This is a genomic window from Streptomyces sp. NPDC054849 (assembly GCF_053610945.1).
The window spans coordinates 1-41307 of the sequence record NZ_JBSGZI010000075.1; the positions used below are offsets into that span (position 1 = coordinate 1).

Annotated in this window: 38 protein-coding genes and 1 riboswitch; of the genes, 18 read left to right on the forward strand and 20 right to left on the reverse strand. The window is 72.4% G+C overall.

Annotated elements, in window-relative coordinates; genetic code table 11:
• The first annotated feature begins 674 nt into the window (after positions 1-674).
• Positions 675-1301, forward strand: a complete 627-nt coding sequence (locus tag ACWGIF_RS26860; protein WP_453501240.1) for a GNAT family N-acetyltransferase — start codon at positions 675-677, stop codon at positions 1299-1301.
• Positions 1302-1458: 157 nt separating this feature from the next.
• Here the strand turns inward: ACWGIF_RS26860 and ACWGIF_RS26865 are convergent, their stop codons facing one another.
• The 5 genes from ACWGIF_RS26865 to ACWGIF_RS26885 all read right to left on the reverse strand — a co-directional run bounded on the left by ACWGIF_RS26865 (position 1459) and on the right by ACWGIF_RS26885 (position 5900).
• A complete protein-coding gene (locus ACWGIF_RS26865) occupies positions 1459-2631 on the reverse strand; it encodes an acyl-CoA dehydrogenase family protein (protein WP_453501241.1) in 1173 nt (390 codons plus the stop codon).
• A 174-nt stretch (positions 2632-2805) separates the two neighbouring features.
• Positions 2806-3324, reverse strand: coding sequence for a hypothetical protein (locus tag ACWGIF_RS26870; RefSeq protein ID WP_453501243.1), 519 nt, complete (start codon positions 3322-3324; stop codon positions 2806-2808).
• Between the two features lie 374 nt (positions 3325-3698).
• Positions 3699-3851: an SCO1431 family membrane protein gene (locus tag ACWGIF_RS26875; protein WP_453501244.1), complete on the reverse strand. Its 153-nt coding sequence runs from the start codon at positions 3849-3851 to the stop codon at positions 3699-3701.
• A gap of 143 nt (positions 3852-3994) precedes the next feature.
• The gene (locus ACWGIF_RS26880) at positions 3995-4426 is read right to left on the reverse strand and encodes an SPW repeat protein (protein WP_453501246.1); all 432 of its coding nucleotides are present in this window, start codon (positions 4424-4426) and stop codon (positions 3995-3997) included.
• Positions 4427-4532: 106 nt separating this feature from the next.
• On the reverse strand, positions 4533-5900 hold the full coding sequence (locus ACWGIF_RS26885; protein WP_453501247.1) for a C39 family peptidase: 1368 nt from the start codon (positions 5898-5900) through the stop codon (positions 4533-4535).
• Positions 5901-6008: 108 nt separating this feature from the next.
• On the opposite strand from ACWGIF_RS26885, the gene ACWGIF_RS26890 reads away from it, so the two are divergent.
• Together ACWGIF_RS26890 and ACWGIF_RS26895 are read left to right on the forward strand one after the other, a co-directional pair.
• Positions 6009-6644 (forward strand): uridine kinase family protein, encoded by a 636-nt coding sequence (locus tag ACWGIF_RS26890; RefSeq protein WP_453501248.1) that lies wholly within the window; start codon positions 6009-6011, stop codon positions 6642-6644.
• Positions 6645-7022: 378 nt separating this feature from the next.
• The gene (locus tag ACWGIF_RS26895) at positions 7023-8942 is read left to right on the forward strand and encodes an AAA family ATPase (RefSeq protein WP_453501249.1); all 1920 of its coding nucleotides are present in this window, start codon (positions 7023-7025) and stop codon (positions 8940-8942) included.
• A 191-nt stretch (positions 8943-9133) separates the two neighbouring features.
• Here the strand turns inward: ACWGIF_RS26895 and ACWGIF_RS26900 are convergent, their stop codons facing one another.
• From ACWGIF_RS26900 to ribD, 10 genes are all read right to left on the reverse strand, one after another.
• Positions 9134-10177: a hemolysin family protein gene (locus ACWGIF_RS26900; protein WP_453501251.1), complete on the reverse strand. Its 1044-nt coding sequence runs from the start codon at positions 10175-10177 to the stop codon at positions 9134-9136.
• The gene (locus ACWGIF_RS26905) at positions 10174-11613 is read right to left on the reverse strand and encodes a hemolysin family protein (RefSeq protein WP_453501253.1); all 1440 of its coding nucleotides are present in this window, start codon (positions 11611-11613) and stop codon (positions 10174-10176) included. Before ACWGIF_RS26905 ends, ACWGIF_RS26900 begins: the two co-directional genes overlap by 4 nt.
• A 200-nt stretch (positions 11614-11813) precedes the next feature.
• On the reverse strand, positions 11814-12278 hold the full coding sequence (locus ACWGIF_RS26910) for a PH domain-containing protein (RefSeq protein ID WP_453501254.1): 465 nt from the start codon (positions 12276-12278) through the stop codon (positions 11814-11816).
• A 71-nt stretch (positions 12279-12349) separates the two neighbouring features.
• Positions 12350-13198, reverse strand: coding sequence for an ATP phosphoribosyltransferase (gene hisG, locus ACWGIF_RS26915; RefSeq protein ID WP_453501256.1), 849 nt, complete (start codon positions 13196-13198; stop codon positions 12350-12352).
• Positions 13199-13254: 56 nt separating this feature from the next.
• Positions 13255-13536, reverse strand: a complete 282-nt coding sequence (locus ACWGIF_RS26920; protein ID WP_453501257.1) for a phosphoribosyl-ATP diphosphatase — start codon at positions 13534-13536, stop codon at positions 13255-13257.
• Between the two features lie 35 nt (positions 13537-13571).
• A complete protein-coding gene (gene ribH / locus ACWGIF_RS26925; protein WP_007262951.1) occupies positions 13572-14057 on the reverse strand; it encodes a 6,7-dimethyl-8-ribityllumazine synthase in 486 nt (161 codons plus the stop codon).
• 111 nt (positions 14058-14168) lie between these two features.
• On the reverse strand, positions 14169-15458 hold the full coding sequence (locus ACWGIF_RS26930; protein WP_453501259.1) for a bifunctional 3,4-dihydroxy-2-butanone-4-phosphate synthase/GTP cyclohydrolase II: 1290 nt from the start codon (positions 15456-15458) through the stop codon (positions 14169-14171).
• Positions 15455-16111 (reverse strand): nicotinamide mononucleotide transporter family protein, encoded by a 657-nt coding sequence (locus ACWGIF_RS26935; protein ID WP_453501261.1) that lies wholly within the window; start codon positions 16109-16111, stop codon positions 15455-15457. The genes ACWGIF_RS26930 and ACWGIF_RS26935 overlap by 4 nt, the downstream gene beginning before the upstream one ends.
• Positions 16108-16731, reverse strand: a complete 624-nt coding sequence (locus ACWGIF_RS26940) for a riboflavin synthase (protein WP_453501263.1) — start codon at positions 16729-16731, stop codon at positions 16108-16110. The genes ACWGIF_RS26935 and ACWGIF_RS26940 overlap by 4 nt, the downstream gene beginning before the upstream one ends.
• A complete protein-coding gene (gene ribD, locus ACWGIF_RS26945) occupies positions 16732-17808 on the reverse strand; it encodes a bifunctional diaminohydroxyphosphoribosylaminopyrimidine deaminase/5-amino-6-(5-phosphoribosylamino)uracil reductase RibD (protein WP_453501294.1) in 1077 nt (358 codons plus the stop codon).
• Positions 17809-18024: 216 nt separating this feature from the next.
• Positions 18025-18155: riboswitch (FMN riboswitch) on the reverse strand.
• A 288-nt stretch (positions 18156-18443) separates the two neighbouring features.
• Between ribD and ACWGIF_RS26950 the strand changes: the two genes are divergently transcribed.
• The 3 genes from ACWGIF_RS26950 to ACWGIF_RS26960 all read left to right on the forward strand — a co-directional run bounded on the left by ACWGIF_RS26950 (position 18444) and on the right by ACWGIF_RS26960 (position 22638).
• Entirely contained in the window at positions 18444-20795 is a 2352-nt protein-coding gene (locus ACWGIF_RS26950; RefSeq protein WP_453501265.1) for a chitinase C-terminal domain-containing protein, read from the forward strand.
• Between the two features lie 135 nt (positions 20796-20930).
• Complete coding sequence (locus ACWGIF_RS26955) at positions 20931-21830, forward strand: RNA polymerase sigma-70 factor (protein ID WP_453501267.1); 900 nt, start codon at positions 20931-20933, stop codon at positions 21828-21830.
• 52 nt (positions 21831-21882) lie between these two features.
• A complete protein-coding gene (locus ACWGIF_RS26960; protein ID WP_453501268.1) occupies positions 21883-22638 on the forward strand; it encodes an SDR family oxidoreductase in 756 nt (251 codons plus the stop codon).
• 119 nt (positions 22639-22757) lie between these two features.
• Here ACWGIF_RS26960 and ACWGIF_RS26965 read toward each other — a convergent pair whose 3' ends face one another.
• A complete protein-coding gene (locus ACWGIF_RS26965; RefSeq protein WP_453501270.1) occupies positions 22758-23909 on the reverse strand; it encodes an ROK family transcriptional regulator in 1152 nt (383 codons plus the stop codon).
• 55 nt (positions 23910-23964) lie between these two features.
• On the opposite strand from ACWGIF_RS26965, the gene ACWGIF_RS26970 reads away from it, so the two are divergent.
• The 3 genes from ACWGIF_RS26970 to ACWGIF_RS26980 all read left to right on the forward strand — a co-directional run bounded on the left by ACWGIF_RS26970 (position 23965) and on the right by ACWGIF_RS26980 (position 27467).
• Positions 23965-25221, forward strand: coding sequence for an MFS transporter (locus ACWGIF_RS26970; protein ID WP_453501271.1), 1257 nt, complete (start codon positions 23965-23967; stop codon positions 25219-25221).
• 91 nt (positions 25222-25312) lie between these two features.
• Entirely contained in the window at positions 25313-26707 is a 1395-nt protein-coding gene (locus tag ACWGIF_RS26975) for a uracil-xanthine permease family protein (RefSeq protein ID WP_453501272.1), read from the forward strand.
• A gap of 76 nt (positions 26708-26783) precedes the next feature.
• Positions 26784-27467, forward strand: coding sequence for a DUF5995 family protein (locus ACWGIF_RS26980; protein WP_453501273.1), 684 nt, complete (start codon positions 26784-26786; stop codon positions 27465-27467).
• Positions 27468-27710: 243 nt separating this feature from the next.
• Here ACWGIF_RS26980 and ACWGIF_RS26985 read toward each other — a convergent pair whose 3' ends face one another.
• Positions 27711-29408, reverse strand: coding sequence for a flavin monoamine oxidase family protein (locus ACWGIF_RS26985; RefSeq protein WP_453501275.1), 1698 nt, complete (start codon positions 29406-29408; stop codon positions 27711-27713).
• 40 nt (positions 29409-29448) lie between these two features.
• Positions 29449-30249 carry a carbon-nitrogen hydrolase family protein gene (locus ACWGIF_RS26990; protein ID WP_453501277.1) on the reverse strand — a complete coding sequence of 267 codons (801 nt, stop codon included), beginning with the start codon at positions 30247-30249 and terminating at the stop codon, positions 29449-29451.
• Positions 30250-30724: 475 nt separating this feature from the next.
• Here ACWGIF_RS26990 and ACWGIF_RS26995 point away from each other — a divergent pair, with 475 nt between their 5' ends.
• Together ACWGIF_RS26995 and ACWGIF_RS27000 are read left to right on the forward strand one after the other, a co-directional pair.
• A complete protein-coding gene (locus ACWGIF_RS26995; RefSeq protein WP_453501278.1) occupies positions 30725-31441 on the forward strand; it encodes a GNAT family N-acetyltransferase in 717 nt (238 codons plus the stop codon).
• An 80-nt stretch (positions 31442-31521) separates the two neighbouring features.
• Positions 31522-31821: a WhiB family transcriptional regulator gene (locus tag ACWGIF_RS27000; protein WP_453501279.1), complete on the forward strand. Its 300-nt coding sequence runs from the start codon at positions 31522-31524 to the stop codon at positions 31819-31821.
• Between the two features lie 82 nt (positions 31822-31903).
• On the opposite strand, the gene ACWGIF_RS27005 is transcribed toward ACWGIF_RS27000, so the two are convergent.
• Both ACWGIF_RS27005 and ACWGIF_RS27010 read right to left on the reverse strand, forming a co-directional pair.
• Complete coding sequence (locus ACWGIF_RS27005; protein WP_007262967.1) at positions 31904-32359, reverse strand: Lrp/AsnC family transcriptional regulator; 456 nt, start codon at positions 32357-32359, stop codon at positions 31904-31906.
• 16 nt (positions 32360-32375) lie between these two features.
• Positions 32376-33860 (reverse strand): amino acid permease, encoded by a 1485-nt coding sequence (locus ACWGIF_RS27010; protein WP_453501280.1) that lies wholly within the window; start codon positions 33858-33860, stop codon positions 32376-32378.
• A gap of 392 nt (positions 33861-34252) precedes the next feature.
• Here ACWGIF_RS27010 and ACWGIF_RS27015 point away from each other — a divergent pair, with 392 nt between their 5' ends.
• From ACWGIF_RS27015 to ACWGIF_RS27045, 7 genes are all read left to right on the forward strand, one after another.
• Entirely contained in the window at positions 34253-34546 is a 294-nt protein-coding gene (locus ACWGIF_RS27015; protein WP_453501282.1) for an SDR family oxidoreductase, read from the forward strand.
• 113 nt (positions 34547-34659) lie between these two features.
• The gene (locus ACWGIF_RS27020) at positions 34660-35589 is read left to right on the forward strand and encodes a GDSL-type esterase/lipase family protein (RefSeq protein ID WP_453501284.1); all 930 of its coding nucleotides are present in this window, start codon (positions 34660-34662) and stop codon (positions 35587-35589) included.
• A gap of 117 nt (positions 35590-35706) precedes the next feature.
• Positions 35707-36711 carry an SCO0930 family lipoprotein gene (locus ACWGIF_RS27025; RefSeq protein WP_453501286.1) on the forward strand — a complete coding sequence of 335 codons (1005 nt, stop codon included), beginning with the start codon at positions 35707-35709 and terminating at the stop codon, positions 36709-36711.
• A gap of 105 nt (positions 36712-36816) precedes the next feature.
• Complete coding sequence (locus ACWGIF_RS27030) at positions 36817-37620, forward strand: LytR/AlgR family response regulator transcription factor (protein ID WP_453501287.1); 804 nt, start codon at positions 36817-36819, stop codon at positions 37618-37620.
• Positions 37621-37883: 263 nt separating this feature from the next.
• Complete coding sequence (locus tag ACWGIF_RS27035; RefSeq protein ID WP_453501288.1) at positions 37884-38159, forward strand: hypothetical protein; 276 nt, start codon at positions 37884-37886, stop codon at positions 38157-38159.
• A gap of 93 nt (positions 38160-38252) precedes the next feature.
• Positions 38253-39983: a sodium/solute symporter gene (locus ACWGIF_RS27040; RefSeq protein ID WP_453501290.1), complete on the forward strand. Its 1731-nt coding sequence runs from the start codon at positions 38253-38255 to the stop codon at positions 39981-39983.
• Positions 39980-41224, forward strand: coding sequence for a histidine kinase (locus ACWGIF_RS27045; RefSeq protein WP_453501292.1), 1245 nt, complete (start codon positions 39980-39982; stop codon positions 41222-41224). The genes ACWGIF_RS27040 and ACWGIF_RS27045 overlap by 4 nt, the downstream gene beginning before the upstream one ends.
• Positions 41225-41307 lie beyond the last annotated feature (83 nt).

A 41307-nucleotide genomic window follows, 5' to 3' on the forward strand; every position in this document is an offset into this window, starting at 1 on the left:
GGGACCGGCCCGACACGGAGAGACGATGAGACTGACGGGAAACCCCCAAACCAACCCTGATACCGCCCAGCCGGCTCGACCCACCCCCGACCCGCCCCACCCCCGACCCTGCCACCCCCAACCCCGGGGACAGGTCGAACGGAAACCCGTACGGTGGGCCCGATTACTCGGGCCTTCGGTTGCGCGTTGGCCTTGTATGACCATGCTTCAGTCTTCAACGGGCCGAAGGCGCCGCCCGACGCTGCCGGGTTGCGAAGAATCGGTTCAGCAACCGCGCGAGCCACAGCGGGAGCCACAACGGGAGCCGCAGCATCAGACGCCGGACCCGCCGATCTATCGCGATCTGCTGGCCCGTTGGGCCGACGCCGGGCGGACGCTGCCCGGGCGGCGCGACCCGGAGTGGTCCCAGCTCACGTCCTCCCCGGTGTGGCCCACCACCAGCAGCGACCTGTACTGGGACCTGTCCGACGGGCCGGGTGAGGGAGCTGCCGGACAGGGCGTAACCGCACACCACAGCCGCCACTGACACCCTGCACCCTGCACCCTGGACCCGGCATCCGGCACCCGGCACCCGGCACCCCAAACAGCAGGTCAGTACCCCGAACAGCAGGTCGGTCAGCACGGCACGGACCCCTGCCGATCCGTTCAAGATCATCGCGTGCAGAATGGCCGGTATGCCCATAACGAATACGCCGAAAACGGCAACGGTCGACGATGCGCCACTGATCAGCCGGATCTTGACCAGAGCCTTCGACGACGACCCGATGATGCGCTGGTTCTTCCCTGACGACGCCTCGCGACGGGCGGCCCTGGCCCGCTACTTCACCACGATCTTCACCCGGCAGTACGTCCGCCACAGCGTGTGCGAGCGCACCGATGCGGCGGCTGCGTTCTGGGTGCCCCCGGAGGCGGGGGCCAAGGCCGTTCCCGACGCGGAGACCATCGAGGAGCTCCAGACGATCCTCGGCGACCGGGCCCTGCTGTTCAGGGACGCCGTCGAGACGGCCGCCCGGCACACCCCCGAGGAACCGCACTGGTACCTGGCGGTCATCGGCGCCGACCCGGCCGCCCAGGGCCAGGGCCAGGGCGCCGCCCTGCTGCGCTCGGGGCTGGCCAAGGCCGACGCGGCCGGTCTGCCGGCCTGTCTGGAGTCCTCCAAGCCGTCCAACCTCCCCTTCTACCAGCACTTCGGCTTCACCGTGCGTGAGGAGCTGAGGCTGCCGGGCGAGGGTCCGACGCTGTGGGCGATGTGGCGCGAGCCGCGCCGCCCGGACGACACCCAGGGGCTGTCCGCACGGTAGCCGCGGGCACCCGTCCCCCTCGTGCCGGTCCTACGGGGGCCCGCAACGCGGAGAGGCGTGGTGCCGGACCGAGGGCCCCGGCACCACCTTCACCACGGCCACGGCCACGGCCACGGCCACAGCCACCACCGCCCGGGCCCCACCTGAGGAGGTCAGGTCAGCGCGTCTCCGGCCCCGCCAGGTGGCGGGCGATGACCATGCGCTGGATCTGGTTGGTGCCCTCCACGATCTGGAGCACCTTCGCCTCGCGCATCAGGCGCTCGACGGGGAAGTCCGCCGTGTAGCCGTAGCCGCCGAGGACCTGCACCGCGTCCGTGGTGACGGCCATCGCCGCATCGGTGCAGAACAGCTTGGCCATGGCGGCCTGGCGGGAGAACGGCTTGCCCGCGTCCCGCAGCCGCGCCGCCGCGAGGTACAGCGCCCGGCCCGCCTCGATCTTGGTGGCCATGTCGGCCATCATGAAGCGCAGCCCCTGGAAGTCCGCGATCGGATGCCCGAACTGCTTGCGGTCCAAGGCGTAGATCAGGGCCTCGTCCAGCGCCGCCTGGGCGACGCCGATGGCGCAGGCCGCGATGCCCAGGCGCCCCGCGTCCAGTGCGGCCAGAGCGATGGAGAAGCCCTGCCCCTCCTCGCCGATGCGGCGCGCGTCCGGCACCCGTACGCCGTCGAAGTGCAGCTGGGCGGTGGGCGAGCCCTTCATGCCCATCTTCTTCTCGGGCACGGCCGCGGTCAGGCCCGCCGCGTCCCCGGGGACCAGGAAGGCCGTGATGCCCTTGGGGCCCTCGGCGCCGGTGCGGGCGAGGACGGTGTAGAAGTCGGCGACGCCGCCATGGGTGATCCAGGCCTTGGTACCGGTGATGACCCAGTCGTCGCCGTCGCGCACCGCCTTGGTGGTGAGCGAGGCGGCGTCGGAGCCGGCGGCCGGCTCGGAGAGGCAGTAGGCGCCCAGCAGGCCGCCGCCGAGCATCGCGGGCAGGTGGGCTCCCTGCTGCTCCTTGGTGCCGTAGCCGGCGAGGCCGTGGCAGGCCAGGGAGTGCACGCTGACGCCGAGGCCGACGGTCAGGCGGGCCGCGGCCAGCTCTTCCAGAACCTGGAGGTAGACCTCGTACGGCTGCTCACCCCCGCCGAATTCCCCGGGATACGGAAGGCCGAGCAGTCCGGCCTCGGAGAGCAGGGTGAAGACCTCGCGGGGGAAACGCCCGGAGTCCTCCTCCTCGGCGGCCTTGGGGCGGATCTCGCGCTGCGCGATCTCACGTACGAGGGCGAGGAGGTCCCGGGACTCCTCGGTGGGCAGCTGACGGTCCACCGGCTGCGGGGCGCGGTCTGTCATGGCGGCGCTCTCCTCCCTGGTCGGGCACGGCGGCGACGCGTGAGGTGTGGGACGCGCCGCCGGGTCTCGGTACTCTCACAGCCGATGCTGCCCTCCGGATCACGGAAGGGCCTGTTCAGCGGCTGCGGCGGCTTGAGTATGCCCGATCAGGGGCTTCCCGTCACCGGGGCAAGATCACCAAGCTGATCGGAGGGCTCCTCGGGGGCGGGAGGTGCCGGACACTCCGGGACGAACTCCTCGATCACCGTCGGTGTGGTGCGCAGCCGGCGCACCAGCAGGGCCCCGAGCGCGGCCCGGCCGGGCTGGTTGGTCGGGCTGGTGGGTCCGGCCGGGCTCGTCGGCCCGGCCGGGCTCGTCGACCCGGTCGTGCCCGTCCGGGGCGCGCGGCCCGCCGATCCATTCCAGGGTGATCCCTTCGACCGCGGAGAGCCACCCCACGAGGGCGAGCCGGGCGATCGGGGGGAGTGTGCGGTGGCCGTACGCGCCTTCGGCGATGGTGGCGACCGGTTCCTCGCGGTCGGCCTCGCGGATGGCGAGCACCTCGGCGTTGGAGCCGACGCCACCGGTGACGATGGTGCGGTAGGCGGCGTGGTGATGCTCGGCGTAGTGCGGGTAACCGTCAAGGGTGCGGCGGACCCGCTCGGCGTCGGGCAGCTCGCTCTCGCCGCCGGCGCGGGCGATGAGCTCGGCCACGGAATCCTCGACGATGGGGAGGCAGTAACGGGGCGATCTCGTCCATGGAGAGGGCGTCGTACGAAGTGTCGGCGAACAACTTGCGGCCGATTGCAACGAGTTCGACCCGGCATACCTGCGATCGTCTGGTCGTTGCACGTGGTCGACCATGAGTCGATTCCGGCCCCACCCTCGAACCGCCACAGGATGCCCGCAGTACGGCAGAGGCGCATCAGGGCGCTGCCCGGCCGCCAGAAGGGGCGGCGCAGGGCCGCCCGAAGGGCCGGGGCCGCCGGCCCGGGGCCGCCGGCCCGGGGTCGCCGGGGTCGCCGAGCCGGGGTCGCCGGGGTCGCCGAGCCGGGGTCGCCGGGGGCGCTACAGCAGGCCGGCCCAGGTCACAGCCAGCCGACCTGGGTCACGAACATGGCGACGACGACCACGAGGGTCCAGCCGAGGACATGCTCCAGCCACGAGGAGCCGTCCTCGGGGCCTCCGGTGCGAACGAGGGCCCGGGCGGGTGCGGTCGGGGCGGCGGTGTCGGCAGTCATGATGTCCAATGTGCCAGCGTTCGCCCTCTTTGCGGTAGAGACGAGCGTCACGGGTGGCGCAGGTCACGCAGCCGGGCCCCGGCCGCTCCGGAAGAGTCCGGTGCGGTCGGGACCCGGCCGGCCGGTCCCGTACGGTGCCCGCGTCAGACGCGGGACTCGCGGTTGCGGCCCGCCATGCCCGCCATCGCGAGGCCGAGGCACAGGGCGACGGCTCCGGCGATCACGTTGCTGACGATGGTGCGCGTCGTGTCCATCTCACCGGCGATGGCCCACGGGGCGATGATCGTCCACGCTCCGAGGGCGACCGCCGTCCACGCCATCGCGTGGGTGCGCTCGTAGGCGGAACCCAGACCGCCCATGCACAGACAGAAGGCCAGGCCGGTGATCAGGTTGTTGACGGCCAGAGGCGTCAGGAAGCTGAATCCCGCGATCCACGGCGAGGCGGCCAGGTACAGGCCCGTGATCAGGGCCAGCGCCTCCACGGCCTGCGCGGCGGGGGTGCTGGTCACCCGCTCGAACCGGGTGCGCATCTCGGCGAGGTCGGGGTGGTGCTCGATGCTCGGATGGGTGGTCATGGCCGGCGCCTCCTACTGAGAAGTGCTGAGAAGCCTTTATGTGCCATTTACCCCATTATGTTGCTCCTATCCACGCCGCTTGGCCAGGGCGGGAACAAACGCTCCTTCACAGCACCCCGACCGCCCGCAGGGCCTGGATCTGCGCCGCGCTCGGCAGCGCCGGGACGTACAGGTAGCAGATGCCTCCGCTGCCCGAGGCGACCTTGCCGGCGGCGGCCGTGCGCTTGGTCCGGAGCCAGACGTTCTCCCACTCGGCGCGCTTGTAGACGCGGCGGACGGAGGGGTTGTCTGGCGAGTGCGGGTCGTTGGCAACCACGTCCCCGGCGGCGGTGAAACCCACGACGGCCATCAGGTGGCCGGCGGTGCCGTAGCCCGCGCCCGTGAGCTCTTCCCGGAGGAAGGACTGGGAGGTGATGGCCGGGATGCCGGACCTGACCAGGGTCTCCAGGTCGGTCAGGGAGGTGAGGCGGGTGACGACGCCGGCGAGCCCCCGGTAGGTGGCCGCGTACGCCGCGTTGAAGGGCCAGTTGCCGCAGCCCTTGTAGGCGGCGTCGTAGGTGGAGCGGGCCGCGTGGCAGACCTGGGGATCGGCGTAGTCCGGATTCACCCAGGTCAGGGCCGTGGCGCTGGCCTTGCCTCCCCAGAACTCGACGACCATCTGGGAGCAGGTGGGGCTGCACCAGGCCTCGCCGCCGTTGTCGTACTCGGGGTACCGGCCGGTGTGGACTTCCTGCGAGTAGCGCGGGACCTTCAGCTCGTGGGCGGTTCCGGAGGGGGTGGAGGCGGGGACGGTGTACCGGTCCGGGACGTCGGACACCATGGCGCCCGCGAGCCACACGGTGGGGCCGCGCCCGGCGCCCGGCCTGCGGTGGAGGGTCAGGCGCAGCTGCCAGTCCGAGATCCGCAGGCCGCCGGCCGCGGCGGGGGCGTCCACGGCCAGCGTGTCGGTCCAGACCGTGGACTTGCCGTCGGTCTGGCCGTCCACGGAGGTACGGCGGATGTCGCCGTCGCCGGAGGCCCACCGGCCCATCACGTACCAGGGGCTCACGGCGCCGTCGGTGTAGGTGACGCGCAGCTCGACCTGGATCCAGGTGCCGGCCGGGGTGCAGGCGTTCCAGGAGGCGATGGCCTCGGTGGCGGGCACGGTGGAGCGGTGTACCGGGGAGGTCCAGGTGGCGTACTCCCAGGTGCTCTTCCTCCCGGTGTGGGGGTCGGCGTACTCGGTGCGGCCGGCGGCCGTCCCGATCTCCAGGCCGGGGCGGGCGCCGGGGACGGCGGTGGTGCCCTGGTGGGTGCCGGCCCGCCAGTGGCCGTACGAGAACCAGAAGCGGTTGTCGACGGTGCGGCCCGGCACCCGCGGGGTGGGCGGGGCGGACGCGGAGGCGCTGGTGCCGGAGACGGTGGCGGCGGTGGCCGCGGTGGCGACCGCGAGTGCGGCGACGAGTACGGCCCTGCGTGGCGTGGGTGCGGTCATCGCGTGGTTCCCCCGGGTGGGTCGGCGCTTGGGTGGCTTCACCCTTCCAGTTCCCGGCGGCGGCGGGCCGAAGCCGGGGGCCGTGTCGGGCTTGTCTACGCTGGTCGGGTGGAGCCACACCAGTCACTCGAGTCGCTCGCACGCGAGCTCGCCGCGCTGCCTCCCTCCCTCGGCCCGGTGCGCCTGGTCGGGATCGACGGGCACGCCGGATCAGGGAAGAGCACCTTCGCGGGCCGGCTCGCCGAGGCGCTGGGCGGTGCGCCGGTGCTGCACCTGGACGACGTGGCCACCCACGAGGAGTTCTTCGGCTGGGAGGAGCGGCTGCGCGCGCAGGTGCTGGAGCCGCTCGCCGCCGGACGGCCCGCGCGCTGGGCCCCGTACGACTGGGTGGAGCGCCGCTTCGGGCCGGAGCGGGTCCTGGAGCCGGCGCCGGTGCTTCTGGTGGAGGGGGTCGGCGCAGGCCGACGGGCGCTGCGCCCGCATCTGGCGCGGCTGCTGTGGATGGAGACCCCGCGTGCGCAGGCCTGGCTGCGGGGGCGGAACCGGGACGGGCGCGAACTTTCCGACTTCTGGGACGGATGGGAGCGCGCGGAGCGCGCGCACTTCTCCGATGACCCTTCGCGCCCCTTCGCCGACGCCCTGGTACGCCAGAGCGGTACGGGATACGAGTGGTCTTCCGGGACCCGAGCGACGGCGGGAACCGCCGCTTCCGTCACCGAGGGTGACGGGCTCCCCCGGGCCTGAGCAGCCCCGGAATTGCGCTCCACCGGGCCTCGACCGGCCTGCTTGACCTGGGCCCCGCACCGGCCTTACGTTCTGAATGTGCGGCCTTCACCGGCTGCCGCGGACACGAAGCCCCCGATTGTTCCCCCGTGATCGGGGGCTTCGTTCTGCCCGCGAGCCCCTCCCCCGGGGTGTCACACGAGGCGACCAACCCCCGATTCTTCACCCTGAGTCACCGAAGGCGCCTGGGGCGCACGCCCAAACGGAGTCCGTCGCGCCCTACGTAAGGTGCGAAACCGCAGGTACGATGCAGCCCTGATTTCATCGGCGCAGTGAGCAACTCGCGCGCTCGAAGCGGGGGTTGCCGCGCACCACGGGGGCAGGCTTGTGGGGGACGTGATGGATTTCGGCACGCCGGGCAGCAGGCAAGCCCCGGCCGAACTCGCCTGGCTGCGCGGAGTCGACGCCTGCACCATGGGCGCCTACCCGCAGGCCGAGGAGGAGTTCCGGGCGGCCGTACGACTCGATCCCTCGATGGCCGACGCATGGCTCGGCCTGCACGCGCTGCGGGTCGACACCGGCACCGCCTTATTGCGCATGTACGCGCACCGGGACCGGTTCGGAGAGCAGCGGGCCCGGCACCGGCGGATGCTGAACTCCTGGTATTGGCTGGGCTGGTGGGTGCAGCCGGTGCTGGAGAGCCGGCGGGACCTGTTGCTCGCCCACGCCTCGCACTGGCTGGACGGCCGCCACGTGCCCGAGCTGGACCAGGCCCTCGCCGCGCTGCCGCCGGTGGACACCGACGCGCAGGTGCGATTCCTGCACGCCTGCCGCGCCTACCTGGTCAAGGACTGGGAGCAGCTGGTGCGGCACACCGAGCCGCTGGTGAACGATCCGCTGCTGGGAATCGAGGCCGGGCTGTTCGGCGGGATGGCGCGCGTCCGGCTGGAGATGTACGGGCAGGCGGAGCCGATGCTGTCGGCGGCGCTGATGCGATGTCGCAGCGAGCAGCCACAGCGCAAGGAGCTGCGGTACTGGCTGGCGCGGGCGCACGAGGGCACCGGGCGCAGCGCGGCGGCGCTGCCGCTCTACCGGGCGGTGCACCGGGTGGACGCCTCGTTCATGGACACCGCGGCCCGGCTGACGGCCATCGAGGACGGTGACGACACCGACGGCATGGCCGATCTGGCGGGCCTTGCGGGGTACGCCGGGTACGGGGCCTACGGCGGGCACGGCCCCTCCCCCGCCGGCGGGGACTTCGCGGCGGTCGCGCTGGGCGGCGGGCCCGTCCAGGACATCGCCGCGGACGGTCAGCTGGAGTCCGACCCGCTGGCGCCGCCCCCTCCCCCGGCGGGCCGGGTGGAGGGCGCACGGCGCAAGGTGTCCGTCCCGCCGCAGGGCGCCCCCGAAGGGCTCCCCACCGGACCGGCGGACCCCGCGGCGCTCGCCGAGGCACTGGCGGAGCTGGAGCGGATGGTGGGGCTGGAGCCGGTCAAACGGCAGGTGAAGGCGCTCTCCGCGCAGCTCCACATGGCGCGGCTGAGGGCGGGCCAGGGGTTGCCGGTGCAGCCGCCGAAACGCCACTTCGTGTTCTCCGGGCCCTCGGGCACCGGCAAGACGACGGTGGCCCGGATCCTGGGCCGGGTCTTCTACGCGCTGGGCCTGCTGGGCGGCGACCATCTGGTGGAGGCCCAGCGGGCCGACCTCGTGGGCGAGTTCCTCGGGCAGACCGCGGTGAAGGCGAACGAGCTGATCGATTCGGCGATCGGCGGGGTGCTGTTCGTGGACGAGGCGTACTCGCTGTCGAACTCGGGCTACAGCAAGGGCGACGCGTACGGGGACGAGGCCCTGCAGGTGCTGCTGAAGCGGGCCGAGGACAACCGGGACCACCTGGTGGTGATCCTGGCGGGCTACCCGGCCGGGATGGACCGGCTGCTGGCCGCCAATCCGGGGCTGTCGTCGCGGTTCACCACCCGGGTGGACTTCCCCAGCTACCGTCCGCTGGAACTGACCGCGATCGGTGGGGTGCTGGCGGAGGCGAACGGGGACCGCTGGGACGAGGAGGCGCTGGAGGAGCTGCGCAGCATCAGCGGGCACGTGGTGGAGCAGGGCTGGATCGACGAGCTCGGCAACGGCCGCTTCCTGCGCACGCTGTACGAGAAGAGCTGCGCGTACCGGGATCTGAGGCTGGCGGGTTTCGCGGGTGAGCCGTCACGGGACGACCTGGCGACGCTGCGGCTGGCGGACCTGATGCAGGCCTACGGGGAGGTCCTGTCGGGGCGGGGGCCGCAGGAACGGCCGGAGCCGCCGGCGCTGTGACCCCCGGCGGGCGACGGTGGCCGCTGCGCGGAGCCTTCTCCCCGCCCCGCCCACTCACCGTTTCCCCGGGCCCCGCCCGGACCCGTGCGTGCGCTCCGCCTCCTGTGCCCTCGGACGCCGGGCGGGCTGAAACGTTCAGCCTGCCCGGCGTTCGAGGTGCGGGGGTTCGGGGGTGGAGCCCCCGGCAGCGGCTACGCGCCCCGCACGTACGCCCGGTGCGAAGGGTCGCGGACTTCGCCGACCAGCATTTCCAGGACGTCCTCCAGGGCGACCAGGCCGAGGACACGGCCGCTCTGGTCCGCGACCTGGGCCAGATGGGTGGCGTCCCGGCGCATGACGCTGAGCGCGTCGTCCAGGGGGACGGTGGCGCACAGCGTGGTCATCCGGCGCCAGACCCGCTGGGGTACGGCCCGCTCCCGGTCCTCCAGGTCCAGTACGTCCTTGACGTGCAGGTAGCCCATGAAGGCGCCGCTGTCGGCACGTACGGGGAAACGGGAGTAGCCGGTGCGCACCGTCAGCTGCTCGATCTGGCGCGGGGTGACGGAGGGGCCGACCGTGACCAGGCGGTCCCGGTCGAGGAGGACGTCGGTGACGGGGCGGCTGCCCAGTTCCAGGGCGTCCTCGAGCCGCTCCTGCTCGACCGGCTCCAGGAGCCCGGCCCGCCGGGAGTCCTTGAGGAGCCGGCCCAGCTGGGCGGAGGTGTAGACGGCCTCGACCTCGTCCTTGGGTTCGACCTTGAAGAGCTTCAGGACGAGCTTGGCGCAGGCTCCGAGCGCGCTGGTGACCGGCCCGCAGAGGCGGGCGAAGGCGACCAGGCCGGGGCTGAACCACAGGGCGGTCTTCTCGGGGGCGGCCATCGCGAGGTTCTTGGGGACCATCTCCCCGATGACCAGGTGCAGGAAGATCACAGCGGCGAGCGCGACGGCGTAGCCGAGGGGGTGGATCAGACCCTGCGGGACGTGGGCGGCATGAAAGACGGGCTCCAGCAGCCGGGCCACGGTGGGTTCGGCGACCGCGCCGAGGGTGAGGGAGCAGATGGTGATGCCGAACTGCGCGGCGGCCATCATGCGCGGCAGGTTCTCCAGGCCGTGGAGCACCTGGCGGGCCCGCTTGGATTCTGCCGCGAGGGGCTCGATCTGACTGCGCCGTACGGAGACGAGTGCGAACTCGGCGCCGACGAAGAAGCCGTTGGCCAGGACCAGGAGCAGGGCGAAGAGGAGCTGGAGCGCGTTCATCGGGCGGCGCCTTCCAGCTCGGCCCGCTGCGGGGCGGGTTCGCCGTGGCGGCCGGAGCCGAGCACGGCGGCCCTGTCGGCCTGCGAGGCGGGCCGGTAGGGGCCGGCCGCGGGCACCACCGGCACGGCGGTGAGCCGGACCAGGCGCACGCGTTCCGCGCGGTTGCGGCCGACGCGGCGGACGGACAGCTTCCAGCCGGGGAGCTCCGCGCGGTCCCCGGGTACGGGAATCCGGCCGAGCAGGTCGGCGACGAGGCCGGCGACGGTCTCGTAGGGGCCTTCGGGTACCTCCAGGCCTATCCGGCGCAGCATCTGTACCCGGCAGCTGCCGTCGGCCTCCCAGGAGGGGCGGCCGTCCTCGGGCGGCGCGGCGGCGAGTTCGGGGGTCTCGTCCTCGGCGAGGTCGTGCTCGTCGCGGACCTCTCCGACGAGTTCCTCCACGATGTCCTCCAGCGTGACCACGCCGGCGGTGCCGCCGTACTCGTCGACGACCACCGCCATCGGCTGTTCGCTGCGCAGCCGCTCCAGCAGCGGCTGTACCGGCAGGGAGCCGGGCACCAGCAGCGGGGCGACGCAGATCCGGCTCACGGTGGTGCAGTCGCGTTCGGACTCGGGCACGGCGAGGGCGTCCTTGAGGTGGACCACGCCGGTGACCTCGTCGATGCGGTCGCGGTAGACGGGGAAGCGGGACAGGCCCGTGGCGCGGGTCAGGTTCAGCACGTCGGCCGCGGTGGCCGTGTGCTGGAGGGCGCTGACCTTCACGCGGGGGGTCATGACGTGCTGGGCCGTGAGCTCGCCCAGGGAGAGGGTCCGTACGAAGAGATCGGCGGTGTCCTGTTCGAGGGCGCCGGCCTGGGCCGAATGGCGGACCAGCGAGACCAGTTCGCCAGGGGTGCGGGCGGAGGCCATCTCCTCCGTCGGCTCCACTCCGAGCGCCCGCACGAGGCGGTTGGCCACGGCGTTGAGGCCGGCGATCACCGGCCGGAAGGCGCGGGAGAAGGCGTGCTGGGGGCCGGCGACGAAGCGGGCGACCTGGAGGGGCCGGGAGACCGCCCAGTTCTTCGGGACGAGCTCGCCGACGACCATCTGGACGGCGGAGGCGAGCAGCATGCCGATGACGACGCCGGCGCCGGAGACTGCCCCCTTCGGCAGGCCGGTCGCGGTGAGCGGCCCGGCCAGCAGAGCGGCGAGGGCGGGCTCGGCGAGCATGCCGACCACGAGGGAGGTGATGGTGATGCCGAGCTGGGTGCCGGAGAGCTGGAAGGACAGCTCCCGCAGGGCCTTGACGACCGTACGGGCACGGCGGTCGCCGTCGGCTGCGGCGCGCTCGGCGTCGGATCGCTCCACGGTGACGAGGCCGAACTCGGCGGCCACGAAGAAACCGTTGGCGAGGATCAGGGCGAAAGCGGCCCCGAGCAGGAGTAGCGGGATGGTCATGCCGCCGCCTCCGTGGGGAGGGCGGCGCGGATATTACCGGACGATCCGTCCATTGCTGGAGGGAGTCACTCCTCAAGTTGCAGGTGCCCACGGACCACGGGGTCCCGGGGCCGGTGGGAGGGCGCACGGCTGCGCCCCGCCACCAGGGTAGTCATTGAGATCGCGGCCGCAACGGTACGCAGCGACGAGGATCTGACGGCTCAGCGGTCGTTCGGGCCGGTTCCCCTGCTCTCGGCGAGGGCGCGCAGGGCGCGGGCGTCGCCGATCGCCTGCTGCTTGGCGACACCCGGCTGGATGCCGAGGGCGGGCAGGCTGGTGCCGTCGCTGAGGTCCAGGAACACCCACGGGTCGCCGGGGCGGAGGTTGACCCGGAGGATCTCCGCCCACTCCAGACGGCGAGTGGTGGTCAGGTTGACGACGGTGACGCCGGCCTCGTCGGCGACCACCTTGGGGCGGCTGAGCAGGACGAGGACGGACGTCAGCAGGGTGGCGACGAAGATGAAGCTGATCCGCTCGCCGGGCTGCAGGCGCTCCAGCATCACGGCGATGGCGGTGATGGTGGTGAACATGGCGAGGCCGACGCCCAGCAGGACGGCCCGGGTGCGGGTCGGCCGGAAGGTGACCGGCAGGGTGGGCGGTGCGGGCTGGGCGGCGGACTCGGCCATGGTGCGTTGCCTTCTGGAGGTGGCGTGCGGGGTCGGGGGGCGGCGTGCCGGTCTCGGCACGCCGGCGCCCCCTAAAGGCGGCAGGCGTGGATCGAGGTGGTGAGGATCGCGCGCGCGCCGAGTTCGTACAGGTCGTCCATGATCCGCTGGGCTTCCTTGGCCGGGACCATCGCGCGGACCGCGACCCAGCCCTCGTTGTGCAGCGGGGAGACGGTCGGCGACTCCAGGCCCGGGGTGAGGGCGACGGCGCGTTCCAGGTGCTCGGCGCGGCAGTCGTAGTCCATCATCACGTAGCTGCGGGCCACCAGCACGCCCTGCAGGCGCCGCAGGAACTGCTGGACCTGCGGGTCGTCGCCGTCGGCGCCGTTGCCGCGGATCACGACGGCCTCGGAGGTGAGGATCGGCTCGCCGATGACCTCCAGGCCCGCGTTGCGCAGGCTGGTGCCGGTCTCGACGACGTCCGCGATGATCTGGGCGACGCCGAGCTGGATGGCGGTCTCGACCGCGCCGTCCAGGTGCACGACGGAGGCGTCGATCCCCTTCTCGGCGAGGTGCTTGGCGACGATTCCCTCGTACGAGGTCGCGATCGTCATCCCGTTGAAGTCCTCGGGGCCCTTCGCCGTGCCGGGGGTGGTGGCGTAGCGGAAGGTGGACCGGCCGAAGTTCAGCGGCAGGATCTCCTCGGCGCTGGCGCCGGAGTCGAGCAGCAGGTCGCGGCCGGTGATGCCGATGTCGAGCTTGCCGGAGGAGACGTAGATCGCGATGTCCTTGGGGCGGAGGTAGAAGAACTCCACCTCGTTCTCGGGGTCGACGACCACGAGCTCCTTGGACTCCTTGCGCATCCGGTAGCCGGCCTCATGGAGCATCGCCGACGCCGGTCCGGAGAGTGAACCCTTGTTGGGGACGGCGATGCGCAGCATGGGGCTTCCTTTGGTGCGTGGATTACGGGATGACGGGCGGGTGGTGTGGGCCGGGCTCAGAGGTGCGCGTAGACGTCGTCGAGGGAGATCCCGCGCGCCACCATCATCACCTGGACGTGGTAGAGCAGCTGGGAGATCTCCTCGGCGGCGGCTTCCTTGCTCTCGTGCTCGGCGGCCATCCAGACCTCGGCGGCCTCCTCGACGACCTTCTTGCCGATGGCGTGGACGCCCTTGTGGACGAGCTCGGCGGTGCGGGAGGTGCTGGGGTCGCCTTCGGCGGCCTTGAGCTGGAGCTCGGCGAAGAGCTCTTCGAAGGTCTTGAGGGGATTGTTCGCCATGATGGTCCTCAGAATACGGGGTAGCCCGTCGCCACTCAGCGCCAGGGTTCGCTGACGGTCCGCAGGGTCATGGCCGTGGAGACGGCGGCGGTGACCGCTTCGTGCCCCTTGTCCTCGTTCGACCCCTCGAGTCCGGCGCGGTCCAGCGCCTGCTCGTCGTTGTCGCAGGTCAGTACACCGAAGCCGACGGGGACTCCGGTGTCGATCGACACCTGTACCAGGCCCTGGGTGACGCCCTGGCAGACGTAGTCGAAGTGCGGGGTGCCGCCGCGGATGACCACACCGAGGGCGACGATGGCATCGTAACCGCGACCGGCGAGTACCTTCGCCACGACCGGGAGTTCGAAGCTGCCGGGGACACGGAGCAGGGTGGGCTCGTCGATGCCCAGCTCGTGCAGGGCCCGCAGGGCGCCGTCGACCAGTCCGTCCATGACCTTCTCGTGCCACTGGGCCGCGATCACGGCGACTCGGAGGTCTCCGCAGTTCTTCACGCTCAGTTCGGGTGCGCCCTTGCCGCTCACAGCTCTGCTCCTCGGTGGTTCGTGGATGTACGTACGGGTGGTGCGCGCGGAGTGCGCGCCGGTGATGCGCGGGGGTGACGCGCGCCTCGTGCGCGCCGGGGTCGCGCGTTCTTACTGGTTGCCGCAGGCGGACGTGGTCACGGCCTCGTCCAGCCAGGGCAGGTCGTGGCCCATCCGGTCCCGCTTGGTGCGCAGGTACCGCAGATTGTGCTCGCCCGCCTCCAGCGGCATCGACTCCCGGCTGTTGACCGTGATGCCGTAGCGGACGAGGGCGGCGGACTTCTCGGGGTTGTTCGTCAGCAGCCGGACCGTGCGCACGCCGAGGTCGGCGAGGATCTGCGCGCCGGCCGCGTAGTCACGGGCGTCGGCCGGCAGGCCCAGCTCCAGGTTGGCGTCGAGGGTGTCGCGGCCGCGCTCCTGGAGCTCGTACGCGCGCAGCTTGGACAGCAGTCCGATGCCGCGGCCCTCGTGGCCGCGCAGGTAGACGACGACCCCGCGGCCCTCGGTCTTGATCCGCTCCATCGAGGCGTGCAGCTGGGGGCCGCAGTCGCAGCGCTGGGAGGCGAAGATGTCGCCGGTCAGGCACTCGGAGTGCATGCGGACCAGGATGTCGGCGCCGTCGCCGATCTCGCCGTGGACGAGGGCGACGTGCTCGACCCCGTCGACGGTGGAGCGGAAGCCGTAGGCGGTGAAGTCGCCGAAGGCGGTCGGCAGGCTGACCTCGGCCTCGCGGCGCACGGTGGGCTCGGCGGAGCGGCGGTAGGCGATCAAGTCCTCGATCGAGATGATCGTCAGGCCGTGCTTGCGGGCGAAGGGGATCAGCTCGGGCAGGCGCAGCATCACGCCGTCCTCGCCGGCGATCTCCACGATGGCGCCGGCCGGGCGCAGGCCCGCGAGGCGGGCGAGGTCGACCGCGGCCTCGGTGTGGCCGTTGCGGACCAGGACGCCGCCGGGCTTGGCGCGCAGCGGGAAGATGTGGCCGGGGCGGACGAAGTCGCCGGGCTGGGAGACCCCGTCGGCGAGCATCCGCAGGGTGGTGGCACGGTCGGCGGCCGAGATGCCGGTGGAGACGCCGTGGGCGGCGCTCGCGTCGACGGAGACGGTGAAGGCGGTCTTCATCGACTCGGTGTTGTTCTGGACCATCTGCGGGAGTTCGAGCCGCTCCAGCTCCGGGCCCTCCAGGGGGGCGCAGATCAGGCCACGGCACTCGCTCATCATGAAGGCGACGATCTCGGGGGTGGCCTTCTCGGCGGCGATGACGAGGTCGCCCTCGTTCTCGCGGTCCTCGTCGTCGACCACGACGACGGGCCGGCCCGCCGCGATGTCGCGGATGGCCTGCTCGACGGGATCGAGGCGGAAGGTCTCTTCGGGGATGTCGGGCACGGGCTTGAGGCTGGTCATGCCGTTGCTCCTTCCAGGGCCGGGGCGGGGATGGTGGTGCGCGAGCGCTGGTACCAGTCGTAGGCGCCCCACAGCACGAGGGCGAAGTAGACGACGTAGACGAGGCCGGAGAAGGCCAGGCCGTTGTTGAAGGCGAGGGGGACGCCGACCAGGTCGACGAGGAGCCAGGCGAACCAGAACTCGACCAGGCCGCGGGCCTGGGCGATCATCGCGACGATGGTGCCGACGAAGATGTAGGCGTCGGCCCACGGGCTCCAGGACAGGTCCGGGTAGAGCGTGAACAGACCGCCGACGGCGAGGGTGCCCGCCACCGCTCCGGCGAGCAGCAGTCCGCGCTCCTTCCAGCTCGCGGTGCGCACGGCGATGGAGCCGTCCTGGGCCTGCTGCCGGCCGAGCTGCCAGGCGCGCCAGCCCCACACGGCCACGCCGATCACCAGGAGCTGCTTGCCGGCGCCGCCGGCGAGGTGGGCGGAGGCGTAGGCGGCGATGAGGATCAGGCCGGAGAGCAGCTGGGCGGGCCAGGTCCAGAGGGAGCGGCGCCAGCCGAGGGCGAGTGCGGCCAGGCCCATCAGGTTGCCGATCATGTCGGACCAGATGACCTTCTGGCCGAAGACGGTGAAGGCCTCCGCGTTGAGCCAGGACAGGGCGGTCACCGGTCGTCTCCCGTCGCGTGCAGCGGGTCCACGCCGGCGGCGAGCAGGCGCTCGACGTACTTCGCGAGGACGTCGACCTCCAGGTTGACCGGGTCGCCGGGCTGCTTGATGCCGAGCGTGGTCAGCGCGAGGGTGGTGGGGATGAGGCTGATGGTGAACCAGTCGGCCGCGGCCTCGACCACGGTCAGGCTGACGCCGTCGACCGTGATGGAGCCCTTCTCGACCACGTACCGGGAGAGGTGCTGCGGGAGGGCGACCTTGACGATCTCCCAGTGCTCCGAGGGGGTCCGGGAGAGGATCTCGCCGGTGCCGTCCACGTGCCCCTGGACCAGGTGGCCGCCGAGCCGTCCGCCGAGGGCCATCGGACGCTCCAGATTGACCCGGGAACCCTCGGTCAGGGCGCCGAGGCCGGAGCGGTTCAGGGTCTCCTGCATGACGTCCGCGGTGAACTCGCCCTCGGCGGTCTCCACGACGGTCAGGCAGACGCCGTTGACCGCGATGGAGTCGCCGTGCTTGGCGCCCTCCGTGACCAGGGGGCCGCGCAGCCGGAAGCGGGAGGCTTCCCGGAGCTGCTCGACGGCGGTGACCTCGCCCAGTTCTTCGACGATTCCGGTGAACACTCAGTGCTCCTTGGTGGCGGTGGGGGTGGCGATGGCGGGGACTGCGGTGATGCGGAGATCGGGGCCGATGCGGACGGCCTCGGTGAGGTCGAGGCGCAGCGCGGCGGAGATGTTCGTGATGCCGGCGTCGGCGAGTGCCGCGGGGCCCGCGCCGAGCAGGGCCGGGGCGATGTAGCCGATGACGCGGTCGACGGCTCCGGCCTCGAGGAAGGCCCCCGCCAGGGCGGGTCCGCCTTCCAGCAGGACGGAGCGCACGCCGCGGGCGTACAGGCGGGCGAGCAGGTCGTGCACGCCGATGCGGCCGTCGTGCAGGGGCAGCCGGAGCAGCTCCACGCCGGGCAGGTGCCGGGTGTCGGCGTCCTCGCCCACGACGAGCAGCGTGGGCGCGGCGTCGTCGAGGACGCGGGCCGCCGGCCGGACCTGCGCGCGGGCGTCGAGGGCGATCCGCAGCGGCTGGGTCGCGCCCTCGACGCCGCGCACGGCGAGGTGCGGGTCGTCGGCGTGCAGGGTGCCGGAGCCGACGAGGACGGCGTCGGCCTCGGCGCGCAGCCGGTGGACGTCGGCGCGGGACTCGGCGGAGCTGATCCAGCGGCTGCTGCCGTCCGCGGCGGCGCTGCGTCCGTCGAGGGTGGCGGCGTACTTCCAGGTGACGTACGGGCGCCCGAGCCGTACGGAGGTCAGCCAGGCGGCGTTGCCCGCCTCGGCCTCGTCCGCGAGGAGTCCGGCCGTGGTCTCGATCCCGGCCGCGCGCAGGGTGGCCGCGCCTCCGCTCGCCTGCTGGTTCGGATCGGAGACGGCGTAGACCACGCGGGTGATCCCGGCGTCGATCAGGGCCTGTGCGCAGGGCCCCGTACGACCGGTGTGGTTGCACGGTTCGAGGGTGACGTAGGCGGTGGCGCCGGGGGCGGCTTCGCCTGCCGCGCGCAGGGCGTGGACCTCGGCGTGCGGGCCGCCGGCCCGCTCGTGCCAGCCCTCGCCGACGACCGTGCCCGAGGCGTCGGCGATGACGCATCCGACGACCGGATTGGGGCTGGTGGAGCCGAGTCCGCGGGCGGCGAGCGCGATGGCTCGGCGCATGGCGCGGACGTCCGCGTCGGGTGCTGCGTGCGCGACGTGTGTCGCCACCGGGTCCTCCTGCCTCATCGGGCACGGACTCCGGGGCCTGTCGGGATACGACAGATGAAGCGGTCCAGCACACACGGGGACGCCGAGGCCGAAAAAACGGTCCGATCAGACATATCCACAGGGATATGCCGATGAACCGCCGACGGCGGCGTACCGGTGACTGGCCCGCCGCGCACTGCCTCCCATCCGGACTTTAACCGTCGGTCCAGGAATCTCACCTGGTCAACCGGCCGCTGGCTGCGGACGGGTCGCGGACTATAACCGCCGGTTCGGAATTACACCGACCCCGGAGTGCGCTGCTTACTGGTACTGAAGCCAGTCTGCCACGGGCGATCCGGGGCCATGCGGGTGATGTGGTGTGGTCTGGCTCACAGCACGGGTGGACGGATCCGGGATTTGTCAAGTGGGCCGGGGATTGGTCCAGACCTATTGACGCGCTGGTCTAGTCCTCTTAACGTTCCCCTCATCTTCCCGGGAACAGCCCGTCAGATGTGCGCACGTCACGGGCCAACAAGCTGATGCACCAGTCCTGTTGCTTCATGTCGTGTCCAGTTGTGTCCTGCATCCTCCCCTCCCCAGGAGGCACAATGCTGTCCCCCACACGTACGAGAGCGATGCTCCTGGCATCCGGCGCCGCAATCGCCGGACTGTTGGTGGGCGGGCTCTCGGCGGGCGTTTCCCACGCGGCCGACAACGAGAGCTGTCGCCCCGACGGGCTGTACAAGACGGCCGGCGTCGACGTGCCGTACTGCTCGGTCTACGACACCGAAGGCCGCGAGAAGATGGGCGCCGACCACCAGCGCCGCGTCATCGGATACTTCACCGGCTGGCGCACCGGCAAGAACGGCGAGCCGGCCTACCTCGCCCACGACATCCCGTGGTCCAAGGTCACCCACCTGAACTACGCCTTCGCCCATGTGGGCGCCGACCACAAGATCTCGGTCGGCGCGGACCACACGAACAACGCCGCCACCGGGATGACGTGGCCCGGCGTCGCGGGCGCCGAGATGGACCCGGCCCTCCCCTACAAGGGCCACTTCAACCAGCTGACGAAGTTCAAGAAGCAGTACCCGGACGTCAAGACGCTGATCTCGGTCGGCGGCTGGGCGGAGACCGGCGGGTACTTCGGGGCCGACGGCAACCGCGTCGCGTCCGGAGGCTTCTACTCGATGGCCACGAACGCCGACGGCTCGGTCAACCAGGCCGGCATCGACACCTTCGCCGACTCCTCGGTCGAGTTCATCCGCACGTACGGGTTCAACGGCGTCGACATCGACTACGAGTACCCGACCACCATGAAGGATGCGGGCAACCCGCTGGACTGGCAGCTGTCCAACGCCCGCCGCGCCGGCCTGGTGCAGGGCTACGCGGCCCTGATGAAGTCCCTGCGCGAGAAGCTCGACCGCGCGGGCGCCGCGGACGGCAAGCACTACCTGCTCTCCGTCGCCGCCCCCTCCTCCGGCTACCTGCTGCGGGGCATGGAGACGTTCCAAGTCCAGAAGTACCTGGACTACGTCAACATCATGTCCTACGACCTGCACGGCGCCTGGAACGAGTACGTCGGCCCCAACGCCTCGCTCTTCGACGACGGCAAGGACGGCGAACTGGCCGCCGCGGGCGTCTACTCCACCTCCCAGTACGGCGGCATCGGCTACCTCAACACCGACTGGGCGTACCACTACTTCCGCGGCTCGATGCCCGGGGGCCGCATCAACATCGGCCTGCCCTACTACACCCGCGGCTTCAAGAACGTGCAGGGCGGCACCGACGGGCTGTGGGGCAAGGCCCCCGCGACCACCTGCCCGGCCGGCGCGGGCCTGACCAAGTGCGGCGACGGCGCGGTCGGCATCGACAACCTGTGGCACGACAAGGACACCAACGGAGCCGAGTCCCCGGCGGGCTCCAACCCGATGTGGCACGCCAAGAACCTGGAGAAGGGGGTCGTCGGCGACTACGTCACCGCGTACGGCTTCCCGGCGACCACCACGCTGACCGGCACCTACGTCCGCAAGTACGACTCCACCCTGGTGGCGCCGTGGCTGTGGAACGCGCAGAAGAAGGTCTTCCTCTCGACCGAGGACGAACAGTCGGTGGGCGCCAAGGCCGACTACGTGGTGAACAAGGGCATCGGCGGCACGATGGTGTGGGAGCTCGCGGGCGACTACTCGTACAACGCGGCCAAGGGCCAGTACGAGATGGGCGACACGCTCACCGACACGATGTACCAGAAGTTCAAGTCGGCCCCTCCGTACGGCGCGAAGAAGGCCGGCACGGCGCTGCCCACCCAGGCCGTCGACGTCAAGACGGAGTTCACCGAATTCAAGCTGGGCGACTCCAACTACCCCCTCACCCCGAAGCTCAAGATCACCAACAACACGAGGACGACGCTGCCCGGCGGCACCGAGTTCCAGTTCGACTACGGGACCTCCGCCCCGGACAACGCCTCCGACCAGTCGGGTTTCGGCACGAAGGTGATCAGCAGCGGACACACCGGCAACAACGTCGGCGGCCTGAAGGGCGACTTCCAGCGGGTCTCCCTGAAGCTCCCGGCCTGGCAGACGCTGGCTCCGGGCGCCTCGGTCGACCTGGCGTTCAACTACTACCTGCCGGTCTCCACGCCCTCGAACTGGACGGTGAACATTTCCGGCACGACCTACGCCCTCGCCGGGGACCTGGCGCGCGGCAGGACGGTGACGGAGCCGGGCGGCACCCAGCCCCCGACCACCCCGCCGACCACTCCTCCGACCACGCCGCCCACCACCCCTCCCCCGACGGGCGGGACCTGCACGAGCCCGGCGTACGCGGCGGGCACGATCTACAACACCGGCAACGTCGTCTCCCACAAGGGCCGCACCTGGAAGGCCCAGTGGTGGACGCAGAACGAGGAGCCCGGCACCACCGGTGAATGGGGTGTCTGGAGGGACCAGGGCGCCTGCTGACCCGCCCCCCTGGCTCCGGATCCGTGATCCCTGAGCCGTGAGCGGCTGTGCAGTGAGCGGCTGTGCAGTGCGAAAGGCGTGAGGACCCGGTGGCCCGGCGGCCACCGGGTCCTCGCACGTGCTTAGGCTTGCCGGGTGAGCACCCATGTCACCGCACCCGACGCGGACTTCGAGGAACACCGGCCCCGGATGTTCGGCATCGCCTACCGCATGCTCGGCTCCGCCGCGGAGGCGGAGGACGCCGTGCAGGACGCGTACCTGCGTTGGGCGGCGGCGGACCGCGAGGGCATCGAGCACCCGGGGGCCTGGCTCGCCAAGGTCGTCACGAACCTGTGCCTGAACAGCCTCACCTCGGCGCGGGCCCGCCGCGAGGCGTACGTCGGCCCCTGGCTCCCGGAACCCGTCCTCACCGGGGACGGGACCCTCGGCCCGCTGGAGTCGGCGGAGCAGCGGGACGGCGTGTCCATGGCCCTGCTGGTGCTGCTGGAGCAGCTCACACCGGTCGAGCGGGCGGTGTACGTCCTGCGCGAGGCCTTCGCCTACAGCCACCGGGAGATCGCCGGCCTCCTCGACCTCACCGAGGCCAACTGCCGTCAGCTCTACCGGCGCGCGGCGGGCCGTGTGGCCGCGGACCGGGCCGCCGCGCCGGAGCGGCGCTTCGAGCCGGACCCCGAGCGGTGGCAGAGCCTGGTGGAGACCTTCCTGACCGCGGCGCGCAACGGGGACCTGGCCCGGCTGGAGGGCCTGCTCACGGCCGACGTGCGGTACGTGTCCGACGGCGGCGGCGTGGTCGGTGCGGCGCTGCGGCCGATCCTCGGGCGGGACAAGGTGGCCCGGTTCTCGATCGGCGTGCTGGAGAAGTTCGCGTCGGGCCTGCCGGTCGCCGTCGCGGAGGTCAACGGATCGCCCGCCCTGCTCTTCGGCGAGGTGGCGGTACTCGTGGTGGAATTCGAGAATGGCCTGGTCAGCGGCATCAGCACGGTGGTCAACCCGGAGAAGCTGGAATTCCTCCGGCGGCAGCTGTCACATTCCTGAGGGCTGTCCGGTCTCTGCTGCCGAAGAGACGTTCCCAGCGAAGGGCGGCACCATGACCACCATCCTCGTCACCGGAGGCACCGGAACCCTCGGCAGGCTGCTCGTCGGCCGGCTGCGGGAGGCGGACCACGAGGTCCGCGTACTGAGCCGGCGCTCCCCCGATCACCCGGTCGACCTGCGCGACGGGCGCGGGCTGGACGCGGCGATGGCGGGCGTGGAGGTGGTCGTGCACTGTGCGAGCAACACGCGCAGTGCGGGCAAGGGCGACGACGTGGCCGCCGGTCACCTGATCGCGGCGGCCCGGCGGGCGGGAACCGTCACGAACGTCGTCTACATCTCGATCGTCGGCGTGGACGTGGTCCCGCTCGGCTACTACAAGAGGAAGCTGGCGGTGGAGCGGCTGCTGGAGGAGTCCGGGCTGGGCGTGACGATCCTGCGCACGACGCAGTTCCACGACCTCGTGGCGATGGTGACGGACGTGGCGGCGAAGGTGCCGGTCGTGCCGGTGCCCATGCCGAGCGGGGTACGGGTGCAGCCCATCGCCGTCGGGGAGGTCGCGGACCGGCTGGCGGAACTGGCGGTCCCGGCGCCGTCGGGCCGCGTCCCGGACATGGGCGGGCCGGAGATCCGCACCCTGCAGGAATGGGCCCACGCCTACCTGTCGGCGACGGGCCGCAGCCGCCGGGTGTTCCCCCTCCCCCTGGCGGGCAAGGCATACGCGGGCTTCAAGCGGGGCGGAAACCTGACGCCGTCCCACGCGGTGGGCCGGGTGACCTTCGCGGAATTCCTGGCGGCGCGGGGGCGGTAGGAGAGGACGGCCGCCGCGGCGGCCGGCGCCCGCACCCCGCACACATCCCCGGCCGGGCCGCTGGGGCGAGTCACCGGGATCCTGCCGCCCCACGCTGCCCCGCAGACCCGAAGACCCTCCTACCCGCCGAACAGCACCTTCTGGGCCGCCTCCCGCGCTGCCAGTTTCGCGCCCGCCAGGACCGCCGGGTCCCCCAGGGTCGTGGCGCGGATCTCCGTGGGGACCGGGATCAGTTTCGCCAGGCGGTGGGCGACCCGGGCCGCCAGGGCGGGGCCGCCCGCGCGGCCGAGTTCGCCCGCCAGGACCACGCAGCCCGGGTCCAGGATCGCCGCGGCCGCCGCCGCGCCCAGGGCGAGGCGCTCGGCCAGGGCTTCGAGGAACGCCTCGCCCGCGGCGCCGGCGACGGCCTCCTCCGCCAGGCCCGGGAAGCCGTGTTCGCGCGCCAGCGCGGTCACGGCTTCCCGGCCGACGAGGGCGTGGAATCCGCCCGAGCAGTCGGCGGCGGAGGGCAGGCCCTCCGTGCCGGGGACCGGGAGGAAGCCGATCTCGCCCGCCCCGCCGGAGGCGCCCCGGCGCAGCCGTCCGTCCAGGACCACGGCCGCGCCCACGCCCGCGCCGAGCCACAGCAGGACGAAGGAGTCCAGGTCGCGGGCCACGCCCAGGCGCTGCTCGGCCAGGGCGGCCAGGTTGGTCTCGTTCTCGACGACCACGCGGGAGGGCAGGGTCCGCTGCAGGGCGCTCACCAGGTCCCGGTGCCAGGCCGGCAGGCCGGTGGTGTCGCGGAGTTCTCCGGTGGCGGGGGCGACGAGGCCCGGGGCGCCTACGACGACGGTGTGCAGTGCGGCGGCTCCGGCCTCGCGGGCGGTGCGCAGCAGGGCCGCCACAGCGTCCTCGGGCGCGCCGACGGGCAGGGCGGCTTCGGCCAGGGGGTGGCCGAGCAGGTCGGTGACGACGGCGGTGACCCGGTCCGTGCGCACGTCGAGGGCGGCCAGGTGGGCACGGCGGGCGACGATCCCGTACAGCTTGGCGTTGGGGCCGCGCCGCTGTGCGCCGGACTCCCCGACGACCTCGATCAGCCCAACCCCGGTGAGCCGTTCGACGAGGTCGGCGACCGAGGGGCGGGAGAGCCCCGTCAGCGTCTTGAGCTGGGTGGCCGTCAGGGGGCCGGACTCCTGCAGGAGTTGCAGGGCGAGGCGGTCGTTGATGGCCCGGGCCGTGCTGGGCGAGGCGGGGGACGGCACCGGGGTGAGGGCAGGAGTCACGGCGCCCATCCTAGGGAGTCGAGGCCGTTAACTATCAGGCAGGGTCCCTGATAGTTTATTTCCCATGACCGGGGACACCGCTCTCAGCCCGGCGCGCCTGCGCCACGCCCGTTTCGCCATCGCCGCCGTCTTCTGCACCCACGGCGCCGTCACCGGCTCCTTCGCCACCCGCATCCCCTGGATCCAGGAAAACGCCCGGCTCGACGCCGGCGCCCTGGGTCTCGCCCTCGCCTTCCCCGCCCTGGGCGCCGCGCTCGCGATGCCGCTGGCCGGGCGGATCAACCACCGGTTCGGCGCCCGCGCGGCACTGCGGGCACTGCTGGCGTTGTGGTCCCTCTCCCTGATCCTGCCGAGCCTCGCCCCGAACCTGCCCGCCCTCTGCTTCGCGCTCTTCGTCTACGGAGCCACCTCCGGCATGTCGGACGTGGCGATGAACGCGCTGGGCGTGGAGACCGAGAACCGGCTGCGCCGCTCGATCATGTCCTCGCTGCACGGCATGTGGAGCGTGGGCGCCCTGCTCGGCTCGGCCGCCGGCATGGTCGCCGCGCACACCGGGGCCGACGCACGGCTGCACCACCTGATCGCCGCGCTCGTCCTGACCGCGGCCGGGCTGGTCGCCGTACAGGGAGTGCTGGACGTGAGGAGCGAGCAGGGGTCGCAGGCGCCGCCGCACTTCGCGCTGCCTCCGAAGTCCGCGCTGCTCATCGGGGCCATCGGGTTCTGCGCGGTCTTCGCCGAGGGCGCGAGCCTGGACTGGTCGGCGGTCTACCTGCGGGACGTGCTGCACACGGACGCCGGCCTGGCGGCCGCCTCCACCACCGCCTTCGCGCTCACCATGGCCGTCACGCGGCTCGTCGGCGACCGGGTGGTGGACCGGTTCGGGGCGGTGCGCACGGTCCGCGTGGGCGGTGTACTGGCCACCGCGGGCGGGCTGCTGGTGGTCACGGTCCGGCATCCGGCCGGGGCGCTCGCCGGCTTCGGGCTGATCGGGCTGGGCATCGCGGTGGTGGTCCCCCTGGCCTTCGCGGCCGCGGCGCGCACCGGACCGGCCCCGGCGCAGGCCATCGCCGGTGTCGCGACGATCACGTACACCTCGGGCCTGATCGCGCCGTCGGCGATCGGGGCGGTGGCCGACGCGACCTCACTCGTGGTGTCGTTCGCACTGGTCACCCTGCTGGCCTTCGCGCTGGTCGCGGGTGCTTCGGTACTGCGCCGGCGCCCGCCGGTGGGGCAGGCTGGGTGCGGGAGCGCCGAAACGGCCGGGAAGGCCGGTCCGGGTGGTCCGGTCGACCGGGACGAACCTGTCGATACCCGGCCGTAACACGCCGACCGGCCGCAGTGGCACCCCGTGCGCTGCGGCCCCGGTGTGTGATCGGCCGGAGCTGTGATCATCCCTAGATGAGGAGTGGACCATGGGCTTCGGCGTGGGCTGGACCCTGCACGGAGACGGGCGGACTCCCGCTCCCGGCGCGGTGGTGCGGCCGCAGGAGCGGCTCTCGTGGCCGCGGACCGCCGGGCTGGGCGCCCAGCACGTCGTGGCCATGTTCGGCGCGAGTTTCGTCGCGCCGGTGCTGATGGGCCTGGACCCGAACCTGGCCATCATGATGTCGGGCGTCGCGACGGTGATCTTCCTCCTCGCGACGCGCGGCCGGGTCCCGTCCTACCTGGGCTGCTCGCTGTCCTTCGTCGGAGTCGCGGCCGCTATCCGGGCCTCGGGAGGGGACAGTGCGGTCGTCACCGGCGCGGTCTTCGTCGTCGGCGTGGCGCTGTTCCTGTCCGGCCTCGCGATCCAGCGCTTCGGCGCCCGCATCATCCACGCGGCGATGCCGCCGGTGGTCACGGGCGCGGTGGTGATGCTGATCGGCTTCAACCTGGCTCCGGTGACGGCTTCGACGTACTGGCCGCAGGACCAGTGGACGGCGCTGCTGACCATGCTGTTCACCGGGCTGGCCGTGGTCTGCCTGCGCGGCTTCTGGTCACGGATCGCGATCTTCCTCGGACTGGTCTTCGGATACGCGCTGTCCGGGATCCTCGACGCGGTCCTCGGCAAGATCCACTCACCGGCGGGCGGTCCGGAGGCCGTGGACCACTGGCGCCTGAACCTCTCCGGCGTCGGCAAGGCCGACTGGATCGGTCTGCCGTCCTTCCACGCGCCGCACTTCGAGTGGTCGGCGATCCTGATCGCCCTTCCCGTGGTGATCGCGCTGATCGCCGAGAACGCCGGGCACATCAAGGCCGTCGGCGAGATGACCGGCGATCCCCTCGACGACAAGCTGGGCACGGCCATCGCGGCGGACGGCGCCGCGTCCATGCTGTCCACGGCGGTCGGCGGCCCGCCCAACACCACGTACTCCGAGAACATCGGCGTCATGGCGGCCACCCGGGTCTACTCCACGGCGGCGTACTGGGCGGCGGCGGGCTTCGCGCTGCTCTTCGGGCTGTGCCCCAAGTTCGGCGCGGTCGTCGCCGCGATCCCCGGCGGGGTGCTCGGCGGCATCACCGTCATCCTCTACGGGATGATCGGCCTGCTCGGCGCCCAGATCTGGATCACGGGCCGGGTGGACCTGCGCAATCCGCTCAACCTGGTGCCTGCCGCGGCGGGCATCATCATCGGCGTCGGCGGCGTCACGCTGCACATCACCGACACCTTCGAGCTGGGCGGCATCGCGCTGGGCACGATCGTGGTGATCACGGGGTACCACACGCTGCGATACTTCGCCCCCGTGCACCTGAAGCGGCAGGAGCCGCTGCTCGACTCGGGCACGTCCGCCTACGACGACACGGACCCGCAGGACAAGCGTCGTTGACGGGGTTTCGCCCGAATCGGCGAAGCGTACGGCCAAGTTCCCCGGATCCGCGCCGGCGCCTGCGACTCTGCCTCCCATGGAAGCGGTGCTGGCGCGGATGCGCGCCCTGGACGAGCGGCTCCCGCCGCAGGACGGTGTCGCCGTCTTCAACCGGGTCTACCTGACCGTGACGGAGACCCTGCACCGGCGGATCGAGTGCGGGGGGTTCCCGGCGCCGCGCCGGGCGCAGACCCTCAGCGTTCGGTTCGCGGAGCGGTATTTGACGGCCGTGGAGGCGGACAGGGCTCCCGCTTGCTGGCGGCCGCTGTTCCAGTACCGCCGCCACCCGGGGGTACGCCCGCTCCAGCACGCGCTGGCCGGGATCAACGCGCACATCGGCCACGACCTGGCAGTGGCGGTGGTGTCCACCTGCCGCGCCCTGGACTGCGCGCCGTCCGCCCTCGAAGCCGACTTCGACCGGATCGGCGACACCCTGGTCTCGCTGGAGGAGCGCATCCGGGAGGACCTGATGCCGGGCCCGGACCTTCTGGAGGTCGCCGACCCGCTGACCCATCTGGTCGGCTCGTGGAGCCTGGAGCGCGCCCGCGCGGGCGCCTGGGCTTCGGCCCGCCTGCTGTGGACCCTGCGCCGCTCCCCCGAACTGGCCGAGGACTTCCGGCAATCCCTCGACGCGGGCGTCGGCCTGGTCGGCCGCTGCCTCCTGACCCCGGTCCGAGCAGCATCGGACCGCAGCCGCCCGGCCCTGCTCAGCCGCCTCTGACCTGGAAACGTCGCGCCGCGCGGGTATCGCTCCGCGAAGGGCCCACCGACGCGGTGGTCCGCCGGGCCCGCGGTACGGACGGAGGTCGTCCGGTCCCCACCGTGCCCGAGCCGGCCCCGGGCATCGTGGCCGCCCGGACGGAGCCGTGGCGGCCGGTGTGGCGTCGGCGGGGATGAGGACGGGCCGCCGTCCCGCGTGCTGACGGCGCGGGGCGGCGGCCCGTGATCATGGGACCGGGAGGGGTCAGTCCTCCGGGAGTTCGACCGGGGCGATCTCGTCGTAGAGGTCGCCCGGGCCCGGGTTGGTGGCGTCCGTGGAGCCGCCGAGGTGGTGCATGACGCCCCAGACGGCGTTGAGGGCGGTCTGGACCGCGCCCTCGGCCCAGCCGGCCGTCCAGGAGATGTCGTCGCCCGCGAGGAAGATGCCGCGCTTGTCCTCGGGGAGGCGGTCCTGCATGAAGTGGGTGAACAGGCGGCGCTGGTAGCGGTAGTGGCCCGGGAGGTTGGCCTTGAACGCGCCCATGAAGTAGGGCTCGTTCTCCCAGGACACGGTGACGGGGTTGCCGATGACGTGCCGGCGGATGTCGACCTTCGGGTAGATCTCGCCGAGGGACTTCAGCATGACCTCCATCCGCTCGTTCGCGGACAGCGGCAGCCACTTCAGGCTGTCGTCGCACCAGGTGTACGAAAGGCAGATGACGGCGGGCTTGTCCGGGCCGTTGTCCAGCAGGTACGTGCCGCGGGTCATGCGGTCCGTGAGGGTCATCGACATGACGTCGCGGCCCGTCTCCTCGTCCTTGTCCAGCCAGAACGGCCGGTCGACGGGGACGAAGAGCTTCGAGCTCTCCATGTAGTGGGTGCGCTCGATCGCCGTCCAGTGGTCGATCGGGAAGAGCGTGTCGTCGCACTCGATCTTCGACAGCAGCATCCACGACTGTGCCGTGAAGATCGCGGCGCGGTACGTGCGGATGTCGCCGGAGGAGTCGGTGACCGTGATGCGGTTGCCCGCGGTGCGGTGCAGCCGGGTCACCGCCGGGCGCGGGGTGCCGTCGTGCAGGGAGGACAGCGAGGTGCCCTGCGCCCAGTGGACGATCTTCTCGGGCTCGCGCTCCCACAGGCGCAGCGGGAGCTGCTGCGAGCCGCCCACGATCCCGCGGTGGTGGTCGTCGGCCTCGGTGTAGACGACGCGCAGGATCTCCAGGATGGAGTTCGGGAAGTCGGTGTCCCAGCCGCCCGTGCCGAAGCCGACCTGGCCGAAGATCTCGCGCTTGCGGAAGGACTGGAAGGCCTCCGACTTGCACAGGAACCCGTAGAAGGTCTCGTCGTCGAGCTTCTCGACGAGCTTGGCCCAGATCTCGCGGATGCGCGGGACGTCCCGCTCGCGCATCGCGGTGTTCATGTCGGAGAAGTCGGCGCCCTCGTCGAGGCAGGCGTTCCACGCGGCGGCGACGTCGCGGTAGACCTGCGGGAGGTCGGCGATGGTCTCGGCGTAGTGCGTCTCGCCCTTGAGGTCCACGACCGTCGAGGGGGTGGCCTCGGCGAGCGGGTTCGGGAAGGGCTCGGTGACCAGGCCGACGAGGTCGATGTAGTGCTGCAGGGCCGTGGAGGACGGCGGGAAGCGCATGGCGCCCATCTCCGCGGTCAGCTCCTCGGTGCCCGCGCCCTCGAAGCCGACGGTGCGCAGCCGGCCGCCGATCTGGTCGGCCTCGTAGACGACGGGCTTGAGGCCCATCTTCATCAGCTCGTACGCCGAGATGATGCCGGACAGCCCGCCGCCGATGACGGCGACCTCGGTGCCGAGTTCCGTCGCCGGTATCTGGCCGAGGCCTGCGGGGTGGGCGAGGAAGTCGTCGTACGCGTACGGGAAGTCCGGGCCGAACATGGTGATCGGCGGCTGTCCGTCGCTGTGCGGGACGGCGGTGGTGGGCACCGTGGACGTCATGGGGGTACGTCTCCTTGCGGCAGAGCTGGGGGAAGAGGTCTTAGACGAGGGAGGCGTAGAGCCCGGGGCGGCGGTCGCGCAGGTACGGATTGTTCTCGCGCGAAGCCGCCAGCAGCTCGGGGTCGGCCTCGCCGAACACCAGCTCCTCGCCGCGGCCGGCCCGGGTCCGGGTGGCCCCGTCGGGGCTCGCAAGGCAGCTGAGTCCGACGAACTCGAACTCGCCTTCCGGGCCGGTGCGGTTGACGTACGCGATGTACATCTGGTTCTCGAAGGCCCGTACGGGGACGAGCTGTTCGGCGACGAACTGGAACGGGTGCATCTGCGCGGTCGGCACCAGGAGGAGGTCGGTGCCGGCCAGCGCGTGCGCCCGGACGTTCTCGGGGAACTCCACGTCGTAGCAGATCATGATGCCGATGCGGAGGCCGCCGAGGTCCGCCTGGACGACGGGGGTGTCGCCGGGGGTGAAGGCGTCCTGTTCGAAGCAGCCGAAGAGGTGGGTCTTGCGATAGTTCGCGAGAGCCTCCCCGTCGGGGCCGATGAGCTGCGCCGCGTTGAACACGGCGTCGCCCGCCCGCTCCGGGTAGCCGTACAGGACGGCGACGCCGTGGCGGCGGGAGATCTCGCCGATGGCCCGGGCGGAGGGGCCGTCGGCCGGTTCGGCGAGAGCGGGGATGTCCTGGAGGTCCAGTGCGTAGCCCGTCAGGAACATCTCCGAGGTCACGAGCAGCCCGGCCCCGCTCTGTGCGGCGCGCGCCGCCGCCTCGTCGAGCGCCTTGAGGTTCTCGGCGGTGTCGCCGAGCACTCCGGAGCTCTGGAGGAGGGCGGTGCGCAGCGGGGGCATGGGCTACCTCTGTGACAGGAGTGGTGGGGTCTTAAAGACGGTACGTTCGGGCGTTCGACCGGGACAAGCCGTGACCGTTGCGCTCCGCGCATCGATTCATTGCGTGTTCCACGAGGCGGACGGCGATTCGTTGCGCGAGGTCCCCTAAGGCCCCCCGGAGACCCGGCGGCGACCCCTGCGGACCCCGTGTCGGCTCCCTGCCACGCGCCCGCGCGAAGGCCGTGCCGGCCCCCGCGCGAAGGCCGGCACGGAGGGCGGCCGGGCGCACGGGGTTACGGGGCGCCGGGGAGGCCGGGCGCCGGGGAGGCCGGGCGCCGGTCGCCGTCCTGCCCCCGGCGGCACGCCCCGCGCTGGTTAGGCTTCCCGCGGCGGGCCCTGCCCCTCGTGGTGTCCCCCGCAGTCTCGTGGCGGTGCCCGAGGCCGTCAACAAGGCGGCCCCGGCCGAGCGCCGCCCCACGGAAGGAGTCCCGCACCCATGTCCCCCGAGACCGGCACCCTGTCCGGCAGCGACGTACTCGACAATCCGGTCTGGGCGGCGCTGACCGGAGCGCACCGCGGCTTCGCCGAATTCGGGCCCGCGGGTCTGGCGGCCCGCTACACGGCAGACGCGAGCCCCTTCGCGGCGCCGGCCGATCCGCAGGACCCCCGGGCGTGGGCGGACCTCGCCGCACTGGCAGGGCCCGACGAGGAGGTCTGGGTGACCGGCCTGGTGACCCCGCCGCCGGGCTGGGCCACGGCGGTGACCGTGCCGGGCGTGCAGCTGGACGGCCGGGCGGTACGGGCCGAGGCCGCGCCGGAGGCGGCCCCACTGGGCCGCGACGACGTGCCGGAGATGCTGGAGCTGGTGGGGCTGACCAGGCCGGGCCCGTTCCTGGACCGGACGGTCGAGCTGGGCACGTACCTCGGGATCCGGCACGGGGGCCGGCTCGTCGCGATGGCCGGGGAGCGGATGCGGCCGGCCGGCTGGTCGGAGATCAGCGCGGTGTGCACCCACCCGGACCACCGTGGCCGGGGCCTGGCCGGCCGGCTGATACGGGCGGTCGCGGCGTCGGTCCGCGAGCGCGGGGACATCCCGTTCCTGCACGCGGCGGCGGAGAACACCGACGCCGTCCGGCTCTACGAGTCGATGGGCTTCACGCTGCGCCGCCGGCCGTTCTTCCTGGGGCTCCGGACGCCGCCCGCGGGGGCCTGATCCGCAGGCCGTCGGCCACGACGGGGTTTCGCGGGGCGTCCAGCGGTCAGACGCGGGACAACCCACGGAAAGGAACTGTCATGACCGACGTCTCACGCCTGCCCGGCTCGGCGCACCACTTCTGGCAGTGGCAGTCCCGGGCTGCCTGCCGCGACCTGGGCTCGGGCCGGTTCTTCCATCCCGCCGGTGAGCGTGGCGAGGACCGGGAGGAGCGGGACGCCGCCGCGAAGCGGGTGTGCGCGGGCTGCCCGGTCCGCAGGGCCTGCCTGGACCATGCGCTGCGCACCCGCGAGCCGTTCGGCGTCTGGGGCGGTCTGACGGAGGAGGAACGCCACGCGCTCCTCGTCCCGGCGCAGCTCGCGGCCCGGACCGCGGGTTGAGCCCGCCGTCCCCGCCGTGGGGGCCGGGCCCACGGCCCCTGCGGCCGCCGGCCGGCCTGCTCCGACGGACCCGGCGGGGCGGTCAGGCCGGGGCGCCCGAGGTGAAGCGGCGGAGGAGGGGGGAGAGGACGAGCACCGACTTGGTGCGTTCCACGAAGGGCTCGCCCGCGATCCGCTCCAGGACCCGCTCGAAGTGCCGCATGTCGGAGGCGAAGACCTGGACGAGGGCGTCCGCGTCGCCGGTGACGGTCGACGCGGACACCACCTCGGGGTAGCGCTCCAGTCCTCGCCGGATGTCGTCCGGCGAGGTGTTGTGGCGGCAGTAGATCTCGATGAAGCCCTCGGTCTCCCAGCCCATGGCCGCGGGGTCCACGCGGACGGTGAAGCCGGTGATGGCGCCTTCGGCGCGCAGCCGGTCCACGCGCCTCTTCACGGCGGGGGCGGAGAGCCCGACCTCGGAGCCGATGTCCGCATAGGAGCGGCGGGCGTCCTCGGCGAGGGCGTGCACGATGCGTTCGTCGAGATCGTTCAGTCGCACGGGGGGTGAATCACTTCTATTCAGCGACCTCCGCGGCCGAGGCGGCCACGGCGGCCACAGTGGCCAGGCTGGAGCGGCGCATGCCGTAGAAGAAGTAGATCACGAGCCCGACGGCCATCCAGCCACCGAAGACCAGCCAGGTGATTCCGGGGAGCTCCGTCATCAGGTACCCGCACAGGAGGAAGCCCACGATCGGGGTGACCGGGAAGAGGGCGACCTTGAAGGTGCGGTTCATGTCGGGGCGGGTGTAGCGCAGGATGACGACGGCCACGTTGACCAGGCCGAAGGCGAAGAGCGTGCCGATGCTGGTGGCGTTGGCCAGTTCGCCCAGCGGGATGAACGCGGCGAGCAGACCGCAGAAGAGGCAGACGATGATCGTGTTGACCTTCGGCGTGCCGGTCTTCGCGTCGACCTTGGCGAAGGCCTTGGGCATCAGGCCGTCGCGGGCCATCGCGAACAGGATGCGGGTCTGGCCGTAGAGCACGGCGAAGACGACGCTGGCGATGGCGACGACCGCGCCGGCGGCCAGGATGACGCTCCAGAAGGCGTGCCCGGTGACGTTCTCCATGATCTGGGCGAGCGCGGCCTCGCTGCCCTCGAAGTCCTGCCACGGCATGGCGCCGACGGCGACCAGGGCGACCAGGCAGTACAGGGCGGTGACGATCAGCAGCGAGAGCATGATCGCGCGGGGCAGGTCCTTCTTCGGGTTCTTGGCTTCCTCACCGGCGGTGGAGGCCGCGTCGAAGCCGATGTACGAGAAGAAGAGCAGGGAGGCCGCGGTGCTGATGGCGGTGACGCCGAGCGGGGCCAGCGGGGTGTAGTTGCCGGCCTTGATGCCCATGAAGCCGATGACGATGAAGAGCACCAGCGTGACGATCTTGACGCCGACCATGATCGAGTTGATCCGGGCGCTCTCCTTGGCCCCGCGCAGCAGGAAGACCATGCAGAGCAGGACGACGACCAGGGCGGGCAGGTTGATGTAGCCGCCCTCGCCCAGCGGGGCGGAGAAGCCCTCGGGGATGGTGAAGCCGAGCGTGCCGTCGAGCAGCTCGTTGAGGTACTGGCCCCAGCCGACGGCGACGGCCGCGACCGAGACTCCGTACTCCAGGACCAGGCACCAGCCGCAGATCCAGGCTATGAGCTCGCCCATGGTGGCGTAGGCGTACGAGTACGAGGAGCCCGCGACGGGGATGGAGCCCGCCAGCTCGGCGTAGGACAGCGCGGAGAACAGCGCGGTCAGGCCGGCGACGATGAACGCGATGAAGACGGCCGGGCCCGCGATCGGGGTGGCCTCGCCGAGGACGACGAAGATGCCGGTGCCCAGGGTCGCGCCGATGCTGATCATGGTCAGCTGCCACATGGTGAGCGAGCGCTTCAGTGCGCCGCCCTCACCCTGGCCGCCTTCGGCTACCAGCTGCTCGACCGGCTTGCGACGGAGCAGCGGGTGGGCGGGCCTGCGGGACTCGGAGGCGAGCGGTGGCGCCTGGCCGTGGTCGAGCACGAGTGGGACTCCTTGTCACTGCGGATCGGGGAGGTCGGGGATGAGGCGTCGACCGCGACGGTCCGAGCAGGACAGGGCCCGACGAGGGAAGGGCCTGAGCAGAGGACCGCCGAGCAGGCGATCCGCGCCACTCCACGTACAGCGAGTGAGCCTACGAGCTGATTGATACCGCCCGTAATGCACCATCCTTGCACATTGCCGCACGATCGTTGCGCGGATCTGTCACGGATGGTCCTTTGTTGCGTGCGGATGATCGATCGCTGCGCAGCCGCCGAAAACCGTCGTTCTTGACACTTCGTCAGATCTGCCCCAGCGTGCCGTCATGGATGCGGACGTGCTCCACGGGATCGACGGGCCGAGGCCCCGGCCCGGGCCCCGTCGGCACGGCCGGGATGGCATTGGTGCGCTTCGCGGCGGTGGAACGGGGCCCGCGCGGGGTACGGGTGAACGCGGTGGCACCGGGGGTGGTCCGGACGGACCCCGCGGGCCGACGGCCTGCTGGGCACCGGCGGGCGGGGGCGCACCGCGGAGAACGCGCGACCGGGGGTAGCCGAGACCGCGGTCGTCGCGGGCGCCCTGTACTTCCCGGCCTCGCCGCTGTCCTCGTACAGAACGGGGCAGATGCTCGTGGTGGACGGCGGGGTCGGCGTGAACCCCGTGTTTCGACGATCGGAGGCGAAGAGTGAGACAACCGGGATCGGCGGGACCGGCGGGACCGCCGGATCCTGAGGAGCGGGGGCCGTGGCAGGACCCGCAACCTTTCCTGCGCGGGATCGCCTGGCTGGACAAGGGCCGTCCGGTGCGAGCCGATCCGGCGGACACCATGCGGCTGCCCTGGGACACCGGCGAGCGCTCCACCCTGCCCATCGGGGTCCGGCTGGAGTTCACCACGCACACCGCGCGAACCGTGGAGATCCGCTACAGGGCGACGGTGCCCGGTCCCACCGACGCGCTGCGCGACCTCGCGCACGGCTTCGCGCTGTGGGACCGGCACGGGGTGGTCTCCGAGGTGTTCACCGAACCGGCCGCGGAGGCCGTCGTCAGGATCGACCTGAGCGGCGGCACCGGCCCGTTCACCATCCACCCGCCCGAGACGCAGTCCCCCCGGATCCTCGGTCTGCGCGGAATCGGCGGCCCGCTCACGCCGGCGCCGCCCGCCCCGCGCTGGGTGGTGCACGGCGACTCCATCACCGAAGGCTGGTGGTCCACCCGCCCCGCGCACGGCTGGCCCGCCGTCACCGGCCGGTCGCTCGGATGGGACACCGTCAATCTCGGCTACGCGGGCGCCGCGCGCGGCGAACTCGCCGTTGCCGAGCAGCTCGCGGGCCTGCCCGCCGACGTCCTCACGCTCGCCTTCGGCACCAACTGCTGGTCCCGGGTGCCCTTCTCGGCTCCCCTGTTGTACGAGACCACGCGCGCCTTCCTCGAACTGGTCCGGCAAGGGCACCCCCGGACCCCGCTCCTGCTGGTCTCCCCCGTACTGCGGCCCGACGCCGAGCGCACCCCGAACAAGCTCGGGGCCACCCTGGGCGCCCTGCGCGACGCGATGGAGCGTGCCGCGCGGGACCGGATCGCCGCCGGGGACGACCGACTCGCCGTACTCCCGGGCCGTGACCTGCTCGGTCCCGAGCACCTGGCGGACGGGCTGCACCCCAACGACAGCGGGCACCAGGTTCTCGGCCTCGCTGTGGCCACGGCTCTGCGGCGCACCGGGTTCGACACGGCATGAGTGAAACACCCCACACCGGCCGCGGTGAACGAATCCCGCCCATCGCAGCGTGTCCTGAGCACAGTTGACGCCGCCACGGCGGCGGACACGACGCACACCACACGTGGGAGAGATCAAATGGGCATCAAGCGCGGAACCACCCTCGCCGCGGCCGCGATCGCCGTCGTCCTCACGGCCACGGCCTGCGGTACGACGGACTACAAGGCCGGCGACACGACCAAGCCGGTCGGGGCCGCCGCTTCCCAGGACGACCCCTACGGCGCCCCGGCTGCCGACGCGGGCTCCGGCGCCAAGCCCGCCGGACAGCTGGCGCTCGCCGCGAACGGCCAGCTCGGCGAGGTCCTCACCGACAGCGAGGGGCTCACCCTCTACCGCTTCGACAAGGACACGGCCAAGCCGCCGAAGTCGAACTGCGACGGGGACTGCGAGAAGACCTGGCCGGTGGTCGCCGCGGGCGATGCCACCGCCGCGGCCGGCATGGACGCGGCGCTCCTGGGCGAGGTCGTGCGCAGCGACGGCAGCAAGCAGCTGACGGTGGGCGGCTGGCCCGCGTACCGGTACGCCAAGGACACCAAGGCGGGCGACGTCAACGGCCAGGGCGTCGGCGGGGTGTGGTTCGCTCTCGCGGCGGACGGCAAGAAGGCCGCGAAGGCGGCGCCGGGAGCAGGCGCCGCACCCGAGGGCGGAGCGAGCGCCGCACCGGAGGCCGGAGCGGGCGGGAGCGCTGCGCCCGAGGCCGGCGCGGGCGGCGCCGTCGAGGCGGACGCGGCGCTGTCCGTGGCGAAGAACGCCAAGCTGGGCGAGCACATCGTCGACGGCAAGGGCATGACCGTCTACCGGTTCAAGCCGGACACGCAGTGGCCGATGGTGTCCAAGTGCGTGGGCGACTGCCTGACCAAGTGGCCGGTCGTCCCCCCGGTGGACAAGGGCAACGCCAAGGGCATCATCGAGAAGAACTACCTGGTCCTGGACCGCCCGGACGGCAAGAAGCAGCAGTCCGTCGACTGCTGGCCCGTCTACACCTTCGCCGGCGACAAGAAGCCCGGCGACACCAACGGCCAGGGCGTGGGCGGCACGTGGTACGCCGTCGCCCCCAACGGCAAGCTCATCACCGTCCAGTAGTCCCCCGACCCCCCACCACGGTTCGCGCGGTCTCCGCCCTCATCCCCCTGGGGCGGGGGCCGCGCCCCGTTCCGCCCCGGCACACCTCTCTCTAGACTCGGCCGCATGCTGCGCGTACTGGCCGTCGACGACGAGAAGCCGCTCCTGGAGGAACTCCTCTACCTGCTGCGCTCGGACCCCCGGGTGCGCAGCGCCGAGGGCGCCTCCGACGCCACCGAGGCCCTGCGCCGGGTCACCCGGGCACTGGAGTCCGGCCCCGACGGGGCCGACGCCATCGACGTGGTCTTCCTCGACATCCACATGGCCGGGCTGACGGGTCTGGACATCGCCCGGCTGCTGGCGGGGTTCGCGCGGCCGCCGCTGATCGTGTTCGTCACCGCGCACGAGGGGTTCGCCGTACAGGCCTTCGACCTCAAGGCCGTGGACTACGTGCTCAAGCCGGTGCGGCCGGAGCGGCTGGCCGAGGCCGTCCGCCGGGCCTGCGCGCAGCTGGGCCGGGCCGAGGAGGCGGCGGGCCGGCCGGCCGTGGTGGCGACGCGCCGCCCGGCGGCCGAGGTGACCGTCGCCGACCGCGCCCCGGAGCAGATCGCCGTCGAACTGGGCGGCGTCACCCGCTTCGTGGCGATCGCCGACATCGCCTATGTCGAGGCGCAGGGCGACTACGCCCGCCTGCACACCGACGAGGGCAGCCACCTGGTCCGCATCCCGGTGTCCACACTGGAGGAGCGCTGGGCGGCGCGCGGGTTCGTCCGGATCCACCGCCGTCATCTGGTGGCGCTGGCCAGGATCGACGAACTGCGGCTGGACGCGGGGACCACGAGTGTCCGGGTCGGGTCGGCGGAGCTCCAGGTCAGCCGCAGGCACGCGCGGGAGCTGCGGGACCTCCTGATGCGTCAGGCCACCGGCTGACACCCGGGCACTCCCCGGTTCGCGGGTCCCCGTGAGGGCCGGTGGAAGCCGCGTGTGACCGTCGCCCGGCGGGTGACCGTCGGCCGGTGGCCGTCTGCGGGCGAGCGTCGAGGGGCGACCGCCCGGCGCGCGGGGGCGCCGTTCGTCGCGCCGGGAGGGGCGTACGGCGATCCGCCGGGGCCGTCGGCCGCACCGCGTTAGTGATCGGGCCACCGGCGCCTCTGCCCTGCGTATCGTGGATCTTCCGGCGCGGGAGGAGCGCGATGTCCGAGATCCAGGCGCTGGTCGACGCGCTGAGCGGGCTGCCCCGCACCCGGCCGGCCGGACCCGCAGAGGCCGAGGCGCTGCTGGCCCGCCTGCGCAGCGCCGCCGCCCGCTGGGCCGACATCCTGTACGAGGCACGCGACGGCGTCCGCGAGCAGGTGCCTCCGCGTGCGGAGGCGGCCCTGACCCTGGCCTTCCGGCACGCGGAGGAGTCGTACGTGGAACTGGAGATCGCCCTGCGCGACTGCGCGGAGCACCGTGATCCGGTCCGCTGACGGCGGCGGCGCAGGGCCGGATCGCGCCTGTTGCCAGGTCAGACCTCATGCATAGACTCCGGTCGGCACTGCCCTCCGCCGAAGGACCGACCGGTGAACCAGACGTACGCGCTGACCGCGGTCGCCGTCGTCGTCCTGGTCACGATCCTGGTCGGCGCGCTGGGCCTGCGGATATCCCGTACCACCTCCGACTTCTACGTCGCCTCACGCACGGTGGGACCGCGCCTGAACGCGGCGGCGATCAGCGGGGAGTACCTGTCCGCCGCGTCCTTCCTCGGGGTGGCGGGGCTGGTGCTGCTCCAAGGGCCCGAGATGCTCTGGTACCCGGTGGGCTACACCGCCGGGTACGTGGTGCTGCTCGTGCTGGTCGCGGCCCCGCTGCGCCGCTCCGGCGCGTACACGCTGCCCGACTTCGCCGAGGCCCGGCTGGAGTCCCAGGCGGTGCGCCGGATCGCGGTGCTGTTCGTGGTGGGGGTCGGCTGGCTGTACCTGCTGCCGCAGCTGCAGGGCGCCGGGCTGACCCTGGAGATTCTGACCGGGGCCCCGCACTGGGTCGGCGGGCTGGTCGTCGCCGTCGTGGTCAGCGCGGCGGTCGCGGCCGGCGGGATGCGCAGCATCACCTTCGTGCAGGCCTTCCAGTACTGGCTCAAACTGACCGCCCTGCTGGTCCCGTCCTTCTTCCTGATCGCGGCCTGGGCCGGGGACGGCGCGCCGAGGGCCGGCTTCGACGCCGCGGCCGTCTTCCGGCAGCACACCTCCGTGACGCTGGCGCAGGACGTACGGCTGTCCGTGAAGGAGCCGCTGACGGTGACGGTGACCGGACAGGTGGACGGGCGGAGCCTGGTGGCGGTCCCACTGACCCTGGCCGCGGGGGAGCATTCCGTACGGGCCCACGCGCGGTTGGAGTTCGCCCCGGGCACGCCCGTCCCGGGCACCCGGGCGGAGGCGGGTCTCGGGGCTTCCAGCTGGTCGGAGCCGATGTCCGGGGACCGCCGGGAGTACCGGCTGTACGCCACGTACGGGCTGATCCTGGCCACCTTCCTCGGCACGATGGGCCTGCCGCACGTCGCGGTGCGCTTCTACACCAGCCCCAACGGGCGGGCCGCCCGGCGCACCACGCTGGTGGTGCTCGCGCTCGTCGGGGTCTTCTACCTGCTGCCGCCCGTGTACGGGGCGCTGGGCCGGATCTACGTCCCCGAGCTCGCCCTCACCGGGGACGCGGACGCGGCGGTGCTGGTGCTGCCCGAGCGGATGCTCGGCGGGCTGCTCGGCGAGCTGCTGGGGGCGCTGCTGGCCGGCGGCGCCTTCGCGGCGTTCCTGTCGACGGCCTCGGGGCTGACCATGGCGGTGGCCGGGGTGCTGCACCAGGACGTGCTGCCGGCGCGCGGGGTGCGCAGCTTCCGCTTCGCGGTGCTCGTGGCGATCCTGGTGCCGCTGGGCGGGAGCGTGGCCGCCACAGAGGTGCCGGTGGCGGATGCGGTGGGCCTGGCCTTCGCCGTGTCGGCCTCCTCGTTCTGCCCGCTCCTGGTGCTGGGCATCTGGTGGCGCGGGCTCACCCCGCCGGGTGCGGTGGCCGGGCTGGTCACCGGCGGCGGGGCGGCGCTGAGCGCGGTGCTGGCGACCCGGGCGGGCCTGGCCCCGGCGGGCTGGACGCACACGCTGCTGGCGTGGCCGGCGGCCTGGTCGGTGCCGCTCGGGTTCCTGACGATGGTGGCGGTGTCGCTGGCCACCCGGTCGCGGATCCCGGCCGGGACGGCGGCGACCCTGACCCGGCTGCACCTGCCGGAGATCGTGGCCGGGAACCGGGCGGGAGGCCCGCGGTGACCGGGGTGGGGCCCGCGGTGCTGGCCGTACTGGCGGTGGCGGGCGCCGCCCTGATGCTGGGCGCGGGCTGGGCGGTCGGCCGGTGGCACGTCCGGCGCGGGGAACGGGCGGCCGGACTGGACCTCGGGACGCCGGTGGAGCGGGCCACCTTCCACACCTTGCACACGGCCTCGCTGGCCGCTCCCCCGCTGCGCGCCGGGCTGACCGAGGACGCCGCCCGCAAGGCCGCCCGGCGGCTGCGGTCGCTGCTGGGCACGGAGGCGCTGTGCCTCACTGACCGGGAGTCGGTGCTGGCCTGGGACGGCCCGGGCGCCGACCACCACCAGCGGCGGGCCATGGCCCGCGTGGCGGTGATGCTGGAGTCGGAGCGCAGTCAGAGCGTGCGGACCGGGTGCGAGCGGCCCGACTGCCCCCTGAAGTGGGCGGTGGTGGCCCCGCTCACCGGCGAGGACGGGGTGCTGGGTGCGCTGGTGGCGTACGGGTCTCGGGAGTCGGCGGTGCTCGTGCGGGCCGCGACGGAGGTCGCGCGGTGGGTGTCCGTGCAGCTGGAGCTCTCCGAGCTGGACCGCTCGCGGACGCGGCTGATGGAGGCGGAGATCAAGGCCCTGCGGGCGCAGATCTCCCCGCACTTCATCTTCAACTCCCTGGCCGCGATCGCCTCGTTCGTCCGGACCGATCCGGAGCGGGCCCGGGAGCTGCTGCTGGAGTTCGCGGACTTCACCCGGTACTCCTTCCGCCGGCACGGCGATTTCACCACCCTCGCCGAGGAGTTGCGCTCCGTCCAGCAGTATCTGGCGCTGGCCGGTGCCCGGTTCGGCAACCGGCTGAAGGTCACCCTGCAGGTGGCGCCGGAGGTGCTGCCGGTGGCGCTGCCCTTCCTGTGCCTGCAGCCGCTGGTGGAGAACGCCGTCAAGCACGGGCTGGAGGACTCCACCGAGGAGTGCCGGATCATCATCACGGCGCGGGACGCGGGGGCGGAGGCCGTGATCACGGTGGAGGACAACGGGGTCGGGATGGATCCGGCTCTGCTGCGGCGGATCCTGGCCGGGGAGCGCGGGGGTGCCTCGTCCGGCATCGGACTGCCGAACGTCGACGAGCGGATCCGGCAGGTGTACGGGGACGAGTACGGTCCGGTGATCGAGACGGGTGTGGGCTCCGGCATGAAGGTCACCCTCCGCATTCCCAAATACCGGGCGGGCGTGCACAGTTCCCCTTCGGATCACACCCCTCCCGGTCCCTGAGCACCTGACGGCCCATCGGGACCGGCGCGATGCGGCCTCCGGCACATCCAGCCCGGTCGGCGTTCGAGGCGCGGGGGTCCGGG

What these genes read in the sequence shown, in the direction of transcription:
- ACWGIF_RS26860 (WP_453501240.1), top strand. Translation starts at nt 675, where the DNA reads ATGCCCATAACGAATACGCCGAAAACGGCAACGGTCGACGATGCGCCA.
- ACWGIF_RS26865 (WP_453501241.1), bottom strand. Translation starts at nt 2,631, where the DNA reads ATGACAGACCGCGCCCCGCAGCCGGTGGACCGTCAGCTGCCCACCGAG.
- ACWGIF_RS26875 (WP_453501244.1), bottom strand. Translation starts at nt 3,851, where the DNA reads ATGACTGCCGACACCGCCGCCCCGACCGCACCCGCCCGGGCCCTCGTT.
- ACWGIF_RS26880 (WP_453501246.1), bottom strand. Translation starts at nt 4,426, where the DNA reads ATGACCACCCATCCGAGCATCGAGCACCACCCCGACCTCGCCGAGATG.
- ACWGIF_RS26885 (WP_453501247.1), bottom strand. Translation starts at nt 5,900, where the DNA reads ATGACCGCACCCACGCCACGCAGGGCCGTACTCGTCGCCGCACTCGCG.
- ACWGIF_RS26895 (WP_453501249.1), top strand. Translation starts at nt 7,023, where the DNA reads ATGGATTTCGGCACGCCGGGCAGCAGGCAAGCCCCGGCCGAACTCGCC.
- ACWGIF_RS26900 (WP_453501251.1), bottom strand. Translation starts at nt 10,177, where the DNA reads ATGAACGCGCTCCAGCTCCTCTTCGCCCTGCTCCTGGTCCTGGCCAAC.
- ACWGIF_RS26905 (WP_453501253.1), bottom strand. Translation starts at nt 11,613, where the DNA reads ATGACCATCCCGCTACTCCTGCTCGGGGCCGCTTTCGCCCTGATCCTC.
- ACWGIF_RS26910 (WP_453501254.1), bottom strand. Translation starts at nt 12,278, where the DNA reads ATGGCCGAGTCCGCCGCCCAGCCCGCACCGCCCACCCTGCCGGTCACC.
- hisG (WP_453501256.1), bottom strand. Translation starts at nt 13,198, where the DNA reads ATGCTGCGCATCGCCGTCCCCAACAAGGGTTCACTCTCCGGACCGGCG.
- ACWGIF_RS26920 (WP_453501257.1), bottom strand. Translation starts at nt 13,536, where the DNA reads ATGGCGAACAATCCCCTCAAGACCTTCGAAGAGCTCTTCGCCGAGCTC.
- ACWGIF_RS26930 (WP_453501259.1), bottom strand. Translation starts at nt 15,458, where the DNA reads ATGACCAGCCTCAAGCCCGTGCCCGACATCCCCGAAGAGACCTTCCGC.
- ribD (WP_453501294.1), bottom strand. Translation starts at nt 17,808, where the DNA reads ATGCGCCGAGCCATCGCGCTCGCCGCCCGCGGACTCGGCTCCACCAGC.
- ACWGIF_RS26950 (WP_453501265.1), top strand. Translation starts at nt 18,444, where the DNA reads ATGCTGTCCCCCACACGTACGAGAGCGATGCTCCTGGCATCCGGCGCC.
- ACWGIF_RS26960 (WP_453501268.1), top strand. Translation starts at nt 21,883, where the DNA reads ATGACCACCATCCTCGTCACCGGAGGCACCGGAACCCTCGGCAGGCTG.
- ACWGIF_RS26965 (WP_453501270.1), bottom strand. Translation starts at nt 23,909, where the DNA reads ATGGGCGCCGTGACTCCTGCCCTCACCCCGGTGCCGTCCCCCGCCTCG.
- ACWGIF_RS26970 (WP_453501271.1), top strand. Translation starts at nt 23,965, where the DNA reads ATGACCGGGGACACCGCTCTCAGCCCGGCGCGCCTGCGCCACGCCCGT.
- ACWGIF_RS26975 (WP_453501272.1), top strand. Translation starts at nt 25,313, where the DNA reads ATGGGCTTCGGCGTGGGCTGGACCCTGCACGGAGACGGGCGGACTCCC.
- ACWGIF_RS26980 (WP_453501273.1), top strand. Translation starts at nt 26,784, where the DNA reads ATGGAAGCGGTGCTGGCGCGGATGCGCGCCCTGGACGAGCGGCTCCCG.
- ACWGIF_RS26985 (WP_453501275.1), bottom strand. Translation starts at nt 29,408, where the DNA reads ATGACGTCCACGGTGCCCACCACCGCCGTCCCGCACAGCGACGGACAG.
- ACWGIF_RS26990 (WP_453501277.1), bottom strand. Translation starts at nt 30,249, where the DNA reads ATGCCCCCGCTGCGCACCGCCCTCCTCCAGAGCTCCGGAGTGCTCGGC.
- ACWGIF_RS26995 (WP_453501278.1), top strand. Translation starts at nt 30,725, where the DNA reads ATGTCCCCCGAGACCGGCACCCTGTCCGGCAGCGACGTACTCGACAAT.
- ACWGIF_RS27000 (WP_453501279.1), top strand. Translation starts at nt 31,522, where the DNA reads ATGACCGACGTCTCACGCCTGCCCGGCTCGGCGCACCACTTCTGGCAG.
- ACWGIF_RS27015 (WP_453501282.1), top strand. Translation starts at nt 34,253, where the DNA reads ATGGCATTGGTGCGCTTCGCGGCGGTGGAACGGGGCCCGCGCGGGGTA.
- ACWGIF_RS27025 (WP_453501286.1), top strand. Translation starts at nt 35,707, where the DNA reads ATGGGCATCAAGCGCGGAACCACCCTCGCCGCGGCCGCGATCGCCGTC.
- ACWGIF_RS27030 (WP_453501287.1), top strand. Translation starts at nt 36,817, where the DNA reads ATGCTGCGCGTACTGGCCGTCGACGACGAGAAGCCGCTCCTGGAGGAA.
- ACWGIF_RS27035 (WP_453501288.1), top strand. Translation starts at nt 37,884, where the DNA reads ATGTCCGAGATCCAGGCGCTGGTCGACGCGCTGAGCGGGCTGCCCCGC.